Source organism: Candidatus Bathycorpusculum sp., from assembly GCF_009778815.1.
In the GTDB taxonomy this organism is placed as follows: Archaea; Thermoproteota; Bathyarchaeia; order Bathyarchaeales; family Bathycorpusculaceae; genus Bathycorpusculum; species Bathycorpusculum hydrogenotrophicum.
Genome location: NZ_WRFL01000015.1, coordinates 1 through 42,051 on the forward strand (window position 1 = coordinate 1; position 42,051 = coordinate 42,051).

Annotated in this window: 37 protein-coding genes and 2 tRNA genes; 17 read left to right on the forward strand and 22 right to left on the reverse strand. The window is 44.4% G+C overall.

The genetic code is table 11. The annotated features are described in order from the left end of the window. A partial coding sequence (locus tag FWF39_RS04645) for a hypothetical protein (RefSeq protein ID WP_343382276.1) occupies positions 1-662 on the forward strand: 662 nt, incomplete at its 5' end. Beyond that, positions 659-1,588 (forward strand): nucleotidyl transferase AbiEii/AbiGii toxin family protein, encoded by a 930-nt coding sequence (locus tag FWF39_RS04650; RefSeq protein WP_343382277.1) that lies wholly within the window; start codon positions 659-661, stop codon positions 1,586-1,588. The genes FWF39_RS04645 and FWF39_RS04650, both read left to right, overlap by 4 nt. Before the next feature lie 213 nt (positions 1,589-1,801). Here FWF39_RS04650 and FWF39_RS04655 read toward each other — a convergent pair whose 3' ends face one another. Beyond that, on the reverse strand, positions 1,802-3,064 hold the full coding sequence (locus FWF39_RS04655; protein WP_343382278.1) for a tyrosine-type recombinase/integrase: 1,263 nt from the start codon (positions 3,062-3,064) through the stop codon (positions 1,802-1,804). A gap of 8 nt (positions 3,065-3,072) precedes the next feature. Beyond that, positions 3,073-3,146, reverse strand: a tRNA-Thr gene (locus FWF39_RS04660). A gap of 324 nt (positions 3,147-3,470) precedes the next feature. On the opposite strand from FWF39_RS04660, the gene FWF39_RS04665 reads away from it, so the two are divergent. Next, a complete protein-coding gene (locus FWF39_RS04665; protein ID WP_343382279.1) occupies positions 3,471-5,984 on the forward strand; it encodes a PQQ-binding-like beta-propeller repeat protein in 2,514 nt (837 codons plus the stop codon). A 220-nt stretch (positions 5,985-6,204) separates the two neighbouring features. Further along, positions 6,205-7,191 (forward strand): thiamine-phosphate kinase, encoded by a 987-nt coding sequence (thiL, locus tag FWF39_RS04670; protein ID WP_343382280.1) that lies wholly within the window; start codon positions 6,205-6,207, stop codon positions 7,189-7,191. Here the strand turns inward: thiL and trmY are convergent. Both trmY and FWF39_RS04680 read right to left on the reverse strand, forming a co-directional pair. Beyond that, on the reverse strand, positions 7,110-7,748 hold the full coding sequence (trmY, locus tag FWF39_RS04675) for a tRNA (pseudouridine(54)-N(1))-methyltransferase TrmY (RefSeq protein WP_343382281.1): 639 nt from the start codon (positions 7,746-7,748) through the stop codon (positions 7,110-7,112). The genes thiL and trmY overlap by 82 nt on opposite strands. Positions 7,749-7,898: 150 nt before the next feature. Further along, positions 7,899-9,086 (reverse strand): glycosyltransferase family 2 protein, encoded by a 1,188-nt coding sequence (locus FWF39_RS04680; RefSeq protein WP_343382282.1) that lies wholly within the window; start codon positions 9,084-9,086, stop codon positions 7,899-7,901. 474 nt (positions 9,087-9,560) lie between these two features. Here FWF39_RS04680 and gap point away from each other — a divergent pair, with 474 nt between their 5' ends. The 4 genes from gap (at position 9,561) to rpiA (ending at position 14,006) form a co-directional block, all read left to right on the forward strand. Next, positions 9,561-10,580, forward strand: coding sequence for a type I glyceraldehyde-3-phosphate dehydrogenase (gap, locus tag FWF39_RS04685; protein ID WP_343382283.1), 1,020 nt, complete (start codon positions 9,561-9,563; stop codon positions 10,578-10,580). Positions 10,581-10,654: 74 nt separating this feature from the next. Then, positions 10,655-11,887, forward strand: coding sequence for a phosphoglycerate kinase (locus FWF39_RS04690; RefSeq protein WP_343382284.1), 1,233 nt, complete (start codon positions 10,655-10,657; stop codon positions 11,885-11,887). A gap of 521 nt (positions 11,888-12,408) precedes the next feature. Continuing rightward, positions 12,409-13,302: a hypothetical protein gene (locus FWF39_RS04695; protein ID WP_343382285.1), complete on the forward strand. Its 894-nt coding sequence runs from the start codon at positions 12,409-12,411 to the stop codon at positions 13,300-13,302. Then, positions 13,302-14,006, forward strand: a complete 705-nt coding sequence (rpiA, locus tag FWF39_RS04700; protein WP_343382286.1) for a ribose-5-phosphate isomerase RpiA — start codon at positions 13,302-13,304, stop codon at positions 14,004-14,006. The genes FWF39_RS04695 and rpiA overlap by 1 nt, the downstream gene beginning before the upstream one ends. Before the next feature lie 43 nt (positions 14,007-14,049). Here rpiA and ppcA read toward each other — a convergent pair whose 3' ends face one another. The 4 genes from ppcA to FWF39_RS04720 form a co-directional block, all read right to left on the reverse strand. Continuing rightward, positions 14,050-15,636, reverse strand: coding sequence for a phosphoenolpyruvate carboxylase (ppcA, locus tag FWF39_RS04705; protein ID WP_343382287.1), 1,587 nt, complete (start codon positions 15,634-15,636; stop codon positions 14,050-14,052). Between the two features lie 133 nt (positions 15,637-15,769). After that, the gene (locus FWF39_RS04710) at positions 15,770-16,069 is read right to left on the reverse strand and encodes a DUF167 family protein (protein WP_343382288.1); all 300 of its coding nucleotides are present in this window, start codon (positions 16,067-16,069) and stop codon (positions 15,770-15,772) included. Beyond that, positions 16,066-17,709, reverse strand: coding sequence for a DNA topoisomerase I (locus FWF39_RS04715; protein ID WP_343382289.1), 1,644 nt, complete (start codon positions 17,707-17,709; stop codon positions 16,066-16,068). Before FWF39_RS04715 ends, FWF39_RS04710 begins: the two co-directional genes overlap by 4 nt. Positions 17,710-17,897: 188 nt before the next feature. After that, positions 17,898-18,302, reverse strand: coding sequence for a putative metallopeptidase (locus FWF39_RS04720; RefSeq protein ID WP_343382290.1), 405 nt, complete (start codon positions 18,300-18,302; stop codon positions 17,898-17,900). 184 nt (positions 18,303-18,486) lie between these two features. Here FWF39_RS04720 and FWF39_RS04725 point away from each other — a divergent pair, with 184 nt between their 5' ends. Together FWF39_RS04725 and FWF39_RS04730 are read left to right on the forward strand one after the other, a co-directional pair. Then, the gene (locus tag FWF39_RS04725; protein WP_343382291.1) at positions 18,487-18,723 is read left to right on the forward strand and encodes a hypothetical protein; all 237 of its coding nucleotides are present in this window, start codon (positions 18,487-18,489) and stop codon (positions 18,721-18,723) included. A gap of 320 nt (positions 18,724-19,043) precedes the next feature. After that, positions 19,044-19,961, forward strand: coding sequence for a hypothetical protein (locus tag FWF39_RS04730; RefSeq protein ID WP_343382292.1), 918 nt, complete (start codon positions 19,044-19,046; stop codon positions 19,959-19,961). A 219-nt stretch (positions 19,962-20,180) separates the two neighbouring features. On the opposite strand, the gene FWF39_RS04735 is transcribed toward FWF39_RS04730, so the two are convergent. Then, positions 20,181-20,633 carry a hypothetical protein gene (locus tag FWF39_RS04735; RefSeq protein ID WP_343382293.1) on the reverse strand — a complete coding sequence of 151 codons (453 nt, stop codon included), beginning with the start codon at positions 20,631-20,633 and terminating at the stop codon, positions 20,181-20,183. 94 nt (positions 20,634-20,727) lie between these two features. On the opposite strand from FWF39_RS04735, the gene rtcA reads away from it, so the two are divergent. Together rtcA and FWF39_RS04745 are read left to right on the forward strand one after the other, a co-directional pair. Then, on the forward strand, positions 20,728-21,792 hold the full coding sequence (rtcA, locus tag FWF39_RS04740; RefSeq protein ID WP_343382294.1) for an RNA 3'-terminal phosphate cyclase: 1,065 nt from the start codon (positions 20,728-20,730) through the stop codon (positions 21,790-21,792). After that, a complete protein-coding gene (locus FWF39_RS04745) occupies positions 21,785-22,882 on the forward strand; it encodes a class I SAM-dependent methyltransferase family protein (protein WP_343382295.1) in 1,098 nt (365 codons plus the stop codon). Before rtcA ends, FWF39_RS04745 begins: the two co-directional genes overlap by 8 nt. A gap of 68 nt (positions 22,883-22,950) precedes the next feature. Here FWF39_RS04745 and FWF39_RS04750 read toward each other — a convergent pair whose 3' ends face one another. Both FWF39_RS04750 and FWF39_RS04755 read right to left on the reverse strand, forming a co-directional pair. Then, positions 22,951-23,391, reverse strand: a complete 441-nt coding sequence (locus FWF39_RS04750) for a DUF371 domain-containing protein (RefSeq protein WP_343382296.1) — start codon at positions 23,389-23,391, stop codon at positions 22,951-22,953. Next, a complete protein-coding gene (locus FWF39_RS04755; protein ID WP_343382297.1) occupies positions 23,391-24,353 on the reverse strand; it encodes a helix-turn-helix domain-containing protein in 963 nt (320 codons plus the stop codon). The genes FWF39_RS04750 and FWF39_RS04755 overlap by 1 nt, the downstream gene beginning before the upstream one ends. A gap of 218 nt (positions 24,354-24,571) precedes the next feature. Between FWF39_RS04755 and glmS the strand changes: the two genes are divergently transcribed. Further along, positions 24,572-26,401, forward strand: coding sequence for a glutamine--fructose-6-phosphate transaminase (isomerizing) (gene glmS, locus FWF39_RS04760; protein WP_343382298.1), 1,830 nt, complete (start codon positions 24,572-24,574; stop codon positions 26,399-26,401). Between the two features lie 18 nt (positions 26,402-26,419). On the opposite strand, the gene fen is transcribed toward glmS, so the two are convergent. Both fen and FWF39_RS04770 read right to left on the reverse strand, forming a co-directional pair. Further along, on the reverse strand, positions 26,420-27,472 hold the full coding sequence (gene fen, locus FWF39_RS04765) for a flap endonuclease-1 (protein ID WP_343382299.1): 1,053 nt from the start codon (positions 27,470-27,472) through the stop codon (positions 26,420-26,422). 235 nt (positions 27,473-27,707) lie between these two features. Continuing rightward, positions 27,708-28,952, reverse strand: coding sequence for an HAD-IB family phosphatase (locus FWF39_RS04770; RefSeq protein ID WP_343382300.1), 1,245 nt, complete (start codon positions 28,950-28,952; stop codon positions 27,708-27,710). A gap of 304 nt (positions 28,953-29,256) precedes the next feature. On the opposite strand from FWF39_RS04770, the gene FWF39_RS04775 reads away from it, so the two are divergent. Next, positions 29,257-29,373: transfer RNA gene (locus FWF39_RS04775), tRNA-Ser, on the forward strand. 73 nt (positions 29,374-29,446) lie between these two features. On the opposite strand, the gene FWF39_RS04780 is transcribed toward FWF39_RS04775, so the two are convergent. From FWF39_RS04780 to FWF39_RS04790, 3 genes are all read right to left on the reverse strand, one after another. Continuing rightward, complete coding sequence (locus tag FWF39_RS04780) at positions 29,447-29,833, reverse strand: DUF559 domain-containing protein (protein WP_343382301.1); 387 nt, start codon at positions 29,831-29,833, stop codon at positions 29,447-29,449. 369 nt (positions 29,834-30,202) lie between these two features. After that, positions 30,203-30,925, reverse strand: coding sequence for a glycosyltransferase (locus FWF39_RS04785; RefSeq protein WP_343382302.1), 723 nt, complete (start codon positions 30,923-30,925; stop codon positions 30,203-30,205). Positions 30,926-30,986: 61 nt separating this feature from the next. After that, on the reverse strand, positions 30,987-32,378 hold the full coding sequence (locus FWF39_RS04790; RefSeq protein ID WP_343382303.1) for a radical SAM protein: 1,392 nt from the start codon (positions 32,376-32,378) through the stop codon (positions 30,987-30,989). A gap of 229 nt (positions 32,379-32,607) precedes the next feature. Here FWF39_RS04790 and FWF39_RS04795 point away from each other — a divergent pair, with 229 nt between their 5' ends. Continuing rightward, positions 32,608-33,738, forward strand: a complete 1,131-nt coding sequence (locus FWF39_RS04795) for a glycosyltransferase family 4 protein (protein ID WP_343382304.1) — start codon at positions 32,608-32,610, stop codon at positions 33,736-33,738. 164 nt (positions 33,739-33,902) lie between these two features. Then, complete coding sequence (locus tag FWF39_RS04800; RefSeq protein WP_343382305.1) at positions 33,903-35,420, forward strand: hypothetical protein; 1,518 nt, start codon at positions 33,903-33,905, stop codon at positions 35,418-35,420. A 15-nt stretch (positions 35,421-35,435) separates the two neighbouring features. On the opposite strand, the gene FWF39_RS04805 is transcribed toward FWF39_RS04800, so the two are convergent. From FWF39_RS04805 to FWF39_RS04830, 6 genes are all read right to left on the reverse strand, one after another. Beyond that, a complete protein-coding gene (locus tag FWF39_RS04805) occupies positions 35,436-36,521 on the reverse strand; it encodes a glycosyltransferase family 4 protein (protein WP_343382306.1) in 1,086 nt (361 codons plus the stop codon). Between the two features lie 140 nt (positions 36,522-36,661). Next, entirely contained in the window at positions 36,662-37,756 is a 1,095-nt protein-coding gene (locus FWF39_RS04810) for a glycosyltransferase (RefSeq protein WP_343382307.1), read from the reverse strand. A gap of 151 nt (positions 37,757-37,907) precedes the next feature. Then, the gene (locus FWF39_RS04815) at positions 37,908-38,183 is read right to left on the reverse strand and encodes a hypothetical protein (RefSeq protein WP_343382308.1); all 276 of its coding nucleotides are present in this window, start codon (positions 38,181-38,183) and stop codon (positions 37,908-37,910) included. Beyond that, positions 38,183-39,406: a cysteine desulfurase gene (locus tag FWF39_RS04820; protein WP_343382309.1), complete on the reverse strand. Its 1,224-nt coding sequence runs from the start codon at positions 39,404-39,406 to the stop codon at positions 38,183-38,185. The genes FWF39_RS04815 and FWF39_RS04820 overlap by 1 nt, the downstream gene beginning before the upstream one ends. Beyond that, positions 39,407-39,916: an iron-sulfur cluster assembly scaffold protein gene (locus FWF39_RS04825; protein WP_343382310.1), complete on the reverse strand. Its 510-nt coding sequence runs from the start codon at positions 39,914-39,916 to the stop codon at positions 39,407-39,409. 1 nt (position 39,917) lies between these two features. Further along, positions 39,918-41,141: a cysteine desulfurase family protein gene (locus FWF39_RS04830; protein ID WP_343382311.1), complete on the reverse strand. Its 1,224-nt coding sequence runs from the start codon at positions 41,139-41,141 to the stop codon at positions 39,918-39,920. 286 nt (positions 41,142-41,427) lie between these two features. On the opposite strand from FWF39_RS04830, the gene FWF39_RS04835 reads away from it, so the two are divergent. After that, positions 41,428-41,952 carry a glycosyltransferase family 2 protein gene (locus FWF39_RS04835; RefSeq protein ID WP_343382312.1) on the forward strand — a complete coding sequence of 175 codons (525 nt, stop codon included), beginning with the start codon at positions 41,428-41,430 and terminating at the stop codon, positions 41,950-41,952. The last annotated feature ends 99 nt before the right edge of the window (positions 41,953-42,051 follow it).

The following is a 42,051-nucleotide window of genomic DNA, read 5'->3' on the forward strand; positions in this document are numbered from 1 at the left end:
AAATAAAAACAGGTCTGTTACTCAAAAAACTACAAATAGAAAACAAAGAAACCATAACCGCCCAAGAACTCAAAAACTACTGCAACCAACTAAACATAGACTACACAGCAACAATTGACCACTTCCTAACATGTAAACACCTAACACGCATCTTCCGCGGAATATTTTACATAAAAACCCTAAACGAGAAAAAACTAGGAAAAACAAAATACACCCACCTAGACCTAGTAGCCAAAGGCCTAGAAATAAAAAACGTTAAAAACTGGTACTTTAGCCTCTACACAGCACTAAAACTAAACAACCAAACACACGAATACTTCACCACAGACTATGTAACTAACGACAAAATACTGCGCACAAACCCCATAAAGATAGCTGGCCACAAAGTTAGATTCTTAAAACTAAAACCATCGCTTTTCAGCTTTGGACTAATACACAAAGACTCTATAACCTATTCTGACCCTGAAAAAACCATTTTAGACTTCATCTATATGTGGTGCTATAACGGTATCCAAAAAGACCAAATCGTTGCTGATGTAGATGACTGGGCAACCAACCTATCTACAGACAAATTAATGCAGTATGCCGAAAATTATCCTAAATCAGTCCAAAAAATTGCACACGAAATAGCAAATAATAATCATACCATGGTGATTGGATGAGAAAAGAATTTGTTGTGACGATCGCAGAGCAGAACGGTATTGAGCAAACAGAGCTGATAGAGAAGGATGTGATTCTCCATCAAATACTAACTGACCTCTCAAAAAACGAGAGCTTTTTTGACAATTTTGTCTTCAAAGGAGGCACCTGCCTAACTAAATGTCATCTGGGCTATTACCGATTCTCCGAAGACATAGATTTTACTTGGAAAAACCAAGAAATTTTTGAAAATATATCACAAAAACAAATCCGCAAAAACCTCTCAAACATAATTAATACAACAGGTTCCATATTTGAGGCTATAGCAGATAAACGAGGTTTAGATTTCAAACATGATAAGCAAAACAGGCGGTATGTAGAACTTGGGGGAAGCAACAAAATATGTACTTTCAAGCTATGGTACACTCCATGTAATTTTAATGTGGAGAGTTTTGTGAAGGTTCAAATGAATTTTGTAGAAAAAATACACTTTACACCCCAAATAGGCACCCTTAACGCATTACCTTGCAAAAAGAGTGAAGAGCTATCTTTTCTGTTCTCAGACTATACTGAATATTTCCAAACCATTAACATGTATGTATATGACACTCGTGAGATACTTTGTGAGAAAGTGCGTTCTGTTCTTACACGCAAAGGCGTTAAAGCACGTGACTTTTTAGACATCTATCTACTCTGCAAAAAATACAATCTAAAGTTAGAGGACTTGCTTGAGTTAATTGTGGACAAGATTTGCTTCACTTTGGATATCTATCAAAAGTATAGGGAACATTTTGAGACAAAGAAAATTGTTGTAGGTTTAGAGTCTTTTACGTGGGGTAAGGAGGAGAAGCTTTTGCTTCAGAAAGTTGAACAAGAACCCTTCAGAGAATTCTTAGATGACTTTCAGGGGTTTCTTAAAAAAGTCATCGAAAAAATTCCTTCTTCTTAATCAGTATCACTTAAAAAAGGCAATTACCCAAAAAAGCCGCATATAGATAGTTGAACTATGAGTTGCTAAAGCGTAATTATCTTAGTTAGTCTGATCAGGTTGCAGTTTAAAAAATCGGCCTGTAAATGGTGAAACGATTGACTGGGCAAGTAAAAATCAACATTATTACTAGAAAATAGAGGGAAAAATGAGGCTAAAGAAGTCTGAGGTGGATTAAAACTTGTTAGATGTGGTGTTTAGTAGAGCGGAGATAGTTCCTTCTAGTTTTTCTAGGCGTTTTTGTAGCTCCAAATTTTTTTCTTGTAGGTTTGTTTCTTTTTGTGTTTGTGTTTCTTCAAATTTTAGGGCTGTTTCTTTGTCTAATATTATGCCGCATGTTGTACATCTTACGGTTCCCAAGGGATTTTGGGCACTACATCGGGGGCACGGCAGTAGTTTTGCTAAATTGGTGTTGTTTGTTGTTGTTTTTAGTCCGTGAAGTTCTAGTATGGCATCTTCTAGGTCTCGTGCGGAGAAGTGTACGTATCGGCGTGTCATTTTGCTTCCGTATGTCCAGCCTGCAAACTGTTCTAAACGTGACTCAGTGAAAACTTTTGCCATAGACGTTAGGGAGCTGTGGCGGTATAGGTAGGGCCAAATGTTTTTTGTTATGCCCGCATTTTTGGCTAAGCGTTTTATTATTTCTCGGAAATGTTTGTAGCTTAACCGTTTACCTTGACGTTTGTGGTCTAAAGAACACCATAATGGTGCATCGGGAATGCTTCTGTTTGGATGGTCTTCTAACCAGTCTATTAGGGGTTTGCTTGAGGTGACTAGGGGTATTCGTTTTATGCCTGTTTTACCGTTTGCGGCGATTAGGCAGTATTCTTCTTTGAAGGTTATGCTACTGAGTTGCATTGTTAAGAGTTCGCCTGGTCTTAGGGCGGCTTCAAAGAGTACGTAGATCATTGCTTTGTCACGTTTGTTGGTAGTGGCTTTTATGATACTAGTAAAGTCTTCGGGTGTTAGAAGGTTCTCAGGGGTTACGCGGGAGTCTTTTTCTTTTACGGTTAAACTTATCCAGTTTACTTCGGGTGGTATGGGGGTGTCTTTGGTGCAGCTACCGTTTTTGGCGTATTGAACTAGTTTGCGTAGGGTTAGTTTTTTGTCGTGTTTTGTCCACTCTTTTTGGCGGCTGTTATTTAGGGTGGATACTACGCATTCGATGTCTTGTTTGGTTATTGTTTTTAGATCAGCGTTTATTATGCGTAGGAGTGGGGGTAGGTGGGTGGCGTATTTGGTTACTCGGGCGGTTGAGAGGCCTAGGGCGTTTAGGTGGTTTAGAAATTGTAGGGAGGTTTCTCCGTTTGGTAGTTGTTTTATGTTGCGTTTGTGTCTTGTGAGTCTTTGTTCGTAGTCGTGGATGGGTTCATCTGTTACTGTTATGTTGTTTTTGGGTTTTTGGATGCTTAAAATGGGGAAGGGCTTTGCACTCAAAGAGTAAGAGCCTCGAGCGGGCTTTGATCCCGCGGCCTGCTGCTTACGAGGCAGCCGCTCTACCAGGCTGAGCCATCGGGGCATCACACTGTTTCAAGGCTAAATTCGCAGCAACTATGAAATAAAAGTTACTGTTAAAACGCAACAGTTGTGAGATTGGACAAAAAAGACAGCACTCAGCTGAGCAGAACCATAGTAAAGGAAACCTTTAGGGAGTTTATAGGTAAAATGCAACATAGGTACAATATTTTTAGCGCAAACCATGCCCGAATCCTCTTGCAAAAAGTTAAATGTCAGCTTGATGCAAATCTAAGCTATTGAATAATGGAAGCAAGCGCTTCAATAGTTCAATAAAAATCGGAGAGAAAAAAAATTGCAGATATCAAAAAATAAAATATTGACCACTTTGATTGCAATATCTCTAATTATAACCATTGGAACATCAATAGTACTGTTACCTATCACAACTGCACACTCACCGCCAGTAAATATCCCCACCTATGCTTTTCTATCTGTCACACCCAATCCTGTGGGTGTTGAACAATCTGTTAATGTTGTAATGTGGGCAGGTCTTGTTTTACCGGGTGCTACTGTTGGAAACGAAGTCAGATTCAAAGATTACAAGCTGATAATAACCCATCCTGATGGGCACAACGAAACCATGACGTGGCCTATTGTTACTGACACCACCTCAACACAGTCCGTTCAATTCACACCCAAAGAAATCGGCACATATTCCTTTGTTTTTAGCTATCCAGATCTAACCTACACTTGGAGTAATTCAGCAACCTACAAAGATGATGTTTTCTTAGGGTCCACAAGCAAAAGCATAACATTGACTGTACAAGAAGAGCCCGTGCCAGAGGCAAGAACTAGCTACCCGCTTCCAACTGAATACTGGTCACGCCCCATTGAAGGGCAAAACATTGACTGGTGGACAATTGCATCTAATTGGCTAGGTGAGGCCCATCCAAAAATCGCAAACGGCATCAGAGTCCAACCTGACGGCATCGCGCCTAACAGTGCACATATTCTCTGGACAAAATCGATTGACGAAGGCGGAGTTGTAGGCGGAAGCAACCTTGGCCTTGAGGGCAACATGTTCTTCTCAGGCATGGCATACCAAGCAAGATTTGCTAATCCCATTATCATGAACGGCAGACTCTTCTACAGTTTACCCCTACAGAACACACCCTCAGGCGGAGGCTACATGGCTGTGGACTTGCAAACAGGCGAAGAATTATGGTACAGTGACAAAATGGGTGTGAGCGGCAACTCTGCACCAACCTTTGGCTACATCTATGACTTTAACAGTGAAAACCAACATGGCGTCATTCCCCCAGGCATGTTATTTACAAACAACTTTGGATATGGATACGACCCCGTTACAGGACAACTCAGAATCAACATCACAGGCGTTCCCTCAGGCACAGCAATTACAGGACCCCACGGAGAAATCTTACGTTACCAACTAAACATTGCAAACCGATGGTTAGCTCAGTGGAACTCCTCAAAGGTCATCTGGCCAGTTTCAGGCACTGCCGTCGGTCAACCCGCAACAGCAAACGCAGGGTTAGCTTCCTGCTATGATTGGAACATCACCATACCCGCATCAATACCCACCGGCACTTCAACACAATTTGCACTATATGAGGACGTACTTGTGGGCAGTACCAGCTTCCCCTCATTTGCTGATTTCCAAACGCCAAACCCCTATACCATGTGGGCAATCAGTCTAAACCCAGATAGACTCGGAACCCTGCTTTGGATGCAAAACTACTCAGCGCCGGAGGGTGTTACTCGAAGACAACCAACGGTGGATCCCATAAATCGTGTTTTTGTTCTACGGGACAAAGAAACGATGGTTTTCCAAGGCTACAGTCTAGATACCGGTAAATATCTCTGGACAACCAAACCCGTCGCAAATGTCTCAGACTATGAATACTTTGACACAACCTTTGCTGCGCAACTATTCATGATTGCTGATGGGCGGCTCTACCACTCAGGTATGGGTGGAACAGTCTATAGCTATGATACCAAAGACGGCTCGCTTTTGTGGACAAATGGCAACGACCCATCCAACCCCAAAAACAGCACATACTCAGGCTTCCAAACAGCCTATGGACACTACCCCCAATTCATCACCCTAATCGCAGATGGCAAAGTATATGTTGAAACAGGCGACCACTCACCGGACTCACCACTCTGGAAAGACGCAAAACTACGGGCACTAAACGCAACCACCGGCGAAGAAATCTGGAACATAATGAGCTACGGAGGCTTCCCAGGACGCACCTTCGCCGCAGTCGCAGACGGGACCTATGTATCTAATAACTGCTACAACCACCAACTCACCGCAATCGGCAAAGGCCCAAGCACAACAACAGTCGAAGCCCCCATGACCTCAACCACCATAGGCAACTCGGTAGTAATCAGAGGAACCGTCATGGACATTTCGGCAGGAACCCAACAAGCAGAGCAAGCAGCAAAATTCCCCTCAGGCGTCCCCGCAGTCTCTGATGAGAGCCAAGGCGAATGGATGCAATACGTCTATATGCAAAAACCCCGCCCAACCAACACCGTTGGTGTACCAGTCACCCTAAGCGTCGTTGATGCAAATGGCAACTATCGAGAAATCGGCAAGACAACAACCACGGATGGATTCTTTAGTCTTAACTGGAAACCAGACATCGAAGGAGCATACACAGTCTACGCCTCATTTGCAGGCAGCGAATCCTACTGGCCCTCACGTGCAGTCTCTTCATTTGCCGTTGACCCCGCAGCCCCAACACCCGAACCCCAAGAACAAATCACACTCCCACCCATCGAAACCTACATCCTATCAGGCGTAGCCGCAATCATTGTCACTATAATAATTATAGCCGCAATTCTTCTAATGGCAATCAAAAAAAGACCATAAAACAGCACAAACAACCCCTTCTTCTTTTTTTGGCGCATTTTCCAGTAGACAGTTAGAAAAATAATTTGCAGACCCAGCCAAATAACTGATAGCGCTAAATTAGCAGTCTACCAAATAAAACGGATATACAGTCTGACCAGAGGAACAGTATAAAAGAGACTTGCTATGGAAGTAGCGAATTCTTAAATCTCTCCAGCCGTCACATAGCCATGGCGAGAGCATGTCTAGCAATCCTCTTGGTGAACATGAAATAATCCGGATAATTCAATCGCGCTTAACGCCTATGCCAGATATGCCGGTACCTTTTGGCGACGATGTTTCCGCAATAAGTCTAGGTACACAAACTGCTGTTCTCAAAACTGATATGCTTGTGGGAAAAACAGATGTTCCTATGGGTATGAGTTTGTTTGCTGTTGCTCGTAAAGCTATTGTTATGAATGTTAGTGACTTAGCGTCCAAGGGTGTTGTTCCCACAGCAGTTTTAGCGGCAATTGGTTTACCTAAAGCATTGGCAACAAAGGAGGCGGTGACAGAAATTGCGGAGGGCCTAAACGCTGGGGCACGGGAATATGGTGCATATGTGATTGGGGGTGACACTAATGAAACTTCGGATTTAATCATCAGCATATCAGTTTTTGGTACAACCCTCAATAATCCAACGTTGCGCAGTGGAGCTAAAGTAGGAGATATTTTAGCGGTGACGGGGTTGTTTGGAAAATCTGCTGCGGGTCTGCGTTTGCTTCTGAGGGACTGCCAAGCTCCAGAGGAGATGCGTAAGAAGTTGGTTGATGCAGTTTATAATCCTAAGGCACGGTTGTGTGAGGGGTTGGCGTTGTGTGGAGGTTATGTTTCGGCTTCGATTGATTCCAGCGACGGATTAGCTTGGAGCATACATGAACTATCGCAACAGAGTGGAGTTGGTTTTTTGCTTGACCGCTTGCCGGTTGCAGTTGAAGCAGAGGAATTTGCGATTCAGAATGGGTTAGATCCGGCAGAGTTAGTGCTCTATGGAGGGGAGGAGTATGAATTAGTTTTAACTGTTACGCCATCTAGGTGGGTTGAGGCGCAGGCGCGAGTTCAAGCTGTTGGGGGTTGTTTGATCCCCATAGGTAAAGCAACCAGCACTCAACAGGTCAGGCTTGATTTGGATGGAAAAGAAGTGCCGGTTGTGGCGCGGGGTTGGGAGCATTTTAAGAGACAGGCTTGATTTATTTGGTGATCTAGGGTGTAGTTGATGATGGTTATGCATGATGCGGCCAGATAGGGTGTTTTTCCGAGGCTTATTTTTTCGCCAAAGCGCAGGGCGAAGTCTTCGGCTTTTTTGGGCAAACCGACATGGTCGCCTAAGATAAAGAGGCTATTAGGAGGGAATTTGAGGTCGGTTATGTTTTGGCCGTCTTCTTCTAGGACATATATTTGGTGGGTTTGGGCTTTGTTTTTTAGCAGGGTTTCAAAGGCGGTTTTGTCTTTGGTGATGCCGGGGTGGGGTTTGCCGGCGAGGGTTTTTTTGAGGATTTGTTGCCAGGTTTCTATGTTGGTGCGGACATCATAGAGGGTTTCGCCGTTTATTTGGATGTGTTGGGGTGGGTTTGGGGCGCCGTTTAGAATTGCATGGAAGGTGATGTCTCGGCGTAGGCCGTGGGAGAGAAAGAGGCTACTTATGATGCATTCATGCACTATGTCAAGGCGGCCTGCGTCGTGGAGGCTGGTAAAGTTTGGGTCGGTTTTTCCCATGCGTGAGAAGAGGATAAATTCGCGGGGCAAAGCATTCACAGGTAGGGTATGGTTTGGAGGCTTAAAGCTTTCTCCGTTTCTCTTAGTTACTGTAGAATAGGATACTTTTGAAGTTTGTATCAGACTGGTTGGGGATTTGGAGTTGGGTCGGCTTATTTATTCGGTTGGTGGGTTTTTGTTTTAGCGTGTGCCCCAGCTTGTTCCTTCCCAGGGTGTGATGTAGGCGTATAGGTAGACAAAGGTGACGATGAACATGATGGTGAAGAAGAATACGCGGTAGGCGATGTCTTTGAATGTAAAGTAGTCCACTAAGAGTTTGTCGGTTAGGGCAAATAGGGTTGAGGTTAGCATGAGGCCTAATACGTAGACAACTGCCCATTCGATGCTACCTGAGAGTACTAGGCCGACTATGCTTGCGATAAATGTGAAGGGGGCGGTAATTGTTACAAAGGTTGTTATGTAAAAGACGATTTTTTGGGTGAGATCTCGTTTGTGGAAGAATTTGGAGGCAAAGATCATGCCTCGAACTGAGTTTCGGCCCCAGCGGAGTTGTTGTTTGACAAAGTTTTTGAGGGTGTGGGGTGCGATGGTGTAGGCCATGGCGGTGGATTGGAAGACTGATTTGCCGCCCATGCGTAGCATTAAGTTGGTTAGGCGTCGGTCGTCGCCGGATTTGACTTTGCGTCCGAAGAATTTTTCATTTAGCAGTTCATCGACAACTTTTTCAAGTTTTTCTCTTCGATATGCAGATAGGACGCCTGAGCAACAGAGGACCATGCTAAAGAGGCTCTCTGCGCCTTTGCGTAGTCTAAAAGCTCCGGCGTACCAGACTTTTTGGAATCGACTCATTATGGTGTCGACATGGGGGTGGGATTCATTGCCAACAATGGTGTTGCCGCATACGCTGTAGACTTTTTTATCGATGAAGGGTTGGACCATCATTTTTATGGTGTCGGGTTTGACGATGGTGTCGCTGTCTATGCAGACGACTATTTCGCCTGTGCTTTGTTTAATGCCCGAGGCCAAGGCATGGCGTTTGCCTAGGTTTTGTTCATGAGTAATTAATTTGAAATTGTGCTGAGTCCTTTTTTTGTTAATCACATTTAGAGTTTGGTCTTTGCTTTTGTCATCAATAACCAATAGTTCGAGTTTATCTTTGGGGTACTCTGAGGCAATAATAGAGTCAATGGTGTTGGATATGTTATCTTCTTCGTTATACACCGGGATGATGACGCTTACTGTTGGGCGGTAGCCTTGATCGGGTACGGGTTTGTATAGATAAGCTCCGGTTAGGTGGAAAAGTGGAACCCCCAGAGCGATTGCGCCATAGATAAGAAATACCAAATAGATCCATTGCCACTCAAACATTGTAAATCTGCGTAAATACATAAAAACTAAAATTGTAAATGTCAAACCGAAAACTAGTCCGTATAGGCACCCCTTTTTACTAAAATGGAACATGCCAAACCCCGTTTTAGAAAAACTGGAAAGGGCTTACTTATATATAACACTATTTTCGCATTTAGCCCAAATACCCATAGTACAGCACAGCATCAAACACAAAACTGCGCACACCATTGAAATAAATCTCAGATATTACACTATAATAAAACAAGCAACATCACCAACAATCCAACCCAAATTTGATTACTCCATCTGCAGAATAGACAACAAACAACACACAACAACCATCAACAAGAGCTAACCATCGCCTTACCCCAAATTTATTGGCCGCGGTAATTCAGTCAGGTTTACACATTGCACTGTTTGGTCTTCGAAAAACTAATAAACTTAGAATCTCAGAGTCTTAATTAGATTTATGTTAGAATGGTGATGATGCTAGTGGCTATCAAAGTTGGAATTAATGGTTTTGGCAGAATTGGCAGGCTTCTCTATCGAGCCGCCATTGAAAAAAAAGCAAATATTGATTTTGTAGCAGTTAACGATCTTGCGGATGCACAAACCAATGCGCATCTCTTAAAATATGACTCCGTGCACGGATGCTTTCCAGGCACCGTTACAGTAGAGGGTAATGATCTAGTCGTTAACGGTAAAGTGCTCAAATGTATCCAAGAACGAGACCCAGCAAATCTGCCGTGGAACCAAATGGGAGTCTATTTAGCCGTTGAGAGCACAGGATTATTCACTAACCACGAGGGAGCAACTAAGCATTTAACAGCGGGCGCTAAAAAAGTCCTCATCAGTGCACCCGCAGAAAAACCAGATCGAACCATCGTTCTAGGAGTCAACGAAGACACCTACAACCCCCAAACCGACAACATATTAAGCAACGCCAGCTGCACCACAAACGCCCTAGCCCCAATAAGCAAAGTTTTAGCAGAAAACTTTGGGATAGAAAAAGCATTAATGACCACCTGCCACAGCTACACAAACGACCAAAAAGTCCAAGACCTCGTCCACAAAGACCTAAGACGCGCCCGCGCCGCAGCCATAAACATCATCCCCACAAGCACCGGCGCTGCCAAAGCCATAGGAGAAGTCCTCCCCATATGCGCAGGCAAAATGAACGGATACTCCCTACGAGTACCAACCCCTGATGTATCCATCGTGGATCTAACCTGTGTTTTAGGCAAAGAAGTCACCAAACAAGACATCAACACCGCCATGAAAACCGCCGCAGAAAACCAACTCAAAAACATCCTCCAATACACCGAAGACCCCATCGTCTCAAGCGATGTTTTGCACAACACCTACAGCAGCGTCTTTGACGCAGGCCTAACCATGGTTCTGGGAGAAAAAAGCAACTTTGTAAAAATCTTCGCATGGTACGATAACGAATGGGGCTTTAGCAACCGCATGGTAGACTTTATCGAGTTAATTGGCAAAAAAGCCAACCTCTAATTTTAGTACTGCAAGTAATAATCTTAATATCCCTTTTTGCTTTTAGTCAAAACTACAAGGCTATGTGGAGCACTATGGCAAATTACCACACACTAGATGATTTCGAGGTAAAAAACAAAACAGTACTTGTACGGGTAGACTTTAACTCAGAAATTGACCCTCAAACCAAAAAAGTAACCAGCGACGTACGTATAAGAGCATATGCAGAAACCACCCTAAAAGAACTTACCCAAAAAGGTGCCAAAGTCGTAGTTATAACCCATCAAGGACGCAAAGGCGATGACGATTACACCACACTCAAAACCCACACCGAGATACTTCAAAATATCCTCCAATGCCCCATAAAATACATTGAAGATGTGTTTGGCGAGAAAGCCCAAAGTGCAATTAAAAAACTCCAACCTGGAGAGATTCTAGTTTTGGAAAACGTTCGCAGCTGGGACGGAGAAACCAAAAACGGCACCCCCGAACAACAAGCCAAAACGCCTCTAGTACAGAACTTAGCGCCTCTGGCGGATCTGTTTGTTAGTGATGCATTCTCAACAGCCCATCGAAGCCATGTTTCCATGGTTGGATTCACTGCTGTTCTGCCCTCAGCCGCTGGACGTATCATGGAACATGAACTCAAATCACTAAGCAAAGCCCTAGAAAAACCCGAACATCCCTGTATCTATATTATGGGCGGGTCTAAAGCGGAGGACAGCCTTGAAATTAGTCGTTATGTGTTAAGCAACCAAATCGCCGACTATGTATTGGTAGGCGGAGTGACAGCCCAACTGTTCTTAGCAGCAAAAAACATCAATTTAGGCAAAACTACAATGAATTATCTAGCTCAAAAAGAACTAATCCAATACCTCCCCGGCATCAAAGCACTAATTGAACAGTATCCCAAAAACATAGAGATGCCAAGCGATGTAGCCGTCAACATCTATGGCGACCGATGCGAAATTACCCTTGCAGAGTTACCCACAGAGTGCCTCATTTGGGATATAGGCAACAAAACAGTAGCAGAATATGCTCAGCTAATCGCAAACGCCAAATCTATTGTTGTCAGTGGACCCATGGGGGTCTATGAAAACCCACAATTTAACTCAGGCACCAAAGGCGTTCTAACTGCTATTGCCAACAGCAATGCCTTTAGCCTAGCAGGCGGCGGAAACACCATCGCAGTTATCGAAGAATATGGTTTAACCAAAAAATTCAGCTACATAAGCACCGCAGGCGGTGCCGTAACCGAGTTCTTAATGGGTAAAAAACTCCCAGGTGTAGAAGCCCTAAAAACAGCAACCCAAACCAAAAAAATCTAACCCCGGAGTTCTTTCACTACCCCCGCTGAAACTCCTTTTCACTCATTTTACATAGTAGTTGGCTGGAGACTTGCTTGTTACTAACCATATAGCAGTATAAAACAAAAACAAAACAACACCAAACCCACCCGCACAAAAACAACCCACTATTTAAAAATAGGAAAACTGGAATCACATGACAAGAGTTTGGGATTATCAGATTTGAATGTTGAAACGCCAATTTAGAGCAACATAAGGCGCATGAGGAGATTAACATGCAGTTATTACAGAAAAATGATTGGAAGCAGATCAACCGTATTTGGAGCATGGAAGGTAGAGAGTATTTTGTGGCGATGTTTTGACCATGTAACTCACCCTAAATTTTTGCAACAGCTACATGAGCACAATATCCAAAAGACAAACAGACAAAACAATACATCAACAAACCCACCAGAAGAGACATGTTCTAATCCACAGTTAACTTAATAATCAACTCATCGCCCAAAGTGTAATTGAGGCTTAAAAGAAGTAGAATTTAGGATATGACTAATATACGCATGGCGCTATATCAGATACCGAGGATGGCAGGTTTGGCTTGGTTTGATGATCCTATAATCGTGGTGACACTTTCAGTAGTGATGATCATCATCTGCGGCACAGTTATTTATGCCATGTACCAAAACCGTAACAAAAAATCCCCTGTAGCTAAAATAGAACCTCAGCCGCAAACTCAGCCACAGGCTCAAGCTCAAGTGCAACCTCAAGCACAACCTCAGCCCTCAGCAATTGATTTACAATATACCAGTTTGTCTACGCCAATGCCCTTTAGGCTCTCTAAGAGTGTACAAGGGACAATGGCATCTAGCGCTAAAGATGAGTTGCGCATGCTTGATTTAGAGCGGGAAATTTTAGGTGATGCAATTCGACGACTCTATGAAGCCCAAGCAGAAGGCAAAATTACTGAATCAGAGAGAGAAAAACTCGCCGGTAGCTACAAGCAACGCATGAATATCATCAAAGACTCCATCGCTAAAGATGAGTCTATCATTGCACTCCATGAATTGGAGGGTATGCAGGAAGATCTTATGAAACTCTTCAGTGAGCGCTTTGGTGAATTAACAAGTAAAGTTGAAGAACTCCGCACCCGCATTGATGTTAAACCTATCCGAGAAATCCCCATCCGAACAATTCCAACAAGAGCCATCCAGATGCATGATGTCGAAGATGAAGAAGAAGAAGCCGAAGAAGAGGAGGAAGAGTCGGAGGAGACGGTTTTGGTGGCTAAATCCAGTGAGCGCAAACCTGTGATAAAGAAGCGTAAGCCGCCGGAGGAGAAACCCACTGCTAAAACTGAGGCGGAGCGCCGTATTGAGACGATTCGTAGTGATGTAGAAAAAGTGCTCGATCGATTAGGTCAGATGGAGATTGAAGGTTAATGGACGCTATTACTGAACAAAAGCAAAAGGCCGCCCTAGAAGCGGTGAAACATGTCAAAGACCATTTTATTGTGGGATTGGGTAGTGGAAGCACTGCAGCTTTAGCCATAGAAGCACTGGGGGAGCAAATAAAGACCCAAGCGCTCTGCAATATCAAAGGGATACCTAGCAGTTATCAGGCGTTTCAGCTTGCGGTTGATTGCGGCATTCCCATCACCACCCTTGAGGAACACCCTCAAATCGATGTAACCATAGATGGCGCGGATCAACTCACCGCAGAGCTTTGCTTAATCAAAGGCGGAGGAGCCGCTTTGGCGCGTGAGAAAATTGTTGCCGCCGCCTCCAAACAAAATATCATCATAGCCGACCAAAACAAAAAAGCAACCCATCTAGGTGCAAATAATCAGTTTGTGCCCATTGAGGTCATTCCGTTTGCACTCACCCCAGTCAAGTACAAACTCATTGAGCTGGGAGCTAAACCGGTTGTACGGGAAGCAAAAGGCAAACTGGGCCCCATCCTAACAGACAATGGCAACGCAGTTATTGATGGCTACTTTGGCGAGATAGCAACCCCTGCTGATCTTGCAGTAAAAATCAAAATGATACCCGGCGTAGTTGAAACAGGCTTTTTTGTGGGCTTAACAGACATCGCCTACATCGGCACAGACAATAATGTAGAAAAAATTGTTAAACAAAGAAAATAAATCAGTTGGCATAAACCAACTTATTGGGTAAAAGAGGCTGAGATCAGCCTAGGCATTTTCTGAGTTTGGCTGATTCGACCAGAGCGGTTTTGGCTTCGGTATCTTGTTTTTGCAGATAGGAGAGTAAAAAGTTGTTGGTAAAGTTTTCATGTTTGCGCTGGGCTATGCCTTTGGGTCCGAGTTTAAAGTTTAGTTGTTGCTCAACGGTGGTTAGGTCTTCTAAGAGTGCGTTTAGGGCTTCTTTGAGTTTTTCTTCGCTCATACCGGCGCGTTTGGCGGTTGTGTGGCTCATCTCTAGTAGCATGTTTATGTTGCTTAGTGAGACGTATTCACCCATTTGTTTTAGGTCGTTGTTCATTTTGATGTAGTGTTTGTTTAGGGTGCTCCATTCTTTTTCGGTTAGGGTGGTTAGGACTTTTGCGCCGATGTACTCGGGGGGGAGACCGATGCTGTAGAGTGCGGCGGCAAATGAGATGGCTCGGGGTAAGCATACGCCAGCGACGCATCTGCTGTAGCCAAATAGGCCTATGTGGAGTTTGCGGGCTCTGCGCGGAGGCACATAGACTGCGACGCTGTTTATGATGGGGGCTAGGGCTTCGATTTGGTGTTCATAGTGTTGTCGGCATTTGTGCAGTATGCCTATGAGGTTTTCTTCTTCCTCAGCACTGATGGGTTCGGGGTTACTGTTTGGGAGGCGTTGGTTTAGGGTTTGAATGCCCTCTTTGACCTGCTCGGCTGGGTAGTCGTATCTAAAGGCGGATTGGATGGTGACTGTTGAGAGGCCTTTGTATTCTTCAAGGAAATTATCAATGTTATCGGGTGAGAGGGCGCCTCGGAAGGGTTTTGAGCCTACTCCCAAGATGGGGTGGATTTCGCAGTGTTGCTTCTCTAGGGCTTTTAGTTTGCTTAGGGCAATTTTTGTGAGTAAAATGGCACAGATGTAGCCATAGTTTAGAGCGGGATCGGAGCGTGCGATGAAAACTCGTTGCTGCTTGGGTTTGACTGCTTTTAGATAGGGTAGTACAATGTTGTCTACGTGGAGTATGCTGTCAAAGTCTTCAACTAGGGGAATGACTTTGAGTGCTTTGGGTTTGACGTTTCCGATCCAGTCTTTGACCGTTGTGGATTCGTAGAGGGGTGCGTCTTCGGCGGCGACTATGGCTTTTTTGTAATAGTTAAAGAGCATAATGATTTCTTTAGCTTCGGTTGTGAAGGGTAGAATTACCTCAAATATGGGGGTTATTTCGCGCTTATACACCATCGAGGCGACGTCAGAGGCGACGGGGATGTTTTGGAGGGTTTCCACAATTATCTTTTTTTCTGCACCTTCAATTTTTGGGTTGGGAATACGGTAGGTGAGAAACACGTCCTCGCCAATGGTGTGGCTGGCAAAGTAGTCCCAGTATTTTTGGAGTAGTTTGCGAGAGACTCGGGTGTCGGTGTCTTTGCCCTCTGAGTCCCACATGACTTCTTGGCAACCAAGAGTACTGTAGGCGTAGTAGGCCTCAAGAACCTCTGTGTTGCCGTGTATAACATCTTCTTTGTTCCACTCAGGATTGCTTGCGTTATCTGGATGCTGAGTAGACATCGTTCGGGGTATGACCCTGTTTTTGTCAAGACTATCGCTCATAAGGAGTTCCTGCATGACGCTTAAATAGCTCAAGTAAGGTGTAGACACGTTTATTTTAATTTTACAGAAGCTAAACCAATAAAACTCCATCAATTACTTAAGTAAAGGTATGTGTTGTCATAGTAATCGGCCTTTACGTTTGCTGTATAACTTTTTTGTCAATTTTTAAGAGTTTGTCGATGGTGTTTTTGTCGATGTCTTTTAGGTAGAGTTTTTTTTCTTTGGAGGTTAGTCCGGAGATGAGTTCGGTTTGGGTGTGGAAGAGTTTGGTGAATTCTTTGAGGATTTCTCGGTTGACTTTGCCGTTTTGGGGTTCTTTGGTGGCATACACGATGATGTCGTAGTCGTTGGTTCGCTCAATTTTGAATTTGGGGCTGTTGGGTTTGACAAAGATTGTGAGAATGACGCCTGTGTCAGTTTGTTTTATGTTCACGGTGTTATGCACTCAGATTCGCAGGGTGCCTCGGTTTTTCGTTGTTCAAGGGCCCAGCTGAATTTGCTGCGCAGGGTTTTGGGGTAGAATTTTTCGATGTCAAACTTTACTTTTTTTGCCCATTTTACATAGGCAGTTGGGTCGATGTAGCTTTTAAGTGAGGTGCCCAGGTTGTATTCGCGGGTAAGTTTGGTGAGTTCCAAGTCAAGTTTGGCGCGTTCGATGCGGGTTTCGAGGGATTCGGTTTTTTTGCCTTCTTTCTTTTTGGCTTTGAGGAGTTGTTGGAGGTCTTTGAGGTTGGTTTCTTTATCTGCGACGCGTTGGTCAAAGGTTGGGGGGATTTTGCGTTTGTGGTTTGCGACCTCGGCGACTTTAAAGTTGGCCATTTTTGCGGCATAGTTTTTCTTGTAGTCGGGATCGGTTTTGGTGACGCCGCTTTTTTCTAGTTCTTCTTTGACGGTTTTGGTGCATCTCCAGGTACGAAAGACCTTAGCGGTTAATTTGGGCATTTTCTCAGAGAGGAAACGGCTGACTTTTTTGCTGTCAATACCTTCAAAGAGGTATTGTTTGCTTGTGTCTTTCATGAATTCTTGGATGTTGGTTATGGCGGCTTTGGGTGCTTTGTATTCTTTTACCCAGCGTACGCTGTCTTTGCCTAAGAAGTCAAAGTGAAGCGTGTCACCCGCTATTTTTATGTGCTCAGCTCGAAGTGTGATGGCGCCAACGGTGTCGGCTTCGTCGGGGTCTTTTTCATCACCAACCCTCATGTTGGGCACTAAGATGAGCCAGGATACGGTGGCGACTTTGCGGCGCTCGAGGTCTTTGGCTTCGAGGTTTTTGAGGATGTGTTTTTCTATTGTGCCGATCTGTTTGCCCAGTGTTTCGGCTTTTTGGAATTTTTCTTTTTCGCGGTTTTGTTTGAGAAAGGCGGTGTCGCTAAACCATACATATTTGACTTTGCCGGTGAGTTTGTCAATCCACTTAGCGACATACATTTTGTCTGGTTCCCAGATGGTTTTCCAGTTTTCCAGTTTGGGGGCATCTGGGGAGAGATTTAGGGTGATATCAGCTTGGCTGGGGCCTTCTTTCCATCGACCGCGCTGGGGGTGGTCGCCGCGTCCGGCAAAAAGACAGCTGGGTTCAGCAGTCCAGTTAGCGACTTCGAGGCGTTGGCCATCAACTTCGGCGTAGCCATATTTATCGCGGTATTCTTGACGGATGACTTTGCGTTCTTCGGCTTGGTGTTTTTTTTCTTCTTTGGGGATGGCGTCTTTTTTGGTTTTTTCCTCAATGATGAATTTTTGTACTTCGCTAAAGTCCACTTCGAGGGCTTGGTCGCCATCTTTTTTCTTTGCCGCGGGGGGGTTTTCGATGGCGTCAAGGTATTTTGGAATAAAAGTTTCTAGGTAGGTTGCTTTGGGGTTTTCTTTTTTTAGCTGGTCGAGAAATTCGTGCATAAAGTTGCGGGTGAAAACCTTGTCTGGAGGGGGGATGGTTGTTGAGAGTACCCGGCGGTTCCAGGCAACGGCCATAGGTTCGGATTTCTCGGCTAGTTTGATTTTTTGACCTGTGATTTTTATGTTAAAGCCCTTTAGGTCATAGGGCGGGACATATATGCCGTTATGTTTTAGGCTCTTCATAATATGCTTCATAAGCGTAACCTGCCTGTGGCAATGCTTTTTTGTGTCTTTGCCAATAATACTATAGCTTTTTTGCTATACATGATGTAACTTTCAGATATTGCATCAGCGGGACTTAAAAACTTTGGCGCTACAGAGAAAAATTTTAGGTCGTCAGCTGAACTTAAACGGCACTGTATAGAAGAATGTTAGGGGAAAAGTTTTTGTCGTTTTGCTAGGCGATCGTTTTGCAGTTTTTTGTAGACTTGTTCAACGTTTTTACGCTCAACATATCCTTTGTGGGGACGAAAACCTCCGCTAAATCCTCCGGGGATGTGCATCAATTCGTGTATGAGGGTTCGTTCTTTGTCTTCTGTGGCCATTTTATCAAAGATTTCTGAGATAACCTCAATTATGTATGTTGGAGGTGTGTTCATTACGCCTTGCCAGATTTTGCCTAAGCCATGGATGCGTGCGATGGTGCGTTTGGCTTTGCTACCTCGGCTACGGACGCAGAATACATATTGGGGCACAACATGGAAGAATTCACATTCTTCTGCGAGCTGATCGACTTGTTTTTTGATTTCGGGGGCATCAAAATATTTAATGGGCATCCCTTTCCCTCTGGGTACTATGGTATGTTGCTTGATTAAAAAGCTTGTTTTCACTACTGCACAACATAGCTATAGACAACAGCACCAAGTTGATAATTGTATAACTAAACCATCAAGAACCATCCAGTTCCGTCATCTCTTACCGTAGGCAACTAAAGATTAACATTATAAGGTGTCCTATACTGTGTATAGAAACAATGGTGTGGTAAATATGCGCAAAGTCATACTAGCGCCGCCAAAAAAGCTACCCCTGCGTCCCAGTACCCAATCTATTGCCGTTAACGAGGTAATCTGGCAATGGTGTCTGTACAACAAAGTACCCACAGCCAAGACAACAACTGCCAAAGCGGCCCATAGCAACATTACCTTATTGGATAATACCCCTGCTGAGCATGAGGTGGACTCATTACTGCACCTATAAAGTGTGATAATCTGCGGTAGGATATGCCCTAAAAAGTTTGCGACAACAATAAAGAGAATTCCTACAACTCGCCATTTAGGTTTTTCATTATCTCTGTTAAGTTTAAACAAATAAGCTGTCTGCGGTCAGATAAATGCACATAAGTTCATAAATTACCGTCTGTTAGATGGAAAAAAGGTTACTGTGCCTTCAATTAAGCGTGTAAGAGTTTGCTAGATCTTAAGCAATCGCTAATCTGCATTTTAAGTTTTGCAATCCTTACTACATGCAAAACTTTATAACCGCGCCAAACGTTTTGAGTTCTAAAAAGGTAGACGCAAATGAAATTCGGCACATACATGTTTGAAGCAAAGAAAGTTCCAGGCTTCGACTATGATCTTTTCCGAGTTAAACCCGAAGTCGGCAGACGAATGCCCCCCAAAGAAGACATGCACAGCAACATCGCCATTTTCGGAGACAACGTGACAGCACGTGTCCATCCTGATTGGATCAGCCAATCCGAATTGGGCCCTGCATGGAGAACCAACGACAACTTTAACGTTCGCTGGGAAGTTCTCTGTGCAACACAACCCGAACACCGTGCTGAACAACTAGACTACATCGAAGAAGTCGCACGCAAAAGCCAAGGCATATGGCTAAACAGCATCCACTTCGCAGAACACGGCCACTGCATCTGCCCCCGTTGCAAAGACCTCCAAAAGAAAAGCGGCCTAAGCTGGTATGAATGGAGACGCAAAGAAGTCACAGAATACATGGCACAAGTCAGCGATCGTGTCCGTAACCGTGCAAAGAAACCCTTTGTCATAGGTGTCCTTCCAGACCCCGTCACCAACTATGAACGCTTCGGTGTCAACTTTGATGACCTCGCACCCCTAACTGATGAATTCCTCGTTGTCATGTTCAGCAAAAACTATGCTACACCATGGTACTGGGAAATGCTCACACGCAGCTTTAAGAAACTCTTCAAAGACGTCAAGCTAAACGCAGCACTCTACGTTATCGGCCCCGGTGATGACCCAAGAGAAACACCAACCCCAAACGAACTACTCACAGTTTCAGTCCGCATGGCACGCGCAGGCGTAGACGGTCTTCTATACCTCACCGACAAAGCAGCACAGATGCAAGAATTCCAAAAAGCAGCCATTGCCCAAAAAGACACACGGGATCGCCTCGTAAGCTACGGCGGAAAAGCAGGCCAAGAAGTCCTCGACCTAGTCACAAGCTGGGAAAAACTCTAAACTAATAAATCAATAAGCCTTAGGCAGTCAACCTTTTTGGTTGAACAGCCAAGCGCCCTTTTTATTACTTAAAAACAACCAATCATAACTCGCAGTTAACTTATTTACCGCATAATCAAAAAGACAAGTTTTTCCAGATCAACTACCAATTAGAAAGCCAAGCTAAGCAGATAGATAAAAACAAAATACCCAAGTAGAGCATCTACAAAAGAAATAGAGTTAGTGGATGTAGTCTAAGTGTTTGTTTTGGGAGTCGTTGATTTCTTTGAGTGATTCGTACTGTGCCTCAATTAGGATTTTTAGGGCGTCAATGTTCTTTTTTATATCCTCAAGTTCGATTCCACTTTGCAGGACTCCTGATTTAACCAATTGTTCTTTTATCGTATCAACCGAGACTTCGAGCACCTTAACTTTGAAGGCGAAAATCTGAAGCGTATACAACAGACTCAATTGGGAGTTGAGCCGCTCCAGCCGGTCAAGTGTCAAGGTCTTTTTGAGAAACGCTTTAATTTTCTGTTCTTGGGTAGCTTCAGGTTGTTGTTGTAGTTGCTCATAGTGTGCAGTTTGCTTCAAACTGGCCTCTTTGGTTTCATCTGCTGTTTTTTGAACCCGCTTAGCGGTTTTATCAAGTAACTCTAAAACTTCGTCCATTTCGCCATATCTCCAATTCATATAAGCCCATATGCTTCCAAGAACGTAAAAACCCCGATATATAAATTAAACAGTCTTCCGCTTTTTGCTTGTTTTAGCCTAAAGGAGAAATAGTATGATTGATATTGATGGAGGCCAGAAAAGTGGAAGCGGAACTATTCTGCGGCTCGCAGTAGCCATAGCAACCATTAGAGGCCAAGCGTTGCACATAACCAACATCCGCCAGAAACGGCCCAATCCAGGCTTGAAACATCAGCATCTTGAATCCGTCCTCACCGCAGCCAAACTCTGCAATGCAGAGCTCAAAGGGGCTGTGCTGGGTTCAGAGGAACTGTGGTTCACACCAAAAGAAATTCAAGGCGGTAACCTTGAAGCCGTTATTGAAACCGCAGGAAGCATCCCGATGCTGTTTCTCTCCACTCTGCCCATCTGTCTCTTTGCCAAAACACCAGTCCAGTTACATGTGGCTAAAGGCGGCACTGACACACGCAACGCCCCGACCATCAACTATCTGCGCAACATATTGCTACCATCACTAACAAAAATGGGTATAAGCGCCCAGATTAGCGTGCAGAAGTATGGGTACTATCCCAAAGGCGCAGGCGAAGCAACCCTAACAGTCAAACCCAATCCCCATCTAAACCCGTTTGTATTAGAAGCGTTTGGTAACCTCAAAACGATAGGAGGAGTTTCGGTGTGCACATTTCTTGCTAACCGAGAGGTTGCCCAACGTCAAGCTAAAGCGGCCCAGAGTTTCCTTGCACAAATCGGCTACCCAACCGATATTGGAATCATAAACGACCAGTCAAATCCCATTCAGAAGGGCAGTTCCATCACCTTGTGGGCAAAAACCGATACTGATGTAATCATTGGGGCAGATGCCATTGGGGAAATACAAAAAATGGCAGAGGATGTTGGCAGAGAAGCCGCACAAACTCTAAGCACAGAATTAACGACTCAGCCCACGGTTGATGAGTTTTTGGCAGATATGTTAATTCCCTACATAGCACTCTCAGAAGGGCGATCAGTTTTTCTAACCAGATGTATCACAGAACACATCGAAGCAAACATCTGGCTTATGGAAAAAATGTTAAACGTTAAATTCAATCTAACCAAACATAACAGCCTCTATCGAATTGAGAAAACAGCAACTGATAATGATGATGAGGTATATGGCTAAAACTGCGGTTTGTCTAAAGGTACTCAAGAATCAAGGAGAAAAAACCATTGCCTTAGCAACTAAAATGAGACTGATTGATAAATCGTTAATCATAAGCAGAAAAACCGATTGCCTGCTAATCCCCTTGTTGCACTATCCCACAGAAACTGAAATAGAGATGCTAAAAAAAGAAACATCTTCCAAGGTAACCCTAAGTGAACTCGATTCGCTGATCATTGAAGAGGGAGTGTTTGAAGAAAAGGTGCAACCCTCAAAAACTCTCACTCAAGCGCTCCAAGATCAGTTGCCAAAAGATTTGCTGGCGATTCTCCCTCAAGCCTTTGATATAGTGGGTGATATAGTTATCATTGATATTCCGCCATTGCTCAAAGTGCATCAGGGTCTAATTGGTAGAACCATTTTGGAGACTCATAGGAATATAAAAACGGTGCTTGCCAAAGCAGGGGACATAAGCGGGGTTTATCGTGTTCGGGATTATGAGTTCATTGCAGGGGAAGCGAAAACCAGTACGGTGCATCGAGAATTTGGTTGGGTCTATCATGTGGATGTGGCAAAAGCGTATTTTTCACCTCGGCTGAGTCATGAACATGAACGGGTTGCGGCACAGGTGCAACCCGGAGAGGTTGTGGTGGATTTGTTTGCGGGTGTGGGTCCGTTTGCGGTATTGATAGGCAAGCGGCAACCCGAGGCGAGGGTTTATGCGGTTGATTTGAATCCTGATGCGGTAGAGTTGCTTAGAAGCAATGTCAAGGTCAACAAGGTTGCTGATCGCGTGTTTCCTGTCTGTGCGGATGCCAGAGAAATCGCATCGGGTGAACTTTGCGGGGTTGCTGATCGGGTTATTATGAATTTACCTGAAACAGCCATAGATTTTGTTGATGCCGCATGCTGTGCCATTAAACCCTCGGGGGGTATAGTTCATTTTTATGGGTTTGTGCGTTTGCCGGATAGTGTGGATAATCTTGTGCAACGGTTCACAGAGGCCGTAGAACACAACGGTAAAACCGTAAAGGCACTTCTTCAAGCTCGAAGTATACGCGAAACAGCACCGTTTGAGTCCCAGATTGTTTTAGACGTACAAATTCAGTGACTCACCGTTTAGGGTTTTACACTATCAGTTATTGTGTCTATAGTGGTGATGTTGGTTGATAGGTAATGTTATGAGGGCGTTGTGATGGTTAGGGTTATTTTGATTTTTTGTTGGGGGTTTGTCAGTTTTTCTATGAGGGTTCTTGAGAGATTGTTTGAGGCTTTATCTGCTTGGATGGCTAGGGTACGGCTACAGACAAAGGGGCTTTTTCTAATTACTAAATCCGTCAGATGGGTTAGTTGTAGTTCGGTTGAGCCTGAGGCTACGATTGTTTCGCTTGTATTGTCTGCTTCAATTAGGATGGTTAGTTTGGCGTTTGGTTGGTTTAGAGCGTGTTTGAATTCTGGGTTTAGGTCTGGTGCAGCTTTATTGGCTGCTACTGCGACTATGCAGTTGCCTGAGGGTAGGAGATGGTGGTCTTTGGTGATCATTAGTGTGGTGGGGTGGGTCGCTTGGAGGTTTTTGTGTCCGTAGGCCCAGATGGTTTCGAGGGTTTTTTTGGTGGGCATTATTCTCGGACCTCAATGGAGTCGACTTTGCCGTCGCCATCTAGATCAAAGCCTACGATTACGGTTGCAAATGTGTCTTGGCCGTGGTATTTTTCTAGGGTTTTTTTCCAGAGGTTGGTGAGTGCGATGACGCAGGCTTTGGTTCCTACGGCTTTGTTGCCGGCTAGGACTATAATGCGTTTGGTGGGGTCCCAGGGGTTTATGATTTTGGCGACTATTCCGGTTACGTCGGAGGTGTAGGTTTGGCCGGTTTTTTTTGATGATAGGCCGCCGAAGAGGAAGCCTTGTTGGGATGATTGCATGTTGAATTTTATGGGGAGGTGTTCGTTTAGTTCTTGTGTTAAAAAGTTGGTTCCGGGGCCGCCAACTAGGATGAGGTTGTTTTTTTCTTCTTTTTCTGCTTTGACGTCGACGTCGAGTTTTACTGCGAATTCTGTTGGCAGGCGGGTGAATTGTCCTAGAAATAGTGCTAGGTGTGCGGCGTAGTGTCCGTCTCGGGCGCTTGTTTTGAAGGGGCCGTGGGGTTGGGGGCTACCGACTACGATTTTGCCATCAAAGGTGTTGTTGTGGATGAATTCTTTGAAGAAGTCTTGTAGGGTGTTGTTTAGGTCTAGGGTGCAGGGGTTTTGGATGGGGTGGTATCCATTTGGAAATTCTGTGCCAAATGCTTGGGAGGTGGTGCGGTAGTATCTTGCGGTGGCGCCTTTCTTTTTTTCTTCGCGTGTTATGGTGATGGCGTTGGCTTTGGCGAGTTTACGTATGTGGTAGTATATTTTTTGTTCGTGCATGTTTAGTTGTTTTGCGATTTCGAGAGGGTACATTTCTTTTTGGGAGAGCAGGGTGAGGATTTTCCAGCTGAGGCTACCAAGGATGGTTTTTAGTTGGGCGGCGGGGAGGATGTTGATTTCTTTGGCTTGTTGAGTGTTGTTGTCGTTTTTGAGGAGCAGTAGTTTTTTGTCCATGCGTATCATCATCATATCTAGTGGGGTGGGGACTATAAAAAAATTATTTTTAGGGGTTTGTTAAATCTGTACTCTGTTGCAGAGCGCAGGCGGGGGTATGGTTTGAAATAAGCCCAAACAGCTAAAAAAAAGTTTTTAGTGGTCAAAGGAATATTGTAAAAATCCTTAATAGCAATCCAGATCAACCATTGCCAGACAAAACATCAAAGGTTAATGTCATGTGCGGAATATTTGGCTGCGTTCTAAAAGAGGGCAACGCAGCTCCCATAATTCATACTTCTCTAAAACGCCTCGAATACAGAGGCTATGACTCAGTAGGTATTGCAACACTAAACAACAAAGAAATCCAAATAAAAAAAGACCAAGGTAAAATTGACGAAGTCCACCAACGCCTAGACCTCAACAACCTAGAAGGCAACATAGGCATCGGTCACACCCGATGGGCAACACATGGAGCACCACTAAAAATCAACAGCCACCCCCACACCGACTGCAAAGGCGACATAGTGGTAGTTCACAACGGCATCATTGAGAACTTTTTAGAACTCAAAGCCGAACTCCAAAACCTCGGCCACACCTTTGTCTCAAAAACAGACACCGAAGTTATGGCTCATCTAATAGAGGAAACACAAAAACAAAACCCCAAACTCACCTTTGAACAAACAGTCCTAGAAAGCCTCAAACGCATCGAGGGCTCCTATGCATTTGCCATACTCTCCACCCAAGAACCAAACAAAATCATCTGCGCCCGAAATGAAAGCCCCCTAGTAATAGGCATCAACAATCAAGGCGTCTTTTGCGCAAGTGATGTTCCAGCATTTTTATCAGTCACCAACCAAGCCGTTATGATAAACAACGGCGAACTGGTTATCCTCACCGCAGAGGGCTATGAAATCAAAAAAATAAGCGACGCAAGCCCCATCACAAGAACGCCCATCACCATCGAGTGGACCCCCGAGATGGCAGTCAAACAAGGCTATCCACATTTTATGATTAAAGAAATCCACGAACAACCCCAAGTTTTACGCAACACACTACGCATCCAAGATCACTACCTTGACTTATTGTGCACCTTTCTGGATCGCGCCAACGAAGTATTCCTAGTCGCATGCGGAACCAGTTACCATGCCTGCCTAGCAGCATCATACATGTTCTCAAAACTAGCATATCTACCCACCTATCCGGTGTATGCCTCAGAATTCTTAGAACAACACGGCAAATCCGTCAACATCGACAGCACAATTCTTGCTGTGAGCCAATCAGGTGAAACCGCTGACACCATTGCAGCAGTTGCCTGCGCCCAACAAAGAGCCGCAACAGTACTAAGTCTAACCAATGTGATTGGTTCTACACTTACACGTATCAGCCGCGTTTACATCGGCACTCAAGCAGGACCGGAAATCGGCGTTGCAGCAACCAAAACTTTCACATCCCAACTCTCTGTTCTAGCCCAACTAGCCCTAAAATTAGCCAAGAAACGAGGCAAAATCTCACAAGATGAAATCGACTGTCTCGAAGAAAAACTCCAAGAACTCCCAAATGTAGTAGACACCATTGTAACAACCCAGGAAGAAAAAATCAAGCAATTAGCCAAAAAGTATAGCGACTCAAAAATCTTTTTCTTCCTAGGTCGAGGCATTAGCACCGCAACCGCATTTGAAGGCAGACTCAAACTCATGGAAATCGCCTACATCCCCGCCATAGCATTCCCCGCAGGCGAGAGCAAACATGGCCCAATCAGCCTAGTCGAAGACGGCTTTCCAGTAGTGTTTGTGTGCCCCAAAGACGACACCCACAAAACAACCATAAGCAACATCATGGAAATGAAAGCCCGAGGCGCCCACATAATAGCCATAATCGAAGAAGGCGACCAAGACATCAAAAACCTAGCGGAAGACTACATTGAAGTACCCAAAGACATCCCAGCAGTCCTCTCACCCATACCCTACTCAGTACCGCTCCAGTTACTAGCATACTACACAGCTGTGGAAAAAGGCTACGACCCCGACATGCCCCGTAACCTAGCAAAATCAGTCACAGTAAAATAACCAGAGTTTCTGCCAAGCCTACCCGAACCATTTTTCCAGGGAAGTTTTGCTTTTTGCTTTTTTGCTTCCTGCGGTCATGCGTTCTATGGATTTTTTGATGCGTTCCTCTCCGAATTCTTTTTCACCGCACATAAAATCGATAAGGCCCTGCTCGTTTGGATCTTTCCAGTTAAGGGTATAGTTGTCGGTGGTTTTGGGATTTAGAAATTCTTGTCGTATTAACTGGAGTTCGCAGGGAAACGTGGCATTTTTTATGTAAGGTAAAGCGGCTTCGAGGTTGTTGTGTTGTTTGATGAGTTTGAGTGCGGTTTTAGGTCCTATACCATCGATGCCCTCGGGGTTAAAGTCGGTTCCAATCAGTATGCCTACATCGATTAGTTGCTCATAGGACAAATCGCATTCGCTAAGAGCTTTGCGCAACTCAACCACCTCAGGGACTACTTCGACAAAGGTTTTGCCTCGTCGACGTCTTCCTGAAATTGTGACATTGCGTAAAAGTTTAGGAGCCCCAAACAACAAGCTGTCATAGTCTTGACTTGCACAATAGTCTGCATCACCCTTCTTGTTTAGATAAGCAGCTTGGGCTTCACCTTCGCTTGGGGCCTCAATCCAAGGCAACCCCATCAGATCAAGAACTTGTTTGCTCTCGGGCACCATGTAGTCCTTCATGGTGGTAGCTACTGAAGCGTAGAGGCGCATTTTTTCTTTATCGCCGCTTTCCTGAGCTTTGGCATATTTTATCATTGCTTCCGCTTTGATTTGTCGGCGGCGTTGAACTTCGGCAGCTTTGAGTTCAGGAGATTTCCCATCAAACACAAAAACGGGTTTGAGTCCCATTTCGACAAGGTTACTTGTGCGATAGAACAATCCACTTAGATGGCTGGTGATTTTGCCAGAGCTATCTTTGAGCGGAGTACCATCGGGCTGACGAATTATACTTAGAAACTGATAGATAGTGTTGTAGGCATCGATAGCGATAACTTTACCACTGAGATCTTCAAGCTTGACAGGGGTTTTAGGGATAAGATCTTTAAAGTTTACGCCCAAATGATTCCACAGGAAAATAGGCAAACTCGAACCTTAAGAGGTTTACGAAAGCAGGCCCAAAAAGCAATGGGTTAACTTGCCTCACTTTTACCTCAAACTGACTGCAAACAGTCAAATCAAGCACAGTATAGCTATTTCTTTGGGTTAGATTCCAGCCATCAGCAAGGAATAGCCTTAGTTGTCATGTCTGTGTATATGTACACGTGTGCAAATAATTTTTCTGGTTTTCAGTACACTTAACTGTGTTGTCTAAGTGGGTTTAGATTACTATTGATATTAGCAATGTTAGTGCGGCTCCTGTGATTACTGGTACCAGTACGTTGTCATTGATTGGAAGGGGCAGAACCTCGATGGTCATGGCGATGGCGGCACCAGCTAAAGCTAAAAGAGGGGGCACAAAAAAGACGCCGCCTAAGAAAGCAAAAATAAAACCTGCAAGGGAACCCTCCCAGGTTTTGCCTTTGTTGAAGGGGAGCGAAGTTGAGAGTAAACCGCCAAATAGTGAAGCGGCGCTGTCGCCTATACAAAACATGGCAACTGCGGCTCCTGATGCGGGAAATGGGAATATAAGCAGAGTTAGTACAACGCCAAATGCGAAATAGAGGGGTGCGGCGGCAAATCCATAAAGCTCAGATTGTGAAGCGGCTCGGCGGGTTATGGCAGATATTAGCGGTAGCATACGTCCCTCCAGTCGTGCCAACTCGGAGAGGGCATAGATGACGGCTATAGCAATTATTGAGAAAATGACCGCAGAGGTGCCTATCAGGAATGCGATGATGGGGACAAAAAATCCTGCGGCATGGATGTCTTCTCGGACAAGGTCGTTTGTGGAGGGAAAGAGGCGTCTGCGAGGTTTGCCATCTATTATGGGTAAAATTGCTGATAGTTTGCCGTTGATGACTCGGTCTGCTTTGATTCGGATGATAAAGTCGGGGTTAAATCCGATTTTTAGCACCTCGGGCATAAAGATGCAACGGTTATTGCGATCATCAGCTACCACGATGCAATCACTGGGCTGTAGATTTTCATGGTTGAGGATGTTGCGCAATATTTTGAGTTTGCCATTTTTTGTTATGGCATCACCCCAGATGACACCTGTTAGTTTATCGTCTTTCTGTTCAACCTCAATACCATAAACATAGTCAGCACCCAAAGAATCCCCCAGTTTTTTGATCAGTAACGTGGGGACACCTGAGCTGATGAGCGCAATTTTAAAATTTCGGGTTTTGAGCTGACTAAAGAGATCCTGCAAATAAGGCAAAGCAGGAATTTTATTGAATGCAGTTAGAAGGGTTTCAATTTTTACGTCTTTTAGTTCCCAAAAGATGCGGCGGAACGCCGATTCAATAGAGATAAAACCGGCTTCATAGAGTAACCCCCAGAACATAAGCTTAAAAAATCTAACTACACATAAGGTTTTACCCACTTCAAAAACAAAACGGTTTTTGGGGATAAGTACTCCTTCAACATCGAAAACAATAAACCGGGTTTCGGGCAGACTCATCCTGCTTAGCACCAAAAAATAGTCTAGAAAATAGGGTTTTGGTACCAAATAAATTAGGCGGTACACTCTACAACCAAGATTAGGTTTTACCCGTACTTGGGTATGTAGAAATAGGCAGATTAGAAAGAATGATAACTGCACAAAAAATAGAAGGGACTTTTGTTATGCATATCGCTTTATGAGATTTTTGTATCGGAGAGTTTGTTGCTCAACGGTAAGAGACAGCGGGCAGTCTATAAAGCTTTAAATTCTGCGTAAGTCAGAGAAGTGGTATAAATCAGCTAATTAGACGCTGGTTTTCTGTGCCGAGGTCTCCTAGCCCGGCAGGGAGCAAGCCTGGAGATAGCACTCTTCAGGGTGTTTACCTGTTAGCTTGTGGCCTTTCGGGGCCGCGGGGGTTCAAATCCCCTTCTCGGCGCCATTTTACTTTTAGCGTTACAGGTTTGATTCTCAAAATAGTAACTTTAAGAAATATGGTCAGGGTTAGCTAACGACTAGCATGTTTTAGGGACAAATAACTGGGGTAGCTCAAAGTCTTCTTTTTCGTTTAGGAATTCTTTGATCTGTCCCATGACTTTTGCTAGAGCCTTATCTGTTAGAGGCGGGTCGTAGACGATGCGCAATACACTCCAACCCTGCAATTCTAGTAAATCATCAATTTCTGTATCACGACGCTCTGCTTTAGCACTAGAGTGGACCTGTCTGCCGTCTAGGTAGACAATTTTACGTTTCTCCATCCAGCAAAAATCAGGCACCGTTGATTTTAGAATAATAGGCTGCTGGGTAACCATACCACCTGTTAGATTGGCTGTACTTAGAGCTTTAAAGACTTCAAGCTCAGCTCGACTTACCCGTGGATGCATGCGTTCTTTGTAACTCAATTGTCTCACGACCTTAGCATGCACTAAGCGCTAATAAAGACTACACAGAAACGACCCAACCCAACAGGGGAGAGGTAACTAAAAGTAAAGAGGCAACTAGTGAAAAGGTAACTAAATGAAGGGGTAACTAAAAGGAGACCTGGCGGATAAGCGACTGTTAACGCAGGGTATAAGTCAAAAGTAGACCCTAATCCTTCCTTTAGGGGAATTTGGCGACTCATACCCAGTTTAACCGCAGACCCGCCAAGCATGGGTGTACCTCTTGGATGGCTATTTCTCGCAAAATAACATTTCTTTACGGAGTATAAATGACCTTGTGGCTGCATACGGGTAACAACACACTACAAATTATTGCGCTCTATGGTGTCATTATAGTTTTTCAGTTACGAGTTCTTTTGCCCAGCCTGCGAAGAACTCTATGTTGAGCTTGGTTAGGTATGTGAAGGTTTTAAAACTCAGGTTGCTCAGTGCAGCAAAGGGCGTAAAGAGGACTCTGGCAGCCATTCGTCGCATGAGTTTGTAGAGCCCAAAATGTCCGTAGCGTCGATAGGAGATGCCGATGGTGACATAGTTTTTAGATGTTCCTAGGTGGGTAGCGCCCAGAAAGGGTAAAACTTTCCAGTGGTAACCGGTTTTTTGGACGTATCGTTTAAAGTATTGGTCTTCGCCAAAGAACAGTTTGGGAGGGTCATAGTTTTCCATGAGGACTCGACGGATTAGGATGTTGTTTATGTGGGGGTTGGTGTCGAGTTTACTTAGGTTATAAACGGTGCCAACAACACGTTCATAGGCGGCAACATGACTGTTTTTGTGTACTGCAACGGTTCCGATGGCGCCAACGTTGGGTTCGATTGCTTGGGTGATTTTTTGGAGCCAATCTGAGGGCAGAAGCATATCATCATCAACCATGGCCACCCACTCGGTCTCTGCTGCTAAAACTCCGTGTTTGCGTGCCACGCTTAGCGGTTTTTCATGGGTGTTGATGACTTTTCCAACATGTGGCATAGATCGGATTTGGCGAAGCAGGGTGGGGTTGGCTTCATCTCGTGAGGGAACAACAAAGTCAACTCTTAGGTCATCATCAGATGGCATACCTTAATGTTTTAGCAGACAGAATTAAATGTTATCTGTTTTGCATGTCGATATGAGAGGGTTACATGTTGAGAATTTTTATGGCTTTTTGGGCGGCGCGTTTGTAGCTTTTTTTGGTTATCATACCTTTTTGTATGCCGTTTAGGAGTTGGAGGATCATGCCTTGTTTGACGTGTTCGATCATTTGTTGTTCGCTGATGCCTGGGAGGCGCATGCAGTTACCGATTTTGACGTTGTGGATGGCTATGTCATATTTTTTGGCTATATCGTAGAGTTTGCTGCCTATGAGGGGGTTTGTGATGGACCATGAGATGTATTCGATGAGGTTGTCTCGGAGGCAGTTTTTGGCGAATTCGAGTGTGGTGTTGACTTCTTGAGGGGTTTCGTATTCGAGTTTTCCGTTTGTTTCCCAGGCGTTGTAGAGCATAAGGAAACCGTAGACTTTGATTTTGTGTTTTTTTAGTAGTTCGAGGGTGTGGATGTTGTCGGCTTGGGTGGCGTTTTTGCCGATTCCGCGCAGTACACGGTCGTTGGCGGATTCTAGGCCGATATGGACCAGCCAGACGTTTATGTCATGGAGCTGCTGGGCTAAGTGGTCGTTTAGTTTATCGGCGCGTAGGTTGCATTGAAAGGTCATGCCTTTGAGGTGGAGTTTTTTGATTTCGTCGCAGACTTGGAGGCACCATTTGATGTCTACGTTGAAGGTGTCAGAGCGGAGATAGATTTCGCGTATGCCTCGGTTGTAGAGGTATTGGATTTCGTCGGCGATGTTTTTGGGGGAGCGTTGGCGGATCCAGGGTTTTTCTAGTTTCCAAACCGGGTTGCTGCAGTAGGTGCAATAGTTGGGACAGCCGCGTATGGGTAACAGGTAGGCCATGCGTTTCTTTTTTGATACTGCAATATCATAGTTTCCAAAATCTATGAGGTCCCATGCGGGAAAGAAGTCAAGGTCGCTTAGCAGGGGACGCAATCCGTTGGTTTTTTGTTTGTTTACTGTGCCTAAAATCTCAGTTAGGGGCTGGTCGGTTTGGATTTTTTGGAGCAACTCAGTTGTGGTTTGTTCTCCCTCGCCTATAATACAAACATCCACAGCAGTATTTTTGAGGACGTCTTGGGGGTCGATGGTTGGGTGCGCGCCGCCGGCAACAATAAGCATCGACAAACCCAGCGCTTTGACTTTGGCTAGGGTCTCATAGGAGAGATCACGCCGAGGTGTGGTAAATGAGAGAGCATAAACATCAGGTTTTATCTCTTGGACTTTTTGGAGATGTTCAACCATAGAGAGAAACGGCTCAAGATAGATAAATTCCACATCGGGTAACCGTTCTCGGGTGTAGCCGATGATATAGAGAATACCCAGATTGGGTGACTCAGTCACGGCTTCTCCTTTGGATTCGCGGCCAAACGGGGGATCAGCAAAAACAACTTTAAGCTTTTTTTGTGCGAAAACCACGACTATCTCTCCAAAACCATCCCACTACACATCTGCATGCAACCTATATATCTTGTTGCAAACGCCGCTTTCGGCTACAAAACACCTCATCAACCCACAAACTAAACACGCCGCCAAACCGCTAAAAAACAGCACTGTCAATCTACCAAGTTAGGGGCATCAGCTGAGAGGCGAGTAAACTTCTTTAGCTACAAAGAAAAATAGTACCAAAGAGAAGAGATTGAAAAACATGGCAACCTTTCTTGTCGTTCATCCATACCTAGACATTTATGGCGGCGGCGAACGTGTCTGTCATGGGGTAATCAAAACCTTGGTTAACCATGGGCAGAAGGTGGAGTTGTTAACCTTTGATTTTGATGCTAAAAGATACCACGATATCGTGGGCGAAGACTTTCCCAAGCAGGTAAGGGTTCACTCGCTTGGGCAACGTACCAAAGAAAAGCCGCCCTTTACTATCTATAAACGACATCGCAACTTTGTCAAACTCTTAAAGAAATATCGGGATCAACTCGAATACGACTACCTCTTCTCCACCCAATCCAGCTCACCTTTTGAACCCGTTTTTCTCAACAAAGCCAAAAAAAACATTGCCTATGTCCATTTCCCCGAAATCCACTACGATTATGCCCGGGGAACCTTTAAGCGCAGACTCTATCTGTGGCTCTTTAAACATTGGGTAGAACAAGGCATTGGCAAACTAGATTTGGTTTTTTGCAACAGTCTCTACACCAAAGAAGCCATGCTAAAACTCTGGAAAACCCATGGAACCAAAGAACCAGAGGTCATCTATCCGCCGGTGAATCTGGATAAATTCTGGTGCCCCAAACTCCCCTCAGAGCGCCGCAAACAAGTAGTGTATGTGGCAAGATTTATCCCCATAAAGCGTCACGAAATCCTCAAAAAACTCGCCGCAGACCTTCCTGACTATGAGTTTGTGAGTGTTGGCGGAGTAATAGAGGCAGAAAAAGACTGGTTTGAGCAGTTCTCAGCAAACCTGCCACCCAACTACAGCCTCAAACCCAACCTGCCCGGACCCCAACTATTAGATATTCTCTGGGACAGCCGCATCTATGTACATCTCATGGAGGGAGAACACTTCGGCATCGCACCAGTTGAGGGCCTAGCAAGCGGATGCATCACCATAGTACATGACAGCGGAGGCATGAGAGAATTCATCTCACCGGAGTACCGCTGGAATAGCTATGAAGATCTAAAGACCAAAATCATCAACAGCATGGAACAAACAGACACAGACAAAACCTGGCAAACAAAACGAGAAGAACTCTGGAGAGAAATTTCAGTTTTAACCCCCCAAACCTTCCAAGATAAAATTTGGACCCAAATCCAAACCCTTCTCTAAATTAATCACCTAACAAACACACAGCAACATGCAATGTAACTCAGGTACCTTGCCGCTTACTAATGTTTGTTGGGCTCCAAATAATTCGAGCATCAGTAGATTTTTGATGGAGATAGGGTTTATAACTAAAACAGCATTCAATAAGTTGGCATCTGGACAGCATCATGATAAAAATAAGAATTGACGTTGACTACCCGTACGCTTCGAGGATGAAGAGTTTTCTCTACGTAGCGCTTCGGATTAAAAGCAACAAAAGCGAGGGTTATCTTAAACTCTCCCGTATCATTGCTCAGATGATTAATGAATCTCCAGAACAGATCAAGGCGTACTGGTTTTTCACACCCTACACAATTCCAGACCGAAGAATGCTTGAGCTACTAAATAACGAGAAACATGAGGTAGCACTGCATGTTGCAACCGATCCGTTCAAAGAGTGGAAAACCTTAGAGAAGAAAACCAACTGTAAAATTCAATACTACACCATACATGGAACACAGCGAGTATTGGCCAGGCTTCTGTGGGGACGCAAACTCAACCAGGCCAGAGCGCCCATACCCCAAGATTTTCCTCTCAAATGCTTCCATGATCGTCCTGAGCACACCATGAGTTTAGATAGAAACCGCTATCTGCACGGATATGAAACGGTTGTAGAGCAGGCTCAGGGTTGGATACAACAGGGCGTTATTATAACTCTGCATCCCGATTGGCTTTTTAGGATATCTAAGAAAACAAAAAGAGGACCAATCTATGATGCACTCAAAACCATGCTAGACGTAGACAGCGATCTTGACACCATAAGCATACGCAAATCGTTATCGGTACAGGTTGCTCGGGACTTTCGAGAATACTACAAAAGCATCAATCCAACCAAGGCGTTTCTTACAAAGCTCCAAATAAGAGGGGCAGACATCTTTACCTTTATTGAGCGAAAATGGTGCAGTGACACAACAACAACCATTAACCCATCACCTGAGTGGATAAAAACTCAAGACAACATTGCCCTGCTTAAAATCAAAGACTACCAAACCTGGTGGAACACAATCGGAAAAAAAACCCGCAATATGGTCCGTAAAGCCGAAAAAGACAACATCCAAATCTCAGTCACCCCACAAACTGATAAACTCGCTGAGGGCATCTGGAAAATTTACAACGAAACCCCAATTCGCCAAGGACGAGCCTTTCCACACTACGGCGAAACCCTCAAAACAATAGCCGCAAATATGCATACAGAAAAAAACTCCACCTACATAACTGCCTACCTAGGCGAGGAACTGGCAGGGTTTATACAGATACTACACGGTGACAACATCGCCATACTCTCAAACATACTGTCCATGCAAAAATACTCAGATAAAGCTGTAAACAACGCGCTCATAGCAAAAGCCATAGAAGTATGTGTAGAAAAAAATGAACACTGGCTAATGTATGGACGCATAGGTAATCATCCCTCCCTTGACCGCTTCAAAGAAAACAATGGGTTTACCAAGTTTCCCATAACCCGCTACTACATACCCCTCACATCAAAGGGCAAATTAGCAACTAAATTGGGACTACATCAAGAACTCAAAGACGCCCTGCCTGATTCCATCAAATACCCGCTTCTGCCAGCAGTTAACTGGGCCAGCCGCACAAAAATGCGAGCAAAAATAGCACTAAAAAAAGGTGAAGCCCAAGAGATTTAGAAAAGGGACGTATGGTTAGTGGTTTTTTAAAAGCCTTTGATAAAGTATCCAGTATTTTTCTGCCTGTTTTTGCCATGAGTAATTTAAAGCGAGATTCCGGCATTTAAGAGACATTTCGCTTAATGTGGTAGCGTTGTTAATAATTTGGTTAATTTTTTCCTGATAGGCCAGTGGGTTTTCATCTTTTACAACAAACCCATGGGTTCCTTCTTGGATTATTTCGCCTATGTTTGATTCCTCTGAGACGATTACAGGTAGACCACAAGCTAGAGCTTCTAGGGGAGCTACGGGAAAGCCTTCGTATATGGTTGGGAAAAGCAAGATATCAGCGGCACTATAGGCGGTAATCAAATCTTGCTCGGATAGTTTTCCTAGGAAAACTGTTTTTCCTAAATTTTTGCCGTCCATTCCGACAACTAGGAGTTTGGAACATTGGGAATTTTCTACAGCTTTAATTGCTGTTGGAAGTCTTTTTCGCTGGGGATTACTGCCTACCCATAGAGCATAGGTGTTGTTCTCAGGTAAGGAAAGTTTTTTTCGGGCCTCTTTTTTATCGATTGGCACAAATTTTTCCACATTTACACCATTGTGGATCACTTGAATTTTTTTAGAGGAAGCATTATAGTGGGTGATGAGTTCGTTTTTTACTGCCTTTGAACAGGCAACTGCAATATCGCATCGATCGGCAGCGGCTTTTTCAGCGTACAGAAAAGGTCGATTTCGCAGATTGATAGATCCTTCCAGAACTTTTACCATCGTTCCATGAAAGGTCATCAGAAAAGGGGTATCATCTCGAAAAATGGAGGAGAAAAAGCAGTTGTCGCCATGTCCATGGATTATATCATAGGGACCATAGGTTTTGATTTTTTGCCAAGTCTTCAAGTTGTATCCAAATTTCCCATAGTGAGGCAGGCCGATTCCGTGAGGATAGAGCGTATAGGGGCGAACGCCGATTATTTTGCAGTTATATTCGGATTCTACAAAGTCTTTGTTGCTACGGCCAAAAATGTTAACCTCTACATTTCGGCGCATCAGAATTTTGCTTAAATCGCCAACAACATTTTCCAATCCTCCTGAAAATTTGGCCAAGCCAGAAATCATACAGATTTTCATATTTTTGTGGTCCAGGGAGGATTTTGGCGCATACTCTAAAGGATTGGACATATAGGAACAAAAACTGGCTAATTACTTAAGTCTTTAGAAGGGTAACTAGTTCATTTGTCTTTTCTAAGGTTAACGGATTATTGCAATATTTTTTTCATATCTGCAAGCGGGGAATAGTTTGTTCCTAATTTTTTGTAGACAAGCCAGCGTAGGCCTATCAATTCTGCGGAAAATTTAGTTTTTAACATGCGTAGGCGGAAGGTTTCTTTATGCAGACAAAGTCCTCTGAGATCAACAATTGCGTCAATTAGCAGAAACACAATTCTATGCATCATTGAAAACTCGGGTTCACTACCACATAATCTGTAGAACAGGAGTCTAGCTTCGGTACATAGGACTGCTTCTTTTTTTAGGTCTTTGATGTTACGTGATAGAGATTGTCCGTGTTGTATATGGTAGGCTTTTATCGCAGGGTTAAAGATAACTTGATAGCCTTTTTTCCACAGATGATAGCCCAAATATTGTTCGAAATTGAAGCCAAGAATCCATGAAGTTGGAAACTGGAATCCTGCCGAGGCTTCTGAGGAGATAGACATGTTTGCGCCTTTTCCAAGAAGAGAATTTACGGGTTGACTAAGGGCGCTCTTTGCAACGGTATAGTTTGTAGAAACAAGTCCTGCTTTTGATATGTAGAGCAGATGATTCTCCAATCCCTTCGGAGGGCAACTTGCAAGTTTTCGAGTCAAAACGGTTCTAGGCGCGTTTGTATATACAATTTCGGATGGAGAGTCCTTGAGAGGACAAACCGTGTTATCTTTTAAAACAACCGACATGACATCTCCAGCAACGCCGCCCACATTTGAATTTGAATAGGATGATATGTAGGATTGTATTAGGTTTGGGAAGGGAATCGCATCGTCATCTAGAAAAACAAGAATGTTTCCTTGGGCATTTTTTAATCCAAGATTTAATCCGTCTAAAACGTAACCTTGGTTTTGTATGATAACTTTTATGTTTAGTTTTTCACGATATTTTTCAATTAGTTGTTCGGTTCCATCTCCGCTGGGTTTGACTATCATCAGTACTTCAAAATCTTTGTGTGTCTGAGTAGTTAGAGCATCTAAAACATGATGCAACAGGTTTCCACGTTTGTAGGTAGGTATAATAATGGAAACGGACGGATTTCGCCCTTTTTGACCCCGCAACACTGGATTATCTCCCGTTTTAGACAAGTTCTCACTGAATTATCTGCTATCGCGTGCCTCTACTTATAAGTTGCATAACAAGCAAGGATTTAGCGGCAGGCCACCATAAACAATTTGTCCGCAATGAGCTATAAATTGCGTTTGTCAAGAGATTATTGTTGATTTTAAGAATAAACTGTTATAGCAAAAGTTTTGCTAAAAAGTCCATGAGTTCGGTTTTGGTTGTAAAGCCGCGGAAGATGGCTTTGCCACTGGTGTAGAGTCGAAAAGAGCGGTTTTCGAAGGTTAACTCAAAGATTATGCCTGCGAGGGTGTTTTTGAGTTGGGCTTTTTTCATGATGTTGGCTATGGCTTCGTCTTTTTTTTCGTATTTGAAGTTGACTATGACATCGCTTTCTGCGCCGCAGGTGCCCTCTATGCGTGAGACATAGTCTGTGACTGTAGCGGAGGACATTATGGGTTGAGGTCCTCCAGGATTTCTATGAAGCGGTCTATTTCGGCTTGGGTGTTGTAGATGTAGAAGCTTGCTCGGGCGGATGAGGGGAGGTTGAAGATTTGGTGCAGGGGTTGTGCGCAGTGGTAGCCGCTACGTATGGCTATGCCGTATTCATTAAATATTGCGGCTGTTTCGTGTGAGGAGAAGCCGTTTAGGCTAAAGGGTATGATGCCGCATCTTTGGGATAGGTCGTTTGGTCCGTAGAGAGTGATGTTTTTGTGTTCTTTTAGGTGTTCTATGGCGTAGTGGGTTAGTTCTTTTTCGTGGTTAAACACGTTGTCCATGCCTAGGTTTTGGAGGTAGTCTACTGCGGCTCCTAATCCGATTACGCCGGCGATGTCGGGTGTGCCGGCTTCAAATTTCCAGGGTAATTCGGTCCAGGATATGTTGCATTTGTCATCGTTGAGTGTGACGTCTTTGATCATGTTGCCGCCTCCTTGGAAGGGAGCCATTTTTTGCAGGATGGCTGTTTTGCCATATAGAACGCCTATGCCTGTGGGGCCTAGCATTTTGTGTCCTGAGAAGGCTAGAAAGTCAATGTCTAGTTTTTGTACGTCAACACTCATGTGGGGAACGGATTGGGCTCCATCAACAAGCATCAAAGCGTCGTGGTCATGGGCGGCTTTGGTTAGGCGTTTGATGTCGTTTATGACGCCTGTGACGTTTGAGACTTGGCTTAGGCAACAGATTTTTGTTTTTTTGGTGATTTGGTTTTCAAAGTCTTGGTAGTCTAGGGTGCCGTCTTTGTTGACTTGAGCATATTTTATGGTGAAACCGCGACATTTGGATATGATTTCCCAGGGTACAATGTTGCTGTGGTGTTCCATGCGGGAAACAAGGATTTCATCTCCGCCGCCTAGGTGGTTGCATCCCAGGGAGTAGGCGACTAGGTTGATGGCTTCGGTTGTGCCGCGGGTGAAGATAATTTCGCTTGGGGTTTTTGCGTTTATGAATTTGCTGATTTTTTCGCGTGAGTGTTCGAAGAGATCAGTTGCTTCGCTTGAGAGGGTGTGGATTGCGCGGTGGATGTTGCCGTTGTGGTTGGTGTAGTAGTCGCTTATGGCGTCTATGACTTGGCGGGGTTTTTGGCTGGTTGCGGCGTTGTCAAAGTAGATTAGGGGGTTACCGTTGATTTGGCGTTTTAAAATGGGGAAATCTTGTCGGATTGTTTGTAGGTCCACTTATTTTTCTGCCTCAGGTTTCTGCCTCTTAGAGAGTGTCTTTGCTAGTTCCTCCTCTTCTAGAGCCTGTTTTTCTTCAAAGGTAAGTTCTTGGGGTAACCAGCTTGGGGCGGCTATGTTTTTTTGGGTAAAGTATTGGCGCAGGGCGCGTTTGAGTGCGCCAACTGCTAGAACGCCGCAGTGAAATTTTACGCTGGGTAAGCCGCCGATTTCTTCGGTGACTTTTTGCCAGGTTATATTGTTCCAGGCCTGTTCTATGGTTAGGCCTTTGATCATTTCGGTAACTATGCTAGAGGTCGCAATGTTGGCGGCGCATCCGTAGCTTTCGAATTGGGCTTTTTCGATGGTTTGTTTGGTGTCATCGATTTTTAGGTAGAAGGTGATCATGTCTCCGCATGCAGGGTTGCCTGCAACTGCGACAACTGTTGCATCTTCCATTTTGCCAAGGTTTTTTGGGTTACGGAATAAATCCATAATTTTTGGGTTATATGGTAATGGTATACGTGACATTTTAGTGCACTCCTGTTGAGCCAACTATCCCCCGAATGCGATTTACTGCTGTGGGTAGAACACTGAGTACGTAGGATATATCAGCTTCTGTGTGGTATCGGGTGGTTTTCATAAGGATGCTACCGTGGGCTTCTTCAAAGATGCGCCCGATTGCTATTAGAACGTGGCTGGGTTGGAGTAGTCTGCGGCTGCATGCCGAACCGCTTGATACATAGACGCCGCTTAGGCTGAGTTCGATGGTTAGGGCTTCGCCTTCTGCACGGAGAATACTGATGTTGGCGTTGTCGGGGCTACGTTTGGGATCTTTTGGTCCGTTGAGGCGCAGGTTGGAAAGTTCAGCGAATATGCCATCGATTAGTTTGTCTCTTAGGGTGCGCATTTTGGTGGTGTTTGCTTCAAAGTTTTCAAATGCTAATTCGGAGGCTTTGGTAAACCCTACGATTAGAGGGGTGTTTTCGATACCGGGCCAGAGTCTTTGGGTGCCTATGGAGCCTTCGAGTATGCGTTGGAGGTTTAGGCCGTCTTTTACGTAGAGGGCACCCATGCCGCGGGGGCCTTGGATTTTAAAGCTGCTAACCGTTGCTAGGTCTACGCCTAGATTTTGGACGTTTAGGGGGATGCGGCCATAGGCGTCTGAGGCGTCGGTGTGGAAGAGAGTTTGGGAGTTTTTGTCTTTGACGATCTCAACGGCTTCTTTTATGGGTTGTATGGTGCCGATTTCGTTGTTTACGCTGGCCATGCTGACTAGAATCGTTTCTTTGTCGATGGCGGCTTTGAGTTTTTCGAGGTTGATGAAGCCTTCATTGTTTACTGGGATTTTGGTGGTTGAGAAACCATATTTGCTTAGTAATTCTGCTACTTGCAGGACATAGATGGGTTCAATTTCGGATATGACTATTTTTTTGCCTTTGTCTTTTTGTAGAAATGCTGCGGCTTGTATGGCGAGGTTGTTGGCTTCGGTTTCGCCGGGGGTGAAGGTGAGTTCTTCGAGGTTTTTAGCGCCGATATAGTTGCTGATTTTTCCAAAGCAGTTCATGATGGTTTCGAAGGCTTCCCAGCCGGGTTTATGGGTGAGGGTAGGGTTTCCGTAGGCTTTTTTGTTCCAGTAGGGCAACATCACTTCGAGGACTTCGGGGGGAACGATGCTAGAGTTTTCGTTGTCAAGATACACCTCGTGGGCGAGGCCTTCGTGGAGTTTGAGAAGTTCTTTTACGTTTTCAGCCATATAATATCCTACCATAAGCGTGTGGGTAGATAACTCGTCACCTTGCTAATGCAGGTTCAACTAAAAAAACTTAGCTATGCACAAAAATGTGATACAGCTGCAAACATGCGCGCGGCAGGACGGTTTAACTGTAAAGTTATGCAGGTGAATGGTGTTTGGTTTTGTTTTGTGTGTTGGTTTAGGATGGGGCTATGGGTTTTGTAAATACATAAAAGTTATCATTTACTAACCGTGGTTGTTTATAGTAGAAATAACAGGAGCAGGAGTAGAAGAGGGAGAGCAGTAAATGCAGACAGCTGAACGTCGTCGGGTCTATCCACTGATAACGATTGGGATTGTTGTTTTTAACCGAGAGTGGATTATTGAGAAAATGCTCAGTTCTCTGCAGAGTCAAACCTATCCGCATGATCGTCTTTTTGTTGTGGTGGTGGATGGCGGCAGTAAAGATAACACTGTTAAAGTAATGAGCGATTTTTTAGCAAAAAGTGATTTTTGTGGTTATGAGGTTATTGTTGAGAAAACAAACATACCTGAAGCCAGAAATCTCTGCATTAAAAAGATGCAGGGAGAGTTTATTTTTTTCTGGGACAGCGATGTAGTGGTTGAATCAACCTCGCTTGTAACATTGCTTGAGATCCATGAAAAAGAGAAGGCAGACATGACGGGATCTGAGATTACCGAGATCTTTGTTGATTCAGCAGATATGGTAGATCAGAAATGGAATGAGTGGATACCAACAGTTGTTCGCAGTGGCAACTGTGTTGAGCGTAACCTAACCTCAACAGCGCATATTGCTTTGACCGCATTATAAGTTAGGATATAGATGTTTTAGTTTACCTCTTGCTTGTTTTGTGGTAAAATGCCAATCTATCTGCTTACCCGAACCATTTCGATCTGCCGCCCAAACCGA

What these genes read in the sequence shown, in the direction of transcription:
- FWF39_RS04650 (WP_343382277.1), top strand. Translation starts at nt 659, where the DNA reads ATGAGAAAAGAATTTGTTGTGACGATCGCAGAGCAGAACGGTATTGAG.
- thiL (WP_343382280.1), top strand. Translation starts at nt 6,205, where the DNA reads ATGTCTAGCAATCCTCTTGGTGAACATGAAATAATCCGGATAATTCAA.
- FWF39_RS04680 (WP_343382282.1), bottom strand. Translation starts at nt 9,086, where the DNA reads ATGTTTGAGTGGCAATGGATCTATTTGGTATTTCTTATCTATGGCGCA.
- FWF39_RS04690 (WP_343382284.1), top strand. Translation starts at nt 10,655, where the DNA reads ATGGCAAATTACCACACACTAGATGATTTCGAGGTAAAAAACAAAACA.
- FWF39_RS04695 (WP_343382285.1), top strand. Translation starts at nt 12,409, where the DNA reads ATGACTAATATACGCATGGCGCTATATCAGATACCGAGGATGGCAGGT.
- rpiA (WP_343382286.1), top strand. Translation starts at nt 13,302, where the DNA reads ATGGACGCTATTACTGAACAAAAGCAAAAGGCCGCCCTAGAAGCGGTG.
- ppcA (WP_343382287.1), bottom strand. Translation starts at nt 15,636, where the DNA reads ATGAGCGATAGTCTTGACAAAAACAGGGTCATACCCCGAACGATGTCT.
- FWF39_RS04715 (WP_343382289.1), bottom strand. Translation starts at nt 17,709, where the DNA reads ATGAAGAGCCTAAAACATAACGGCATATATGTCCCGCCCTATGACCTA.
- FWF39_RS04720 (WP_343382290.1), bottom strand. Translation starts at nt 18,302, where the DNA reads ATGCCCATTAAATATTTTGATGCCCCCGAAATCAAAAAACAAGTCGAT.
- FWF39_RS04730 (WP_343382292.1), top strand. Translation starts at nt 19,044, where the DNA reads ATGAAATTCGGCACATACATGTTTGAAGCAAAGAAAGTTCCAGGCTTC.
- FWF39_RS04735 (WP_343382293.1), bottom strand. Translation starts at nt 20,633, where the DNA reads ATGAATTGGAGATATGGCGAAATGGACGAAGTTTTAGAGTTACTTGAT.
- rtcA (WP_343382294.1), top strand. Translation starts at nt 20,728, where the DNA reads ATGATTGATATTGATGGAGGCCAGAAAAGTGGAAGCGGAACTATTCTG.
- FWF39_RS04745 (WP_343382295.1), top strand. Translation starts at nt 21,785, where the DNA reads ATGGCTAAAACTGCGGTTTGTCTAAAGGTACTCAAGAATCAAGGAGAA.
- FWF39_RS04750 (WP_343382296.1), bottom strand. Translation starts at nt 23,391, where the DNA reads ATGCCCACCAAAAAAACCCTCGAAACCATCTGGGCCTACGGACACAAA.
- FWF39_RS04755 (WP_343382297.1), bottom strand. Translation starts at nt 24,353, where the DNA reads ATGGACAAAAAACTACTGCTCCTCAAAAACGACAACAACACTCAACAA.
- glmS (WP_343382298.1), top strand. Translation starts at nt 24,572, where the DNA reads ATGTGCGGAATATTTGGCTGCGTTCTAAAAGAGGGCAACGCAGCTCCC.
- FWF39_RS04770 (WP_343382300.1), bottom strand. Translation starts at nt 28,952, where the DNA reads ATGAGTCTGCCCGAAACCCGGTTTATTGTTTTCGATGTTGAAGGAGTA.
- FWF39_RS04785 (WP_343382302.1), bottom strand. Translation starts at nt 30,925, where the DNA reads ATGCCATCTGATGATGACCTAAGAGTTGACTTTGTTGTTCCCTCACGA.
- FWF39_RS04795 (WP_343382304.1), top strand. Translation starts at nt 32,608, where the DNA reads ATGGCAACCTTTCTTGTCGTTCATCCATACCTAGACATTTATGGCGGC.
- FWF39_RS04800 (WP_343382305.1), top strand. Translation starts at nt 33,903, where the DNA reads ATGATAAAAATAAGAATTGACGTTGACTACCCGTACGCTTCGAGGATG.
- FWF39_RS04805 (WP_343382306.1), bottom strand. Translation starts at nt 36,521, where the DNA reads ATGATTTCTGGCTTGGCCAAATTTTCAGGAGGATTGGAAAATGTTGTT.
- FWF39_RS04815 (WP_343382308.1), bottom strand. Translation starts at nt 38,183, where the DNA reads ATGTCCTCCGCTACAGTCACAGACTATGTCTCACGCATAGAGGGCACC.
- FWF39_RS04825 (WP_343382310.1), bottom strand. Translation starts at nt 39,916, where the DNA reads ATGTCACGTATACCATTACCATATAACCCAAAAATTATGGATTTATTC.
- FWF39_RS04830 (WP_343382311.1), bottom strand. Translation starts at nt 41,141, where the DNA reads ATGGCTGAAAACGTAAAAGAACTTCTCAAACTCCACGAAGGCCTCGCC.
- FWF39_RS04835 (WP_343382312.1), top strand. Translation starts at nt 41,428, where the DNA reads ATGCAGACAGCTGAACGTCGTCGGGTCTATCCACTGATAACGATTGGG.